At 60.4% G+C, this 56507-nt stretch carries 55 protein-coding genes and 1 pseudogene (1 of these 56 running past the window's edge); 29 read left to right on the forward strand and 27 right to left on the reverse strand.

The features are described from left to right. Positions 1-630 (forward strand): annotated as a pseudogene (locus tag LCF60_RS07155) (argininosuccinate synthase domain-containing protein); the annotation flags it as partial. Positions 631-686: 56 nt separating this feature from the next. Here the strand turns inward: LCF60_RS07155 and LCF60_RS07160 are convergent. Together LCF60_RS07160 and LCF60_RS07165 are read right to left on the reverse strand one after the other, a co-directional pair. Beyond that, positions 687-1100: a hypothetical protein gene (locus LCF60_RS07160; RefSeq protein ID WP_292290721.1), complete on the reverse strand. Its 414-nt coding sequence runs from the start codon at positions 1098-1100 to the stop codon at positions 687-689. Between the two features lie 100 nt (positions 1101-1200). Further along, positions 1201-1920, reverse strand: a complete 720-nt coding sequence (locus tag LCF60_RS07165) for an HAD family hydrolase (RefSeq protein WP_292290722.1) — start codon at positions 1918-1920, stop codon at positions 1201-1203. A gap of 159 nt (positions 1921-2079) precedes the next feature. Here LCF60_RS07165 and msrA point away from each other — a divergent pair, with 159 nt between their 5' ends. Next, positions 2080-2742, forward strand: coding sequence for a peptide-methionine (S)-S-oxide reductase MsrA (gene msrA / locus LCF60_RS07170; protein WP_292290723.1), 663 nt, complete (start codon positions 2080-2082; stop codon positions 2740-2742). On the opposite strand, the gene LCF60_RS07175 is transcribed toward msrA, so the two are convergent. Both LCF60_RS07175 and LCF60_RS07180 read right to left on the reverse strand, forming a co-directional pair. After that, on the reverse strand, positions 2739-3614 hold the full coding sequence (locus LCF60_RS07175; protein WP_292290725.1) for a ribokinase: 876 nt from the start codon (positions 3612-3614) through the stop codon (positions 2739-2741). The genes msrA and LCF60_RS07175 overlap by 4 nt on opposite strands. 1 nt (position 3615) lies before the next feature. Beyond that, entirely contained in the window at positions 3616-5871 is a 2256-nt protein-coding gene (locus tag LCF60_RS07180; RefSeq protein ID WP_292290726.1) for an NADP-dependent malic enzyme, read from the reverse strand. Between the two features lie 115 nt (positions 5872-5986). Here LCF60_RS07180 and mutS point away from each other — a divergent pair, with 115 nt between their 5' ends. Further along, a complete protein-coding gene (gene mutS, locus LCF60_RS07185; protein WP_292290853.1) occupies positions 5987-8614 on the forward strand; it encodes a DNA mismatch repair protein MutS in 2628 nt (875 codons plus the stop codon). On the opposite strand, the gene LCF60_RS07190 is transcribed toward mutS, so the two are convergent. Together LCF60_RS07190 and hrcA are read right to left on the reverse strand one after the other, a co-directional pair. Further along, a complete protein-coding gene (locus tag LCF60_RS07190; protein WP_292290728.1) occupies positions 8611-9183 on the reverse strand; it encodes a nucleotide exchange factor GrpE in 573 nt (190 codons plus the stop codon). The two genes, mutS and LCF60_RS07190, sit on opposite strands and share 4 nt — an antisense overlap. Positions 9184-9187: 4 nt before the next feature. Then, positions 9188-10258, reverse strand: a complete 1071-nt coding sequence (hrcA, locus tag LCF60_RS07195) for a heat-inducible transcriptional repressor HrcA (protein WP_292290730.1) — start codon at positions 10256-10258, stop codon at positions 9188-9190. 106 nt (positions 10259-10364) lie between these two features. Between hrcA and rph the strand changes: the two genes are divergently transcribed. Genes rph through hemW form a run of 3 tightly spaced genes read left to right on the forward strand, consistent with a single transcriptional unit; the run spans position 10365 to position 12824 of the window. Beyond that, the gene (rph, locus tag LCF60_RS07200; protein ID WP_292290732.1) at positions 10365-11078 is read left to right on the forward strand and encodes a ribonuclease PH; all 714 of its coding nucleotides are present in this window, start codon (positions 10365-10367) and stop codon (positions 11076-11078) included. Further along, entirely contained in the window at positions 11075-11686 is a 612-nt protein-coding gene (gene rdgB / locus LCF60_RS07205; RefSeq protein WP_292290733.1) for an RdgB/HAM1 family non-canonical purine NTP pyrophosphatase, read from the forward strand. Before rph ends, rdgB begins: the two co-directional genes overlap by 4 nt. Continuing rightward, positions 11679-12824 (forward strand): radical SAM family heme chaperone HemW, encoded by a 1146-nt coding sequence (gene hemW / locus LCF60_RS07210; protein WP_292290735.1) that lies wholly within the window; start codon positions 11679-11681, stop codon positions 12822-12824. Before rdgB ends, hemW begins: the two co-directional genes overlap by 8 nt. Position 12825: 1 nt before the next feature. Here the strand turns inward: hemW and LCF60_RS07215 are convergent, their stop codons facing one another. The 6 genes from LCF60_RS07215 to rho are packed head-to-tail and all read right to left on the reverse strand — an operon-like array spanning position 12826 to position 19590. Then, positions 12826-13737, reverse strand: a complete 912-nt coding sequence (locus tag LCF60_RS07215; protein ID WP_292290737.1) for a ParB/RepB/Spo0J family partition protein — start codon at positions 13735-13737, stop codon at positions 12826-12828. Between the two features lie 9 nt (positions 13738-13746). Further along, positions 13747-14559 carry an AAA family ATPase gene (locus tag LCF60_RS07220; RefSeq protein ID WP_292290855.1) on the reverse strand — a complete coding sequence of 271 codons (813 nt, stop codon included), beginning with the start codon at positions 14557-14559 and terminating at the stop codon, positions 13747-13749. Continuing rightward, complete coding sequence (rsmG, locus tag LCF60_RS07225; protein WP_292290738.1) at positions 14552-15133, reverse strand: 16S rRNA (guanine(527)-N(7))-methyltransferase RsmG; 582 nt, start codon at positions 15131-15133, stop codon at positions 14552-14554. The genes LCF60_RS07220 and rsmG overlap by 8 nt, the downstream gene beginning before the upstream one ends. After that, positions 15130-17013 carry a tRNA uridine-5-carboxymethylaminomethyl(34) synthesis enzyme MnmG gene (mnmG, locus tag LCF60_RS07230; protein WP_292290739.1) on the reverse strand — a complete coding sequence of 628 codons (1884 nt, stop codon included), beginning with the start codon at positions 17011-17013 and terminating at the stop codon, positions 15130-15132. Before mnmG ends, rsmG begins: the two co-directional genes overlap by 4 nt. A gap of 3 nt (positions 17014-17016) precedes the next feature. Next, on the reverse strand, positions 17017-18300 hold the full coding sequence (gene mnmE, locus LCF60_RS07235; protein WP_292290740.1) for a tRNA uridine-5-carboxymethylaminomethyl(34) synthesis GTPase MnmE: 1284 nt from the start codon (positions 18298-18300) through the stop codon (positions 17017-17019). Between the two features lie 21 nt (positions 18301-18321). Continuing rightward, positions 18322-19590, reverse strand: a complete 1269-nt coding sequence (gene rho, locus LCF60_RS07240; RefSeq protein ID WP_292290741.1) for a transcription termination factor Rho — start codon at positions 19588-19590, stop codon at positions 18322-18324. A 508-nt stretch (positions 19591-20098) separates the two neighbouring features. Here rho and LCF60_RS07245 point away from each other — a divergent pair. From LCF60_RS07245 to dnaQ, 4 genes are read left to right on the forward strand one after another with little or no spacing between them, the layout of a single operon-like run. After that, on the forward strand, positions 20099-20698 hold the full coding sequence (locus LCF60_RS07245) for a Maf family nucleotide pyrophosphatase (protein WP_292290742.1): 600 nt from the start codon (positions 20099-20101) through the stop codon (positions 20696-20698). Continuing rightward, positions 20695-21528, forward strand: a complete 834-nt coding sequence (locus tag LCF60_RS07250) for a shikimate dehydrogenase (protein WP_292290744.1) — start codon at positions 20695-20697, stop codon at positions 21526-21528. The genes LCF60_RS07245 and LCF60_RS07250 overlap by 4 nt, the downstream gene beginning before the upstream one ends. Then, positions 21525-22118, forward strand: coding sequence for a dephospho-CoA kinase (gene coaE, locus LCF60_RS07255; protein WP_292290745.1), 594 nt, complete (start codon positions 21525-21527; stop codon positions 22116-22118). Before LCF60_RS07250 ends, coaE begins: the two co-directional genes overlap by 4 nt. Continuing rightward, positions 22111-22803, forward strand: a complete 693-nt coding sequence (dnaQ, locus tag LCF60_RS07260; RefSeq protein ID WP_292290747.1) for a DNA polymerase III subunit epsilon — start codon at positions 22111-22113, stop codon at positions 22801-22803. The genes coaE and dnaQ overlap by 8 nt, the downstream gene beginning before the upstream one ends. Before the next feature lies 1 nt (position 22804). Here dnaQ and secB read toward each other — a convergent pair whose 3' ends face one another. Both secB and LCF60_RS07270 read right to left on the reverse strand, forming a co-directional pair. After that, a complete protein-coding gene (gene secB, locus LCF60_RS07265; RefSeq protein WP_292290748.1) occupies positions 22805-23323 on the reverse strand; it encodes a protein-export chaperone SecB in 519 nt (172 codons plus the stop codon). A gap of 66 nt (positions 23324-23389) precedes the next feature. Then, complete coding sequence (locus tag LCF60_RS07270; protein ID WP_292290749.1) at positions 23390-23887, reverse strand: FxsA family protein; 498 nt, start codon at positions 23885-23887, stop codon at positions 23390-23392. A 104-nt stretch (positions 23888-23991) separates the two neighbouring features. Here LCF60_RS07270 and LCF60_RS07275 point away from each other — a divergent pair, with 104 nt between their 5' ends. The 3 genes from LCF60_RS07275 to LCF60_RS07285 are packed head-to-tail and all read left to right on the forward strand — an operon-like array spanning position 23992 to position 26272. Beyond that, positions 23992-24651, forward strand: coding sequence for a Tim44/TimA family putative adaptor protein (locus tag LCF60_RS07275; RefSeq protein WP_292290752.1), 660 nt, complete (start codon positions 23992-23994; stop codon positions 24649-24651). Between the two features lie 38 nt (positions 24652-24689). Beyond that, on the forward strand, positions 24690-25691 hold the full coding sequence (locus tag LCF60_RS07280) for an MltA domain-containing protein (RefSeq protein ID WP_292290753.1): 1002 nt from the start codon (positions 24690-24692) through the stop codon (positions 25689-25691). Next, positions 25688-26272 (forward strand): Smr/MutS family protein, encoded by a 585-nt coding sequence (locus LCF60_RS07285; RefSeq protein WP_292290755.1) that lies wholly within the window; start codon positions 25688-25690, stop codon positions 26270-26272. Before LCF60_RS07280 ends, LCF60_RS07285 begins: the two co-directional genes overlap by 4 nt. Here the strand turns inward: LCF60_RS07285 and bchO are convergent. The 4 genes from bchO to crtA are packed head-to-tail and all read right to left on the reverse strand — an operon-like array spanning position 26245 to position 30497. Next, positions 26245-27114, reverse strand: coding sequence for an alpha/beta fold hydrolase BchO (gene bchO / locus LCF60_RS07290; protein WP_292290756.1), 870 nt, complete (start codon positions 27112-27114; stop codon positions 26245-26247). The two genes, LCF60_RS07285 and bchO, sit on opposite strands and share 28 nt — an antisense overlap. Further along, the gene (locus tag LCF60_RS07295) at positions 27104-28792 is read right to left on the reverse strand and encodes a magnesium chelatase subunit D (RefSeq protein ID WP_292290758.1); all 1689 of its coding nucleotides are present in this window, start codon (positions 28790-28792) and stop codon (positions 27104-27106) included. Before LCF60_RS07295 ends, bchO begins: the two co-directional genes overlap by 11 nt. Next, positions 28789-29793, reverse strand: coding sequence for a magnesium chelatase ATPase subunit I (gene bchI / locus LCF60_RS07300; protein ID WP_292290760.1), 1005 nt, complete (start codon positions 29791-29793; stop codon positions 28789-28791). The genes LCF60_RS07295 and bchI overlap by 4 nt, the downstream gene beginning before the upstream one ends. After that, positions 29790-30497, reverse strand: a complete 708-nt coding sequence (gene crtA, locus LCF60_RS07305; protein ID WP_292290761.1) for a spheroidene monooxygenase — start codon at positions 30495-30497, stop codon at positions 29790-29792. Before crtA ends, bchI begins: the two co-directional genes overlap by 4 nt. Before the next feature lie 123 nt (positions 30498-30620). On the opposite strand from crtA, the gene LCF60_RS07310 reads away from it, so the two are divergent. The 3 genes from LCF60_RS07310 to LCF60_RS07320 are packed head-to-tail and all read left to right on the forward strand — an operon-like array spanning position 30621 to position 33696. Then, a complete protein-coding gene (locus LCF60_RS07310) occupies positions 30621-32171 on the forward strand; it encodes a phytoene desaturase (protein WP_292290762.1) in 1551 nt (516 codons plus the stop codon). After that, the gene (crtB, locus tag LCF60_RS07315) at positions 32168-33208 is read left to right on the forward strand and encodes a 15-cis-phytoene synthase (protein WP_292290763.1); all 1041 of its coding nucleotides are present in this window, start codon (positions 32168-32170) and stop codon (positions 33206-33208) included. Before LCF60_RS07310 ends, crtB begins: the two co-directional genes overlap by 4 nt. A 5-nt stretch (positions 33209-33213) precedes the next feature. Then, positions 33214-33696 carry a TspO/MBR family protein gene (locus LCF60_RS07320; protein WP_292290764.1) on the forward strand — a complete coding sequence of 161 codons (483 nt, stop codon included), beginning with the start codon at positions 33214-33216 and terminating at the stop codon, positions 33694-33696. Here LCF60_RS07320 and crtC read toward each other — a convergent pair. Both crtC and crtD read right to left on the reverse strand, forming a co-directional pair. Beyond that, complete coding sequence (crtC, locus tag LCF60_RS07325) at positions 33693-34565, reverse strand: carotenoid 1,2-hydratase (protein WP_292290858.1); 873 nt, start codon at positions 34563-34565, stop codon at positions 33693-33695. The genes LCF60_RS07320 and crtC overlap by 4 nt on opposite strands. Next, the gene (gene crtD / locus LCF60_RS07330; protein WP_292290766.1) at positions 34520-36091 is read right to left on the reverse strand and encodes a 1-hydroxycarotenoid 3,4-desaturase CrtD; all 1572 of its coding nucleotides are present in this window, start codon (positions 36089-36091) and stop codon (positions 34520-34522) included. The genes crtC and crtD overlap by 46 nt, the downstream gene beginning before the upstream one ends. A 94-nt stretch (positions 36092-36185) precedes the next feature. On the opposite strand from crtD, the gene LCF60_RS07335 reads away from it, so the two are divergent. From LCF60_RS07335 to dxs, 13 genes are all read left to right on the forward strand, one after another. After that, positions 36186-37061, forward strand: coding sequence for a polyprenyl synthetase family protein (locus LCF60_RS07335; RefSeq protein WP_292290767.1), 876 nt, complete (start codon positions 36186-36188; stop codon positions 37059-37061). Between the two features lie 117 nt (positions 37062-37178). Beyond that, positions 37179-38207, forward strand: a complete 1029-nt coding sequence (locus tag LCF60_RS07340; protein ID WP_292290769.1) for a methyltransferase — start codon at positions 37179-37181, stop codon at positions 38205-38207. Between the two features lie 145 nt (positions 38208-38352). Continuing rightward, positions 38353-39294 carry a chlorophyll synthesis pathway protein BchC gene (gene bchC, locus LCF60_RS07345; RefSeq protein ID WP_292290770.1) on the forward strand — a complete coding sequence of 314 codons (942 nt, stop codon included), beginning with the start codon at positions 38353-38355 and terminating at the stop codon, positions 39292-39294. After that, positions 39291-40292: a chlorophyllide a reductase iron protein subunit X gene (locus LCF60_RS07350; RefSeq protein ID WP_292290771.1), complete on the forward strand. Its 1002-nt coding sequence runs from the start codon at positions 39291-39293 to the stop codon at positions 40290-40292. The genes bchC and LCF60_RS07350 overlap by 4 nt, the downstream gene beginning before the upstream one ends. A 45-nt stretch (positions 40293-40337) precedes the next feature. Further along, positions 40338-41903, forward strand: a complete 1566-nt coding sequence (gene bchY, locus LCF60_RS07355) for a chlorophyllide a reductase subunit Y (protein ID WP_292290772.1) — start codon at positions 40338-40340, stop codon at positions 41901-41903. Further along, positions 41903-43369: a chlorophyllide a reductase subunit Z gene (gene bchZ, locus LCF60_RS07360; RefSeq protein ID WP_292290774.1), complete on the forward strand. Its 1467-nt coding sequence runs from the start codon at positions 41903-41905 to the stop codon at positions 43367-43369. The genes bchY and bchZ overlap by 1 nt, the downstream gene beginning before the upstream one ends. Beyond that, positions 43366-43593: a cytochrome PufQ gene (gene pufQ, locus LCF60_RS07365; protein WP_292290775.1), complete on the forward strand. Its 228-nt coding sequence runs from the start codon at positions 43366-43368 to the stop codon at positions 43591-43593. Before bchZ ends, pufQ begins: the two co-directional genes overlap by 4 nt. A 117-nt stretch (positions 43594-43710) precedes the next feature. After that, the gene (pufB, locus tag LCF60_RS07370) at positions 43711-43860 is read left to right on the forward strand and encodes a light-harvesting antenna LH1, beta subunit (protein ID WP_072778079.1); all 150 of its coding nucleotides are present in this window, start codon (positions 43711-43713) and stop codon (positions 43858-43860) included. Between the two features lie 15 nt (positions 43861-43875). Beyond that, positions 43876-44034 (forward strand): light-harvesting antenna LH1, alpha subunit, encoded by a 159-nt coding sequence (gene pufA / locus LCF60_RS07375; RefSeq protein WP_292290776.1) that lies wholly within the window; start codon positions 43876-43878, stop codon positions 44032-44034. 132 nt (positions 44035-44166) lie between these two features. After that, complete coding sequence (gene pufL, locus LCF60_RS07380; RefSeq protein ID WP_292290778.1) at positions 44167-45006, forward strand: photosynthetic reaction center subunit L; 840 nt, start codon at positions 44167-44169, stop codon at positions 45004-45006. Positions 45007-45008: 2 nt separating this feature from the next. Next, entirely contained in the window at positions 45009-45992 is a 984-nt protein-coding gene (gene pufM, locus LCF60_RS07385) for a photosynthetic reaction center subunit M (protein WP_292290779.1), read from the forward strand. Between the two features lie 2 nt (positions 45993-45994). Next, a complete protein-coding gene (pufC, locus tag LCF60_RS07390) occupies positions 45995-47074 on the forward strand; it encodes a photosynthetic reaction center cytochrome PufC (RefSeq protein ID WP_292290781.1) in 1080 nt (359 codons plus the stop codon). Between the two features lie 198 nt (positions 47075-47272). Next, positions 47273-49198 (forward strand): 1-deoxy-D-xylulose-5-phosphate synthase, encoded by a 1926-nt coding sequence (dxs, locus tag LCF60_RS07395; RefSeq protein WP_292290783.1) that lies wholly within the window; start codon positions 47273-47275, stop codon positions 49196-49198. Positions 49199-49201: 3 nt separating this feature from the next. On the opposite strand, the gene LCF60_RS07400 is transcribed toward dxs, so the two are convergent. The 7 genes from LCF60_RS07400 to LCF60_RS07430 all read right to left on the reverse strand — a co-directional run. Then, positions 49202-50602 carry a DUF4214 domain-containing protein gene (locus LCF60_RS07400; protein ID WP_292290784.1) on the reverse strand — a complete coding sequence of 467 codons (1401 nt, stop codon included), beginning with the start codon at positions 50600-50602 and terminating at the stop codon, positions 49202-49204. A gap of 88 nt (positions 50603-50690) precedes the next feature. Continuing rightward, positions 50691-51239 (reverse strand): isopentenyl-diphosphate Delta-isomerase, encoded by a 549-nt coding sequence (gene idi / locus LCF60_RS07405; protein ID WP_292290786.1) that lies wholly within the window; start codon positions 51237-51239, stop codon positions 50691-50693. Then, on the reverse strand, positions 51236-52420 hold the full coding sequence (locus tag LCF60_RS07410; RefSeq protein WP_292290788.1) for a geranylgeranyl diphosphate reductase: 1185 nt from the start codon (positions 52418-52420) through the stop codon (positions 51236-51238). Before LCF60_RS07410 ends, idi begins: the two co-directional genes overlap by 4 nt. Positions 52421-52422: 2 nt before the next feature. Then, positions 52423-53703: a BCD family MFS transporter gene (locus tag LCF60_RS07415; RefSeq protein WP_292290790.1), complete on the reverse strand. Its 1281-nt coding sequence runs from the start codon at positions 53701-53703 to the stop codon at positions 52423-52425. Continuing rightward, positions 53703-54608 carry a chlorophyll synthase ChlG gene (chlG, locus tag LCF60_RS07420; RefSeq protein ID WP_292290791.1) on the reverse strand — a complete coding sequence of 302 codons (906 nt, stop codon included), beginning with the start codon at positions 54606-54608 and terminating at the stop codon, positions 53703-53705. The genes LCF60_RS07415 and chlG overlap by 1 nt, the downstream gene beginning before the upstream one ends. A gap of 91 nt (positions 54609-54699) precedes the next feature. Beyond that, positions 54700-56127 (reverse strand): transcriptional regulator PpsR, encoded by a 1428-nt coding sequence (gene ppsR / locus LCF60_RS07425; protein ID WP_292290792.1) that lies wholly within the window; start codon positions 56125-56127, stop codon positions 54700-54702. Next, positions 56127-56507, reverse strand: the final stretch of a protein-coding gene (locus LCF60_RS07430; RefSeq protein ID WP_292290793.1) for a cobalamin-dependent protein. It continues 405 nt past the right edge of the window; 381 of the gene's 786 nt are visible here — the last part of the coding sequence; the start codon falls outside the window, past its right edge; it ends in the stop codon at positions 56127-56129. The genes ppsR and LCF60_RS07430 overlap by 1 nt, the downstream gene beginning before the upstream one ends.

Raw genomic sequence — 56507 nt, forward strand, 5'->3', positions numbered from 1 at the left:
CAGGAAGCGCCCGATTACGTCTACCAGCGCACCGTGCATCCCGAGGATGCGCCCGACACGCCGGAAATGGTCGAGATCACCTTTGAAAAGGGCGATGCCGTGGCCATCAACGGCGAAGCGATGTCGCCCGCCACGATCCTGACCAAGCTGAACGAGCTGGGCGGAAAGCATGGCGTCGGTCGTCTGGACCTCGTGGAAAACCGCTTTGTCGGCATGAAGTCGCGCGGCATTTATGAGACACCCGGCGGCACCGTTTTGCTCGAGGCGCATCGCGGCATCGAGCAGATCACGCTGGACAGCGGCGCCGGCCACCTCAAGGATTCGATCATGCCGCGCTATGCGGAACTGATCTACAATGGCTTCTGGTTCTCACCTGAGCGGGAAATGCTGCAGGCGCTCATCGACAAGAGCCAAGAGCATGTCACCGGAACCGTGCGCGTGAAGCTCTACAAGGGCTCGGTCAACACCGTTGCGCGCTGGTCAGATCATTCGCTTTATTCCGAGGCGCATGTGACCTTCGAAGAGGACGCCGGCGCCTATGACCAGAAAGACGCGCAGGGCTTCATCCAACTCAATGCGCTGCGCCTGAAACTGCTGGCAGCGCGGAACCGTCGTCTTTCGGACAAGTAGACCGAAAAAAGGCCCGCCAAGGACTCGGCGGGCCTGACACTCGTCACTTGCGCAGCTTACTGCGCAGACACAACCTTCATCACCAGCGCGTCATCGACGCGGATCGGGCCGTCTTCCTTGGCGCCGAGCGTGTATTCGAAAACACCGGTGGACATGCCACCGTCTTCGCCATGCACCATCAGCATGAGCATATCGCCGGACGCCACGTCCTCTTGAAGGATCGCGGAAACGTCGGTGTTCTCGCCCTCCTTGAGCGGCGCATAGCCCACGACCGGACCCGGCTTCATGTCGGACCCGGTGCGGTGCACCACCAGCCAGCCATTCGCGGGCGCAACGACGCTGGACGCGGTCACGGTTCCGCCGGACACGTCTTGGTCCATCGCGTCGACAGACGGCGCCATCGAATGGCCTGCGGCCGTAAGGGCGGTCGCGGAAAGGGCGAAAATCGTGGAAGCAATTGCGTATTTCATCTTCAATCTCCTTTGAAACACGGGACGTTTGGCCCGCTCACCCCAGCAGCCACGAAGCACGAGATCCGAAAGTTTCAGTTGGGCTTTGAAAAAATTGCCTTCAGGGACGCAACTTGACCGCTTCAAGCTTGCGGTAGGCCGGCAAGGTCCGCGCGACAAGATCGGACAAGGTACCGGACAGACCCGGCAAAGGCCCCTCGGGTCCTGCGAAACCGGTGCTTTGATGCACGGATTTGTACCAATGAGGTGCCCATGCGCCGTCGTAAGGCTTTGGCCCGGCGGGCCAGCGCAGCATGGCCGGATCGAACGCCAACCCGACCGCGTCACACAGTTTCTGCAACATGCGATGGGGCGTGTTCCGAATGTCGGCGCTGTCGATCACAACCGGTGATTGCCCCAGTGACCGAACATGGTCGAACAAACCGACCTGGGCCTCGAAGCCGATGTCGTCGGCGGTCAGGTCCGGATAGCCCTTGGCAAAGCTCGCCACGACACGCGCCGGATGCCGGATCAGGAACACGTTGATACACTCACCCATGAAGCCGCGCGGAATTCCGTCGATCATGTGCTGGCACATATGCTTGTGATAGGCGTGGGTTTTGCCGTTCGGCAGGGGCCCCAACAGAGACTGTTCGACCTCGAAACCGTCCTCGGGCCTGCTTTGCAGTATGGCGTCGCGCATTGGATGGTCCAGCCCGGTCAGCCGCAGGTATGGCCCGTAAAACGGCTCGTCCACCACTGCGAAATCGGCACGCTGCGCAAAGGCATACATCATCGCCGTCGACAGGTTGCGCGGTCCCGACCACATCGCCAGTCTCACAATCGTGTCTCCGTATGGCCAAATCACAGGAACGGTACCGGCTGAACAACGTTACGCAAGCAATAACCGCTTTTCACCTTTCAGTGAGAAGACTGCATGGAAATTGCACCATGCCAGCGTTTCATCGCAGTCTGTCGCCACTTCTCAAGGAGAGATCTCATGCGCCTTCTTCGCCGTTCCCGCCCTGCCCTTCTGGCCCTGTCCATCATCGCCGGAGCCTGCCTCCACTCGACCGGAGCCAAAGCTGATGAAATCCGCGACATCGTCGTCGCCGGGGGATGTTTCTGGTGTGTCGAGGCCGATTTCGAGCGGGTCCAAGGCGTCAAGGAGGCCGTATCGGGTTACACCGGCGGCAATGTCGCCAATCCGACCTACAAACAGGTCACGGGCGGCGGAACAGGACATTACGAAGCCGTCAGGATCAGCTACGACAGCGACAGCATCAACCGCAACCAGCTGTACGATCTGTTTTTCCGCTCGATTGACCCGACAGATCCGGACGGGCAGTTCTGCGATCGCGGTCAAAGCTATGCAACCGCCATATTCGTCTCGAACGCTGCCGAACGCGCGGCCGCAGAAGAGGCAAAAGCCGACGCAGAGGCCGAGTTGGGACAGGAAATCGTCACACCGATCCTCGACGCCAAGCCGTTTTACGAGGCCGAGGACTATCACCAGGATTACTACAAGGGCACAAATCGCGTTCTGACACGCTTTGGCCCGATCCAGCAGGCCGAGGCCTACAAACGCTACCGCGAAGGCTGCCGTCGTGACGCGCGCATCGAAGAGCTTTGGGGCAGCGACGCACCGTTTCTGACGAACTAGGCCAACCGCGCATCCTGCACGTCTTTCAGATCGGGGATCACATCCGCCGTTCCGTGACGGGTGACCATGATCGCCGCCGCCTGCTGACCCAGCGAAATCGCCTGCTCCATCGGCATGCCCCGATCCAGACCGGCGACCAGAAAGCCGGTGAACGTGTCACCCGCGCCTGTCGTGTCGACAGGCGTGACCGGGATCGCCGGAAAGCGCTGATCTGTGCCCAGATCGGTGTTGAGCCACCGGCAGCCTTCGCCACCCAGCGTCACGACGATATCCCGAACCGGCAAATCGGAAAGGTTCGTGCCGGTGGCCCTTGCCAATTGTTCGGCCTCGACGGCGTTCATGACAAGCACATCAAGAAGCGGAAGCACGGCCTGAACCGCGCCGGAATCGAAAGGAGCCGCCGCGTAGACCACCCGCAGCCCCTTTGCCGACGCCAAGGTCGCGCCGTCGCTCTGCCCCGATGTTTCGTTCTGAAAGAGGAAAATATCCGCTTCGGTCGCGTCATCCAGTGCGACGGCGATATGTGTCTCTGTTATGGCCCGATTGGCCCCCGGGAACAGCAGGATCGCGTTTTCGCCCTGCCCGTCCACCATGATCACGGCATGCCCTGTCGGCGTGGCAAGCTCCGAGATATGCCGCGTGTCCACGCCATATTCCAAAAGCCGCTCGACGGCCCATCGCCCGTCAAACCCGACCGCCCCGATATGGGTCGCACGGGCCGCCGCACGTGCGATCGCGACCGACATGTTCGCGCCCTTGCCGCCCAAGCCGCGACTGTGATCGGTCGAGGCCAAGGTCTCGCCCGGCGACAGAAGATGCGGCACTTGGTAGAACAGGTCCGCATTGATGGACCCAAGGTTGAAGACCGCCACCTCAGCCTCCTTTGCAGGCCGCAAGCACCGACATGTTCAGAATGTCACCGGCGGTCATGGAGGTCGAGCAGATCTGGATCGACTTGTCGACACCGGCAAGGATCGGACCGATCACCGTGGCCCCGGCCATTTCCTGCATCAGCTTCACCGAGATAGACGCGGAATGGCGTGCCGGAACGACAAGGATGTTCGCCGGGCCCGTCAGCCGCTGGAACGGATAATATTTCTGGGCTGTGCGGTTCAGGGCGACATCGACGGTCATTTCGCCTTCATATTCAAAGTTCACGCCCCGCCGGTCCAGGACACTTGGCGCGATGTGCATCTTTTCGGCCCGCTCGGAGACCGGGTAGCCGAAGGTCGAGAACGACACGAAGGCAACCCGCGGCTCGAGCCCGATCAGACGCGCCACCTCGGCCGCGCGTTCGGCGATGTTGGCCAGGTCTTCTTCATCTGGCCATTCATGCACCAACGTGTCGGCGATCAGCACGATCCGCCCCTTGTGCAACAATGCGGTGACCCCTGCCGCGCCATGCGACGCATCCGCGTCGAAGACGTGATTGATCAATTCCATCACATGCGCCGATTTGCGCGTCGCCCCGGTGACAAGCGCATCTCCATGACCCTGCTGCAACATCAGCGCGCCAAAGACATGGCGGTCGCGTGCCGCGAGGCGGTGGATGTCCTGCCGATCATGTCCCTTGCGCTGAAGACGGTCGTAGAGGAACTCCTTGTACCGATCGAGGTGCTTGGTGTTGGCGGCATTCACCACCTCCACTTCGCGCACTGCGTCGCCCAGCCCGGCCTCTTCCAGCTTGGCCTTCACATCGGCTTCGCGCCCGACGACAAGCGCCTTGCCGAAGCCGGAGCGCTGATACATCACCGCCGCCCGCAACACGCGCGGATCGTCCCCTTCGGCAAAAATCATCCGGGCCTGCGCCGTACGGGCACGGGCGTTGATGCTGCGCAGGATGCTGGCCGTGGGATCCATCCGCGATTTCAAGGATTCCTCGTAGGCGTCCAGGTCGATGATCGGCCGCCGCGCCGCACCTGTGTCCATGCCGGCCTTGGCCACGGCGGTCGGAATGCGGTGGATCAGTCTCGGATCGAACGGCGTCGGGATGATGTAGTCGCGCCCGAAGGTCAGGCTTTTGCCATAGGCCAGCGCCACCTCGTCGGGCACATCCTCACGGGCCAGGTCGGCCAGCGCTTCGGCACAGGCGATCTTCATCTCGTCATTGATCGCGCGCGCATGGATGTCCAACGCGCCCCGGAACAGGTAGGGAAAGCCCAGGACGTTGTTCACCTGGTTCGGATAATCGCTGCGCCCGGTGGCGACGATCGCATCCATCCGCACCTCGTGCGCCTCTTCGGGCGTGATCTCGGGGTCGGGGTTCGCCATCGCGAAGATCACCGGATTGTCGGCCATCGACCGCACCATGTCCTGTGTGACGGCTCCCTTGACACTGACCCCAAGAAAGACATCGGCCCCCACCATCGCCTCTTCCAGAGTGCGCGCGTCGGTCTTGACGGCATGGGCCGATTTCCACTGGTTCATGCCGTCGGTCCGGCCTTGGTAGATCACGCCCTTTGTGTCCGCAACGATGCAGTTCTCGTGCCGCGCGCCCATCCGCTTGAGAAGCTCGATACAGGCGATGCCCGCCGCTCCGGCCCCGTTAAGAACGATCTTCACGTCCTCGATCTTCTTGCCCGACAAATGCAGCGCGTTGATCAGACCTGCGGCGCAAATCACCGCTGTCCCGTGCTGGTCATCGTGGAAGACAGGAATATCCATCTCTTCCTTGAGGCGCTGTTCGATGATGAAACACTCGGGCGCCTTGATGTCCTCGAGGTTGATGCCGCCAAAGGTCGGCCCCATCAGGCGCACCGCCTTGCAGAACTCGTCCGGGTCTTCGGTGTCCAGCTCGATGTCGATGGAATTCACATCCGCGAACCGCTTGAACAGGACGGCTTTCCCCTCCATCACGGGCTTGGACCCAAGCGCGCCCAGATTGCCCAGACCCAGAACCGCGGTGCCGTTGGAAATCACCGCGACCAGGTTGCCCTTGTTGGTGTAATCATAGGCCAGTCCGGGGTCTTTCGCGATATCCTCGCATGGAACGGCCACACCCGGAGAATAAGCCAGCGACAAGTCCCGCTGCGTGGTCATGGGAACGGTGGCCTGCACCTCCCATTTGCCGGGGGTCGGTTCGAGGTGGAACGCCAGCGCTTCTTCGCGGGTGAATTTCGGGTTGGACATGCGTCAGGGGCCTCGTAGATCAAATTCGGGTTTTCCACCCGGGTCGGTCGTCTTAATGTCACGCCAAAGCACCAAGGGGAAGCTTGTGAACGCGAATAAATCACCCGTCACACCCATGATGGCGCAATATCTGGAAATAAAATCCCAGTACGCAGACGCTTTGTTGTTCTATCGCATGGGTGATTTTTACGAATTGTTCTTCGATGATGCAGCCGCAGCATCCGAGGCGTTGGACATCGCGCTCACCAAGCGCGGCAAACATGACGGAGACGACATCCCGATGTGCGGTGTGCCGGTCCACGCCGCCGAAGGTTACCTGCTGACGCTCATCCGCAAGGGGTTTCGCGTCGCCGTCTGCGAACAGATGGAAAGCCCGGCAGAGGCGAAGAAGCGCGGGTCAAAATCCGTCGTCAAACGAGATGTGGTGCGGCTGGTCACGCCCGGCACCCTGACCGAGGAAACACTGCTCGAGGCGCGGCGGCACAACTTTCTGGCCGCATTGGCCTGTGTCAGAGACGATTGGGCGCTGGCCTGGACAGATATCTCCACCGGCGCGCTCCACGTTTTGCCCCTGACATTGGCCCGTGTCGGTCCCGAACTGGCGCAACTGTCGCCGGCCGAGATCCTGATGGCTGAAGGCAGTGACGACGCAGTGACGACCGTTCTGCGCGATCTGGGTCTGGAACCAACATGGCTTGGTAAATCAAGCTTTGATTCCACCGGTGCGCATGCACGGCTGACCGAGCAATTCGGGGTCTCTTCTCTGGATGCCTATGGCCAGTTTTCGCGCGCCGAATTGTCGGCCATGGGCGCATTGATCGACTATCTTGACCTGACGCAGAAAGGCCGGCTTCCCCTGCTGCGCCCGCCACAGCAGGAAAAGCTGGGCAATTCGATGCATATCGACGCCGCAACGCGTCGGAACCTCGAATTGACGCATTCCTTGCAAGGTGGGCGTACCGGGTCACTTCTATCGGTCATCGACCGCACCGCCACCGCCAGCGGCGCACGGCTTCTGGAACGGCGTCTGTCCACACCGTCTCGCGATCTGTCGGTGATCCGGGGCCGTCAGGAAGCGATCACTTGGGCCATATCGGATCCCATGACCGCCCGTCAGGTCCGCGATGCCCTGAAGCGGGTGCCGGATCTGGACCGTGCCCTGTCCCGTCTGGGACTCGAGCGCGGCGGCCCGCGGGACATGGCGGCGATCCGCAACACATTGGCACAGGCCGAGGCGATTTCCACCGTGTTGGAGACACATGAGTTGCCCGACATCCTGCGAAGCGCGGTCGGCGCCTGCAAGGGGCACGACACGCTGATGGGGCTGCTTGACGACGCCCTGATCGCGGAACCGCCGCTTCTGGCCCGGGACGGCGGGTTCATCGCGCCGGGTCATGATGCCGACCTGGACGAGGCGCGCAAGCTGCGCGACGAAGGCCGCAGTGTGATCGCCGGGCTGCAAGCGCAGTATTCCGAGGCGACGGGCGTGTCGGCGCTCAAGATCAAGCACAACAATGTTCTGGGTTACTTCATCGAAACGACATCGACCCATGCGCAGAAGATGATGGCGCCGCCGCTGAACGAAACCTTCATTCACCGCCAGACCACCGCGAACCAGATCCGCTTTACCACGGTCGAACTGTCCGAGCTTGAACGCCGCATCATGAACGCGGGGTCCGAGGCAATCGAGATCGAAAAGCGGCTCTATGCTGGCCTGAGCCGCGCCATTCTGGACGAACAGCCCGCCTTGAACGCACTTGCGACCGGGCTGGCGGAACTCGACCTCGCCACAGCGCTGGCCGACCTTGCGACGGACCTTGATTGGTGCCGCCCTCTTGTCGATGACAGCCGGGCCTTCGAGATCGAAGCGGGGCGACATCCGGTTGTCGAACGCGCGCTCAAATCGCAAGGCGACACCGGGTTCGTCGCCAATGATTGCGGTCTGTCTGCGGACAGCGAAAAAGCCGCGATCACCCTGCTGACGGGGCCGAACATGGCGGGTAAATCGACCTACCTGCGCCAGAACGCGCTTATCGCCCTGCTGGCGCAAATCGGGTCCTATGTACCCGCCAAGTCGGCCCATATCGGCCTTGTCAGCCAGATTTTCAGCCGTGTCGGCGCATCAGACGACCTTGCGCGCGGACGGTCCACATTCATGGTGGAAATGGTCGAAACCGCCGCGATCCTGAACCAGGCCGATGACCGCGCCTTGGTCATCCTCGACGAGATCGGGCGCGGCACCGCGACCTATGACGGCCTGTCGATCGCATGGGCCACGCTGGAACATCTGCAATCGGTCAACAAGGTCCGCGCGCTTTTCGCCACGCATTATCACGAACTGACCGCTCTCGCGACGCAACTGGACGGCGTGAAAAACGCGACGGTCGCGGTGCGCGAGTGGGAAGGCGACGTGATCTTCCTGCACGAGGTCCGGGATGGGGCCGCAGACCGGTCTTACGGGGTACAGGTTGCCCAGCTTGCCGGGTTGCCCCCTGCGGTCATCACGCGCGCACGGTCGGTTCTGGACGCCCTGGAAAAAGGCGAACGCGAAAACACCTCACCGAAGGCGTTGATCGATGATTTGCCCTTGTTCTCGGCAGTAGCCAACGCACCGCAGCCGGTGAAGCCCGCCGCTGAAAACAAGATCGAGGCACAGATCAAGGATCTGCACCCCGACGAGATGACGCCGATGGACGCGCTTCAGGCTCTGTATCACCTGAAAACGCTCCTGTCGGACAGTTAGTTTGAGGATTTCGGCATTGAGCTTACGCCGACCTGAGCTGGACGCAGCAGGCGATCGTACAGCATGAACCCTTCGGTCGACACCTGGATGATGTCGCCGGCCTTGGTGCCGGGCACGGGCGCTTCGAACATCGCTTCGTGCTGTTGCGGGTCGAACTTGTCGCCAACCTCGGGTCTGATCGCGGTGACGCCATGTTTGCTGAACACGTTCAGCAATTCGCGCATCGTCAATTCCACGCCTTCGATAAACGCCTTCGACGCCTCGCGTTGGTCTTCGGGAATGGCATCCAGGGCGCGCTGCAGGTTGTCGTAGACGGGCAGCAGATCGCGCGCCAGTCGAGATCCGCCATATTGCTGCGCCTCGCGGCGGTCCTTGTCGGATCGTTTGCGCGCGTTCTCGGCATCCGCCAGCGCCCGCATGAATTTGTCTTTCAGATCGTCCCGCTCTGCGCGCAAGGCATCCAGTTCTGCGTCATCGTCAGTGATCTCTTCCTCCAACGCTTCGTTTTCCTCTGCCTCAGCCTCGGCCAGGCTATCGAGAAAATCTTTTGTATGATCCGTTTCGGCCATCTCGTTACCCTTGGTTGCGGTCGCCGAGTAGTTTCCCGACGAGCTGCGCGGTGTAGTCTACGATCGGTACGATGCGCCCATAGTTGAGGCGTGTCGGGCCGATGACCCCCACCGCACCGATTATTTTACGATCAGCGTTCATATATGGAGACACGACCAAAGAGGAACCCGAAAGTGAGAAAAGTTTGTTCTCTGACCCGATAAAAATGCGCACACCGTCGCCCTGTTCGGTCAGTTCGAGGAATTCGGCAATGTCCCGCTTGCGTTCCAGATCATCGAACAATTCGCGGATCCGGCTCAGTTCCTCGGCATGTGCGTCTTCGGCCAGAAGGTTCGACCGCCCACGCACGATCAACCGCTCGGAATGGCTGCCATCCTCGTCCCACATCGCGAGACCCTGCTCGACCAGCGTGGCTGCCAGCGCGTTGAGCTCCTGCCGTTTTGCCGAGATTTCCTCTTTCATCGTGCGCCGCAATTCGGAAAGCGTCCTGCCCTCGACGAGCGCATTCAGGAAATTCGCCGCTTCCCGCATGGAACTGGGCGTCTGGCCCGGTGGCGGCGTGAACAGGCGATTCTCTACATGCCCATCGGCGAAGACCAGCACCACAAGCGCCTGATCGCCGCCGACATGCACGAATTCGATATGCTTGATCGCGGCTTCGTGCTTTGGCGTCAAGACAAGCGACGCCCCTTGCGTGACGCCGGACAGGGCCGATCCGACCCGATCAAGGATCGTGCCCACGTCCTGGCTGTTGCTGGTCATCGTGTCGTCGATCTTCTTGCGATCATCCTGGTCGAGATCGCGCACCTCGAGCAGCCCGTCGACGAACATGCGCAGCCCCAGCTGTGTCGGCACACGCCCCGCACTGATATGCGGGCTGTCCAGCAGGCCTAGGAATTCAAGATCCTGCATCACGTTGCGAATGGTCGCCGCCGATACCTTTTCATTCAGCGTGCGCGTCAAGGTCCGGGACCCGACAGGTTCCCCGCTGGACAGGTAGCCTTCGACCACCTTGCGGAAGACCTCCCGAGAGCGGTCGTTCATTTCATCCAGTATTTTCGATCCGTCGTTCAATCGCTCACCTCGTTTCGCTGGTGACAGCCCCTCGTATGCCAGACTATCGGCTTGCGAAACCGCAAAGCCTGATTGTATCCGTACACGGCAATCAAAGGGACATACCATGCGACCGTCAGGACGGAAATTAAGCGAAATGCGCGCGGTTTCAATCGAAACCGGGATCAGCAAGCACGCAGAAGGGTCATGCATGATCCGCATGGGCGACACCCATGTGCTCTGCACGGCAACAATCGAAGACCGTGTTCCGCCCTTCATCAAGGGGTCGGGTCTTGGATGGGTCACGGCCGAATACGGCATGCTGCCCCGCTCCACCACCAGCCGGATGCGCCGCGAAAGCACCACCGGCAAGCAACAGGGCCGCACCGTCGAGATTCAGAGACTGATCGGGCGCAGCTTGCGGGCCGGTGTCGATCGCGTGGCCCTTGGCGAACGCCAGATCAGCATCGACTGCGACGTGATCCAGGCCGACGGCGGAACCCGCTGCGCGTCGATCACCGGCGGTTGGGTTGCCCTGCGTCTGGCCGTCAACAAGCTGATGAAGGCCGGCGACGTGACAAGCGATCCGCTGATTTCGCCCGTCGCTGCCGTAAGCTGTGGTATCTACGCCGGTCAACCGGTACTCGATCTCGATTACCCCGAGGATTCCGAAGCAGGCGTCGACGGCAACTTCATCCTGCGCGGCGATGGGCAATTGATCGAGGTTCAGATGTCCGCCGAAGGCTCGACCTTTTCGCGGGATCAGATGACACAACTTCTGGACCTGGCCGATGCCGGCGTTCAGGAACTGGTCGCGCTTCAGCTCAAGGCGGCAGAATGACACGCAAATTCGCAGGAGACCGTCTTCTGGTCGCGACCCACAATCAGGGGAAGCTGGACGAGATCGCGGATCTTCTGAAGAATTACAAAATCTCGGTCGTTGGCGCGGCCGAGATGGATCTGCCCGAACCCGAGGAAACCGGCACCACCTTTGTCGAAAACGCGCGGTTGAAGGCGCATGCAGCGGCCAAGGCGACCGGCCTTCCCGCTTTGTCCGATGACAGTGGTCTCGAAATCGATGCGTTGAACGGTGCTCCAGGCGTCTATACGGCGGATTGGGCGGAAACAGGGTCTGGTCGGGATTTCGTCATGGCGATGGAAAAGGCGCATGACGCCCTTCTTAAGTCGGGCGTTCAGCCCCCCTGGACCGGTCGGTTTTGCTGCACCCTGGTCCTGGCCTGGCCCGACGGCCACGACGAGGTGTTTCCCGGAAAGATGGAGGGCCAGATCGTCTGGCCGATGCGGGGCGACCAAGGTCACGGCTATGATCCGGTCTTCCAGCCGACTGGCTATGGCATGACCTTTGGGGAAATGGACCGGTGGGAAAAAAACCGGATCAGCCACCGCGCCGACGCGTTCAGAAAATTCGTGGCCGGGTGTTTTGACTGAACTCTGGCAGGAGCGTGGCTTTGGCCTTTATGTGCACTGGCCATTCTGCGCCGCAAAATGCCCCTATTGTGACTTCAACAGCCACGTCAGAGCGCAAATCGACCAGACAAAATGGGCCGACGCGCTAGCTGCCGAGATCCGTCGCGCAGGCATCGAAACCGGCCCCCGTGTCCTGACATCGATCTTCTTTGGCGGCGGAACGCCAAGCCTGATGCACCCTGACACCGTTGCCACGATCCTGGCGGCCGCGCGCGATGTCTGGAGCTTTGCCAACGACATCGAAATCACGCTCGAGGCCAACCCGACATCGGTCGAAGCACACCGTTTTGAAGGCTACGCCAGGCACGGCGTCAACCGGGTTTCCCTTGGCGTACAGGCTCTCAACACGCCCGACCTTCGCAAACTGGGCCGGTTGCACACCGCGGAAGAAGCGCAACTGGCGTTTTCGGTCGCCCGCGAATTCTTTGATCGCGTCAGTTTCGACCTGATCTATGCACGACAGGATCAAACCCTGGATGACTGGCGCGCCGAACTGGGCACAGCACTTGATATGGCGGTCGATCACTTGTCGCTCTATCAGCTGACCATCGAGGAAGGCACCGCCTTTTGGGACCGGGCCGAACGCGGCTTGCTCAGAGGTCTTCCCTCCGATGACCTTGGAGCAGATCTCTACGATCTGACGCAAGACTTGTGCGAACAGGCCGGTTTCATCGCTTACGAAGTCTCGAACCACGCGCGGCCCGGCGCGGAGTCGAAACACAACCTCCTGTACTGGCGTGGCGGAGATTATGCCGGGATCGGCCCCGGCGCGCATGGGCGACTGACGATCAACGGCCAGCGCCATGCCACCGAATGCTGGAAACAACCTGAAGCTTGGCTCAAGGCGGTTGATGCGGGATCAGGGATCAAGGTCAAGGAAGGTCTGTCGATACCAGATGTTGGGGATGAACGGCTGATCATGGGCCTTCGTCTTCTTGAGGGCATAGATATCGAGGATGTTTCGGTCGTTCTGGATTGGCCAAGACTGCAAAGCCTCACCGAGGAAGGCTATATCTGGCAATCAGACAGACGCATCGGGGCGACACCCAAAGGCCGCCCCCTTCTCAACCACCTGATCTCGCAATTGGCAAAAAGTTAAATCATCGTCCCGCGCTCAGAACCATGCAGAGCGCATCCAGGTCTTCCAAAGTATCATAACTGATCGACACCACACCGGCATCCTTTCCGGCCTGATGGTTGATGCTGACCTTCATTCCAAGTGCCGCAGACAGATCGCCTTCGAGCGCTTTTGTGTCGGCGTCCTTGCTGGTTGTGGACGGTTTGTCCGAACGCGTTCTTTTCGGCGCACCATCCGGATTCAACGCATCACGAACCAGCTTTTCGGTTTCCCTCACGGATAACCCATTTCGCACGATCTGGTCGGCCAGCAATTTCGGATCCGGCGCCGTGACAAGCGCGCGGGCATGTCCTGCGGAAAGCTTTCCATCGGTGACCGCTTGCTTGACAGCGTCCGGCAAGTTCAAGAGCCGGAGCAAGTTGGCAATATGACTGCGGCTTTTTCCAAGCGCCTGGGCCAGCTTTTCTTGTGTATGCCCGAAGCGCGTCATCAATTGCTCGTATCCCGCCGCCTCTTCGATTGCATTCAGATCGGCACGCTGGATATTTTCTATGATCGCGATTTCCAGGACATCTTCGTCCGAGAGATCCCGAATGACCACGGGCACATCATGCACACCCGCCGCCTGCGCGGCACGCCAGCGACGCTCACCCGCGACAATCTCGTATTCGGTGTCGGATCCACCCCGCCGCCGAACGATCAGGGGCTGAATGACGCCCTTGCTCTTGATGGAGTTTCGCAATTCTTCCAGCGATTCCGCATCGAACTGACGCCGCGGCTGGTCCGGGTTCGGAAAGAGCTGCTCGATAGGCAAGCTCCGTGCCGGCCGGGGCGCTTCGGGTGCTGCACTGACCTCTGCAGCCGGTTCAATGTCTGCCATCAAGGCAGACAGGCCACGCCCCAATCCGCGCCGCTGCTCTTTCTTATCGGACATGGCTTTTCCTCACGCTGCTGTCACTTTTTCGGTCTTGCCTAGAAACTCAAGGGCCAAGGCGCGATACGCGGCGGCACCCTTGGAATTCGTATCGTATTCGAGAACCGGCATCGCGTAAGATGGGGCTTCGCTCACCCGGACATTTCGGGGAATCACCGTGTTGAACACCAGCTCCCCCAAATTGTCGCGCGCGTCCGCCTCGACCTGCTGCGAGAGGTTGTTTCGCGAATCGTACATCGTCAGGACGACACCTTCGATCCGCAGACCTGGATTTGCCGATTGCCGCACTTCCCGGATTGTCAGCATGAGCTGGCTCAGACCTTCCAACGCGAAGAATTCGCTTTGCAGCGGAACCAGCACCGAATGCGCCGCGACCATGGCGTTTACCGTCAGAAGGTTCAACGACGGCGGACAGTCGACAAGGATAAAGTTAAATCCGAATTGGTCCATATCGGTTTGGCGCAGCGCATCATGCAGCAGGAAACTGCGTTTTTCATTGGCGATAAGTTCGATATCGGCAGAACTCAGGTCCGTCGTCGAGGGCACGAGGCTGAGATTGTCGAGATGCGTCTTGCAAATGATATCACTCAGCGGGAAATCATCCAGCAGCAGATCATAGGTCGTCGCGCGGCGATTTTCGGGCATGATGCCCAGCCCGGTTGAAGCGTTTCCCTGGGGGTCCAGATCGACAACCAGCACGTTCTGTCCGATTTCTGCCAAGGCCGACGCAAAATTTATCGCAGTCGTGGTTTTACCAACCCCGCCCTTTTGGTTGGCGATCGCCATGATTTTCGGTCCAGCGGGGCGCGTCGGGTCATACACGTGAGAGCTCTCCAATCTCCAGAAGTGCTGCGTCAGGGCTTGTTTCGCTTTTATGGTTTTTACAGGTGAATCGCCACTTCTTTCGCGCTTCCACGACTTCATTTTGCCATGTGGCGCCTTTGAGAAACAGAGCCGTGCCACGGGGTGCCCGATGAATTTCTACAAAGGAAAGAAGGTCTGTCAGCGGTGCCAGCGCCCGCGCGCTGACAACGTCTGCGTTTTGGGGGTCGGCACGTTCAATGCGGTTTGCAATCACGTTCAACGGTGTATTTGTTTCACGTGAAACAGTCCGCAGGAACGCCGCCTTGCGCTGATCGCTTTCGATCAGCGTAACCTCAAGCTCTGGCTTCACAATGGCTATCACCGCACCGGGAAATCCGCCGCCTGAACCGAGATCGACCCAGGATCGCGCGCCGGGCGGACAAAGATACCCAAGCTGTAGGGAATCCTCAAAATGTCGGCGAGCCGCATCTTTTAAGGAGCTTGATGATACCAAGTTGATCTTGGACGACCATTTCTTCAAGAGCTCAAGATATATGTCCAGCTTCGCTTGTGTTTCACGTGAAACATTCATCCTGCGACGCGCGCTTTCGGTTTATCATTTCTCAACTTCGACAAAATTAAAAGAAGCGCAGAGGGCGTCATCCCGTCAATGCGCGATGCTTGGGCCATGTTGGCCGGCTTGGAGGCCGCAAGTTTGAGTTTGAGTTCGTTCGAAAGCCCTTCGATGCCAGAAAACGCGAAATCTGTGGGAATGATTTGGGATTCATCGCGCCGCAACGCATCGATGTCTTTTTTTTGCCGCTCGATATAATTCGCATACAAGGCATCCTTCGCCAACTGTTCGCGCGTCTTTGCGTCAATCGACATTAATCGAGGCTCAATCGCAACCAAGGCATCCCAAGTCACCGCTTCGATGGCCAACGCCTCTACCCCTGTTCGCTTGGAGCCGTCTTGAGAGATGTCCACACCGGCATCCACCAATTGTTTGGACGTCACGACAAGCGACTCCAGCGCCATCCGTCCGGAAGACATGCGTTCCATCTTTTCAGTAAACGCGGCAATTCGCTCTTTCCCGACGCAACCCAGCGCCATGGCCTTGGGTGTAAGTCGTTGGTCTGCGTTGTCTGCACGCAGCGACAACCGATATTCGGCGCGTGAGGTGAACATGCGATATGGTTCGGAAACACCGCGCGACGTCAGGTCGTCGATCATCACCCCGATATAGCTGTCTGACCTACTGAACGTCGTCGGCTCCAACCCTTGCGACCGGCGCGCGGCGTTGAGGCCCGCGACCAACCCTTGGGCTGCCGCTTCCTCATAGCCGGTTGTCCCATTGATTTGCCCGGCGAGGTACAGCCCGCTACAGGATTTCAGCGACAGATCGAGGTTCAGGGACCGCGGATCGACATAGTCATATTCAATGGCATATCCAGGCTGGAGAATTTCCGCGTTCTCGAGCCCCCGAATGGAACGGACATACTCCAATTGCACCTCTTCCGGAAGCGACGTCGAAATTCCATTTGGATATATGGCATGGTCGTCAAGCCCTTCGGGCTCAAGGAAAATCTGGTGCGAGTCCTTGTCGGCAAAACGCACGATCTTGTCTTCGATCGACGGGCAATACCGCGGGCCGACGCCTTCGATATGACCGCCATACATGGCAGAGCGATCAAGGTTCTGGCGAATGATCTCGTGGGTTTTGGCGTTGGTATGTGTGATCGCACACGGAACCTGGCGGGCTGTTGGGGTGGTGGAGAGGAAGGAGAACATCACCGGTTCGTCGTCACCCGGTTGTTCGTCAAGACCAGCCCAATCAATCGTCCGCCCATCCAGACGCGGTGGGGTCCCGGTTTTCAGGCGTCCCAAGGGAAGATCGAAACCCGACAAGGTATTCGCCAGATCGTTGGACGGTTGTTCGCCCATGCGACCGCCCGCGATCTGACGATCCCCGATATGGATGATTCCCCGCAAAAATGTGCCGGTCGTAAGGATGACGGACGGCGCTGTCAGGTGCTGTTCACCATTGATTTGAACGCCGGAAACCTTTGCACCCGCATAAATAAGGTCGGTTACCTCACCGGTCAAAATTGTCAGGTTTGCCTGTGCTTTCGTGGCCTTCAGCATCTCGCGCTGGTAAATCTTGCGGTCTGCCTGTGCTCTGGGGCCTTGCACGGCTGGGCCTTTACGTCGGTTGAGCAAGCGAAACTGGATACCTGCCAAATCGGCAACACGGCCCATGACACCGTCAAAGGCATCGATCTCGCGAACCAGATGACCTTTTCCCAGCCCGCCAATGGCGGGGTTGCAGGACATGACACCGATGCCAGATTCGTTCAAGGTCACCAAGGCAGTTCGCGCACCAAGGCGCGCCGAGGCGTGTGCCGCTTCACAGCCAGCATGCCCACCGCCGACAACGATGACATCGAAATCAAATTGTTTCACGTGAAACACTCCTTACTTTCCGATGCAGAAGCTCGAAAACACCTTGTCGAGCACATCCTCGACATCCACCCGTCCAACCAGACGTTCCAATGCAAAAACAGCCAAACGAAGGTCTTCCGCAGCAAGATCGTAATGCTCCGGACCGGATTCAACAAGTCTTTGGCAATTCTTCAGGTACAGGCATCCTTCCATCAGCACATCCTTTTGACGTGTGTGGGAAACAAGGCCGGCTGAGGTCGCCCGTGACAACAGAAACTCCTTGACCCGATCAACGAGATTTTGAACCCCGGCTCCCGTCACGCCGGACACGGCTTCGCTCTGAGGAAACAAGTCCGCCTTGCCCTGCACCACGATATCATGGCTTTTGGGCGTGATAAGTTCGAACTCCCCCTCGCCTTTCAGAAACACGCGCAGATCTGCGGCGGCGGCCCGGTCGATCGCGCGCTGAATTCCGATGGATTCAACCTGATCTTGGGTTTCGCGCAAACCCGCCGTATCCAGGAACGTCACGGGGAGCGTGTCGAGATCCATACGCACTTCAATGACATCCCGTGTCGTTCCGGCGATTTCCGAGGTGATTGCGGCGTCGCGTCCCGCCAGCGCGTTCAGCAAGGTTGACTTGCCCGCGTTCGGTGGACCCACAATCGCCACCTCGAACCCCGTACGGACGCGTTCGGCAACACCAAAGCCGTTGAGTTCGGTTTCGATTGTAGTGATGACCCCGTTCAGAAGACGCATTACATCTTCGGAGACATCAACAGGGACCTCCTCATCGGCGAAATCGATCGTCGCTTCAAGGAGCGCCAGAGCATGGATCAGATCGGTCCGCCACGTTTCGGCTTTTTCGCGCAGGTGGCCCGTGAAGCCATTCAACGCCTGCTTGCGCTGCATTTCGGTTTCAGCTTCAATCAGATCGGACAAGGCTTCGACCTGTGTCAGGTCCAACCGGCCGTTCACCAAGGCACGACGGGTGAATTCCCCGGCGTCCGCTGCCCTGAACCCAGGAAGAGTTTTCAGACTGTTCAGAACCGCGTTGATAATCGCAAGACTGCCGTGGACGTGGAATTCGACAACCGGCTCCCCTGTAAAGCTCGCTCCTTCCTCAAAGGTCAAAACGAGCGCTTCGTCGATAAATCCGCGGTCTGCATGAGTCAGCTGACGCAAAGATGACTTGCGGGCCTCCGGTGGTTCAAAGCCGAACGCGCGGCAGCTCGCGACCGCGACCGGACCAGACACCCGAATGACTGCAACGCCGGATTTTCCCGGAGCCGTTGCCAGGGCAAAGATTGTGTCCATGACGTTGCATGCCCGTCAGGTTTACGAATTCATCGAGTCGAAGAATTCCGAATTCGTCTTGGTTTGCTTGAGCTTGGAGATCAGGAACTCGATCGCGTCCGTGGTGCCCATCGGATTCAGGATGCGGCGCAGGACAAAGGTTTTTTGCAGGTCGATCTTGTCGACCAGCAGTTCCTCTTTCCGCGTTCCGGACTTCAGAATATCCATCGCCGGGAACACGCGCTTGTCCGCGACCTTGCGGTCCAGAACGATTTCCGAGTTGCCGGTACCTTTGAATTCTTCGAAAATCACCTCGTCCATCCGGCTGCCGGTATCGATGAGCGCGGTCGCGATGATGGTCAATGACCCACCTTCTTCGATGTTTCGCGCGGCACCAAAGAAGCGCTTGGGACGCTGAAGGGCGTTGGCATCGACACCACCGGTCAGAACCTTGCCTGACGACGGCACGACAGTGTTAAATGCTCTACCAAGTCTTGTGATAGAATCGAGAAGAATAACAACATCTCGTTTATGCTCCACCAGACGCTTGGCTTTTTCGATCACCATTTCAGACACAGCAACGTGGCGGGTCGCTGGTTCGTCAAAGGTCGATGACACCACCTCGCCTTTGACCGAGCGCTGCATGTCGGTCACTTCTTCCGGGCGTTCGTCGATCAGAAGAACGATAAGGTAACATTCCGGGTGATTGCGCTCGATCGAATGAGCAATGTTCTGGAGCAGAACCGTCTTGCCCGTTCTCGGCGGCGCGACGATCAGGGATCGCTGGCCTTTGCCGATGGGCGCCACCAGGTCGATGATCCGCGCCGAGCGATCCTTGATCGTGGGATCCTCGATTTCCATGTTGAGACGTTCGTCGGGATAGAGCGGCGTCAAGTTGTCAAAGGCGATCTTGTGGCGGGCGCGTTCCGGTTCCTGGAAATTGATCTGGCTGCAACTCAGAAGCGCGAAGTAGCGTTCGTTGTCTTCCGGTGCCTTGATTTCACCGTCAATCGTATCGCCGGTGCGCAACGAGAATTTCCGGATCATTTCCGGGGAGACGTAGATGTCGTCCGGACCGGGAAGGTAGTTGGCTTCCGGAGACCGGAGGAAGCCAAAGCCATCCTGAAGAACTTCGAGAACCCCGTCCCCGAAGATCTGCCAGCCTTCATCCGCGCGTTCGCGCAGGATCTGGAACATGATTTCGCCCTTACGCATGGTCGATGCGTTTTCGATCTCAAGTTCCTCGGCCATGGCCAAAAGGTCTTTGGGGCTTTTTGCCTTCAGGTCGGCAAGATTCAGATTTTCGGTCATGAAATATCCCGGACTGCGGGTATGCGCAGTCGTGTCATTTTTGTCTCAGGAAAGTCTCGTCCAGAACAGGACTGTGCTGCTCTTAGCCGAGGGGACCAAGCGTGTCAAACCTCCCCTCTTTCTTTAATAAATAAGGAAAATAGAAAGGATTTGGTTGTAAGTGGTCAAAACCCCAGACTGTGGATTAACGATTTATCCTCTGTTTATCCCGAGGTTTCAAATCCTGTATACTTGTGGGTGTAAGTGGTGAATTTTTCTGAAATCTGACATAACATTCTGATAGTAAGTAAAATTTTTTTCTATGGGCTGTGGATATCTCCGGGATAAATCTGCAACACCCTGACATTTGACGGGTTGTCACCTCCTGCGACTTATCCTTTCCACACCCCTGAAAACTGACCCCGACGCAAAGTGTAACTTGTCGAGATCTCTTCCGGCTTGCTGAACTCGGCGGTTTTCCTCAAAACACTCCGGTAAACAAACCCACGTTGTCCGTAGAGTTGTCCACATGAATCCTGATCTTGTCCTGGCGTCCGGGTCCGACATTCGCGCCCAACTGCTGCGAAACGCGGGGCTTCGATTCGAGGTTCAGGTTGCTCGAATCGATGAAGAGGCGGTTCGGCGGGCGCTCGAAGCGGAAGAGGCGTCGCCTCGTGACGTTGCCGACACCCTGGCCGAGATGAAGGCGCGGAAGGTTTCCGACAAGATGCCCGGTGCGCTGGTGCTGGGCTGCGACCAGGTGCTTTCGGTCGACAAGAGCATCCTGTCGAAACCATCGAGCCGGCAGGAAGCGGGCGATCAGCTGCGGATGTTGCGCAACAGGTCCCATACGCTTTTGTCGGCGGCCGTGCTTTACCAGGATGGCGAACCGACATGGCGGCATGTCGGTGTGGTCCGGCTCAGGATGCGGGATGTCTCGGACACCTATCTGGACGCCTATCTTGACCGCAACTGGGACAGCGTTCGGCAGTCGGTCGGGGCCTACAAGCTCGAGGAAGAAGGGGCACGCCTGTTCACGCAGGTTCAAGGCGACTATTTTACAGTGCTTGGTCTTCCGCTACTGGAACTCCTGAGCCACCTTGTATTGACCGGACGGATCGACGGATGAGTGATACCAGAATACCCTTGGCGGCCGTGATCGGTCATCCGGTTGCGCATTCCAAAAGCCCGAATGTGCATGGCTACTGGCTTCGGAAATACGGATTGAAGGGGCATTACATCCCGATGGACATCGCGCCGGAAAAGCTTGCCGATCTGTTGCCGCGCCTCGCCGATCTGGGTTTCGTCGGTGCAAATGTCACGATACCGCACAAGGAAAAGGTGATGGAGATCGCCGATCTCATCACCGATCGCGCAACCCTGATCGGGGCGGCCAACACGCTTATTTTCCGCAAGGACGGGCGTATTCATGCGGATAACACCGACGGGTACGGCTTTATCGAGAATATCCGTCAGACGATCCCGGACTGGGCTCCGAAAACCGGCCCCGCCGTTGTCCTGGGGGCCGGCGGCGCGGCGCGCGCCGTGCTGGCGTCCTTGCTCGATGTCGGAGTTCCGCAGATCCTTCTGACCAACCGCACGCGTATCCGGGCCGAAAAGCTGCGCGAGGATTTCGGCAACAGGGTGCAGGTGGTAGAATGGGTGCAGGCCGGCAACGTGCTCGAGGATGCGGACCTGGTGGTGAACACGACATCGCTGGGAATGACGGGAAAACCGGAAATGCGGGTGCCCCTGGACGGGCTGAAGCCCGGCGCGGTGGTGAATGACCTGGTGTATGCACCGTTGCGCACACGTCTGCTTGCCACGGCGGAAGAGCGCGGATGCCGGGTTGTCGACGGTCTGGGCATGTTGCTGCATCAGGCGGTGCCCGGATTCGAGCGCTGGTTCGGCAAGCGCCCGGTGGTCGACGAAAACGTCCGCGCGGCGGTATTGCGATGACCTTCCGGCTGGGCTTGACCGGGTCGATCGGCATGGGCAAATCGACTACGGCGCAGATGTTCGCCGAGGCCGGATGCGCGGTCTGGGATGCGGACGCGGCGGTCCACCGTCTTTACGCCGAGGGTGGCGCTGCCGTGTCGCCGATGGAAGTCCTGTTTCCTGACGCAATTGTCGGCGGCGTCGTGGACCGCGCCGCCTTGCGGGGGATCATCGGGAGCAATCCCGATGCGTTGCGCGACATCGAGGGGATCGTGCATCCCTTGGTGCGGGAGGACCGGGCGACCTTTGCACGGATGGCTGATGCCGATATCCTTGTCTTCGACATTCCCTTGCTTTTCGAAACCGGATCGGAGGCCGAGATGGATGCGGTAGCATGTGTCACTGTTCCGCCTGAAGTGCAGGAAAAGCGCGTTCTGGAACGCGGCTCCATGACACGGGAACAGTTCCTGGCGATCCGGGACAAGCAGTTGCCCAGCGTGGAAAAATGCAAACGCGCGGATTTCGTCATTGTGACCGACACTCTTGAACATGCCCGCGCGCAGGTTCACGATGTATTGGAACAAATCAGGAAACAAATGACCGATGCGTGAAATTGTCCTCGATACGGAAACAACCGGGTTCGAGCCGGATCAGGGTGACCGGATCGTCGAGATCGGCGCAGTCGAGCTTTATAACCATGTGCCGACCGGTCGGACCTATCACCAGTACATCAATCCGCAGCGCGCGATGCCGCAAGAGGCGTTCGCGGTGCATGGTCTGGGCGATGACTTCCTGCGCGACAAGCCGCTGTTTGCCGACATAGCGCAAGCCTTCGTGGATTTCATCGGGGATGCCAAGCTGGTCATCCACAACGCGACCTTCGACATGAAATTCCTGAATGCGGAACTGTCCTGGCTGAAACGTCCGGCGATTCCGCTGGATCAGGCGGTCGATACCCTGGCCATTGCGCGGCGCAAGTTTCCCGGATCGCCGGCGTCTCTGGACGCGTTGTGCCGCCGGTTCGGGATCGACAATTCGTCACGCACCTTGCACGGCGCGCTTCTCGACTCCGAAATCCTGGCCGAGGTGTATCTTGAACTTATCGGCGGCAAACAGCCGGATTTTGGGCTGAAGGTGTCGCAGGGCAGGTCCGGTTCGGAGGCCGAGGCGCGGGACTGGCGGCCTCAGCCGCGGCCGACGCCCCTGCCCTCGCGGATTTCAGACAGCGAAAAGGCGGCTCACGCCGCCTTTGTCGAGAAACTTGGGGATGCCGCCTTGTGGAAGCGGCTTCACTGAATCATGCCTCTGCGGTTTCGGACTTCTGCTCGCTTGCCCGGCGCGCCAATTCGGTGCGATAAAGCTGAAGGAAATCAATCGTCTCGAGGTTCAGCGGCGGGAAGCCACCGTCGCGTGTGACGTCGCTCACGATGCGGCGCACAAACGGGAAGAGCATGCGCGGGCATTCGATCAGCAGGAACGGATGCAACTGTTCCTCGGGGACGTTCTCGACATGAAACACCCCTGCATATTCCAGTTCAAGCACGAACAGCGTGTTGCCGCTTTCCTTTGCCTTGGACGTGATCTGTAGCTTCAGGATCACTTCATACTGGTTTTCTGCACTGCGCTTCTTGGCGTCCAGATTGACCTGAAGCTGCACATCGGGCTGCACATCGCCCTGAACACCCTTCTGGGCAAGGATGTTTTCGAACGACATGTCGCGCACGAATTGTGCAAGAACGTTCATCTTGACGGGCGCCTGTTGCTGCGCGGGTTGTTGTGCAGCGCCGTTGCCGTTGGTTTCGGGCGTTTCAGCCATGTGTCTCTCCCTCGGATCAATCCGTTGTAAAAGTTGGCTGTTGCTTATCAGCCGTTGACAGAAGCCTCAATGCTTCGTCCATCCCGAGCCTTGATGTGTCGGCTTTTTCGGTTCCGAGACCTCGTGAAAATCGGCGTCGATCACCGTGTCGCGGGGGCCACGGGGCCGGTTGGGGTTATATGGGTCCTCGGGCTGCGGACCCATTTCAAAGCGCCGCACCTTGATATGCTTGCGCAGGTAGCGGATCAGGGCCGACCTTACCGGCGGCGCCAAAAGGGCAAACCCGACACCGTCGGTGAAGAACCCCGGTGTGAGCAGCAAGGCACCGGCGAGCAGGATCATCGCTCCGTGGGCAAGCGGTTCCGACGGGTCTTCGAGCCGCGAGAATGACCCGCGCAAATTATTCAGGGCCATGATACCCTGGGACCGGACAAGATAAGTCCCCAGGATTGCCGTCAGGACAACGATTCCGAGCGTCGGCCAGAGACCGATCCATCCGCCAACTTGGATGAACAATCCGATCTCGATCAGGGGAACGAGCAAAAAAGCCACAAACAGCCACATATCGGGGCACTCCTTTCGCTGGGCGTACGGTGGACTATGCAACGCCCAGCACCTACATAAGGACGCAACAACGACGTTTCCACTTTGGTCTGGGCGAGGTCCTGATGAATTCTCCGCTAATACAGCTTCTGGTGCTTGCGGGCATTGCCGTGTTTCTGATCCTGCGCTTGAAAAGCGTTCTGGGCACACGGGAAGGTTTTGAAAAGCCGTCTGTGCCTGAACAGCAAGGGCATAAAAGCTCGCGTCCGGATTTCGAAGTGATCGAAGGCGGCCCGGATCACGATATTGTTGACCATGTCGATGCTGACAGTGATGCGGCGGATGCGCTGGCGCGGATGAAGCGCGCAGAGCCGTCTTTCGGGGTCGGTGACTTTCTTGGTGGAGCGCGCGGCGCCTACGAGATGATCCTGATGGGTTTCGAGCGCGGCGATCTGGCGCAGATCAAACCGTTCCTTGCCGACGACGTCTACGAGACCTTCGCGGACGTGGTCGAAGCGCGCAAAGAGCAAGGTTTGACCATCGAAGCGGAATTCGTCGGCGTTCGCGAAATGTCGCTGGTGGATGCAACTTTCCATGACGACACACGGACCGCTGAAATAACGGTCAAGTATATCGGTGAGCTTACGTCGGTTGTGCGCGACAGCTCGGGCGAGATCATCGAGGGGTCGTCGACGCAGGTGAAGCGGCAGAAGGACGTTTGGACATATGCACGTCGTATGGGTGCGGATGATCCGAATTGGCAGCTTGTCGCCACGGGCGAATGATTGCACGGCTCAGTGCAGCACTTCTTCTGACGGGTCTCATGACGGGAAGTGCTGTGCCAAGTGAGCCGGACACACGCTATGCGATCCTCGGCTTCGAGAACCTGGACGGTTGGGCCGAGGATGATCACGCCGAAGCGCTGACGGTCTTCAGGAACACCTGTGCCGATCTCGATGAACCGGATTGGGCATCCCTGTGCGCGTTGGCCTTCGACGCGACAGATGCGAGACAGTTTTTCGAACTGTTCTTCCGCCCGATTTTGATCACCGACGGCAAGGATCCGCTGTTTACCGGTTATTTCGAGCCTGAACTGTCCGGCTCGCCGGTCCGGACAAACCGCTACCGGTTTCCCCTTTATCGCATGCCTGACGAGGCGAACGACCGGCGCCCCTGGCTGACCCGGCGGGACATCCTGACAAGCGGCGTGATGGAGGGTCGGGGACTCGAGATTGCCTGGGTCGACGATCCTGTCGAGCTGTTCTTTCTCCAGGTTCAGGGATCGGGGCGTATCCGCTATCCCGACGGGCGTGTCATTCGCGTGGGCTATGGCGGGGCCAACGGTCACACCTACCGGTCCATCGGACAGGAACTGGTCCGGCGCGGGGTCTACCAGGCGCACCAGGTTTCCGCCGAGGTGATCAAGAACTGGGTGCGCCGGAACCCGGTGGGTGGCGAAGACCTGCTTTACCACAATGAGTCCTATGTCTTTTTTCGCGAAGTCAGCCAGGTTCCGGCCGACAAGGGCCCGCTGGGTGCGATGAACCGGTCGATCACGCCGATGCGATCGATTGCCGTCGATCCGGCCTTCACCCCTCTGGGTGCGCCGGTCTGGGTGGAAAAGGACGGGCGTGACCCGCTGCGTCGGCTGATGATCGCGCAGGACACCGGGTCGGCCATCAAGGGCGCGCAGCGGGCGGATGTGTTTTTCGGCACGGGCGACGAAGCGGGGCGCAGTGCAGGCCGCATCAAGGATCCCGGGCGGATGATCGTGCTGATGCCGATCCAGCGCGCCTATGCCTACCTGCCCGAGTCGCTGCAATGACCCGGCGAAAGCTTCGACCCGAAGAGCGTGAGCTTTGGCAGAAGGTGGCGCATTCGACTCAGCCCTTGCCGCAGGCCTTGCGCCGCAATACCGAGACGCCAGAAGAGACCGTGACGCGGAAACCCCAGCGCGAAGCGACGGATCTGCCCAAAGCGTTCGGGATCGGGGCGAAATCATCCCTGCCGCACGGGCAGATCACAACCCCCCAACCCACCGCCCGCGCCAAGCCGAACATGGACAAGAAGACCTTTGGAAAGATGCGTCGGGGCAAGCTTGTTCCCGAGGCGCGGATCGACCTGCACGGGATGACCCTGGATCAGGCGCATCCGGCGCTGACACGGTTCATCCTGACATCCTATTCGCGGGGCTTTCGACTTGTTCTGGTCATCACCGGCAAGGGTCAGCGGGACGATCCGCACGATCCGATGCCCCGCCAGCGCGGGGTCTTGAAACGGCAGGTGCCGATGTGGCTCAGGATGGTACCGCTCAACGCGGCGGTTCTGGATGTGGCGGAGGCACATATCCGACACGGCGGAGGCGGTGCCTATTACGTCTACTTGCGCAATTCGGCGCGCAGTTGATCGGCGACTAGGCCAGGGGCTTCCTCGTGCAGAAGGTGGCCATAGCCATCGTGCTCGACCACGGTTGCATGCGGCATTTTCCGCGCGCTGTCCCGGACCGATGAGGGCGGCACGGCCTTGTCGTTCTTGCCGACCAGAAAGGTGCACGGCACCGAGATTTTCGGCAGATCCGAAACCAGACCGTCCAGCTTCCATTGTGCCATCATCAAGAGCGTCCCATCCAGATGGGCGTCGCTTCGAAACAGCTTGGCATAGAGGTTGAGACCCTCGGGAGAGATCCGCGACCCCGTGGTTTCCATCAGGGACACGACCTGCCCCGGCCCCGACATGCGACGCTTGATCATCTTCGCCATCACGGGGCTTAGCGCGACGAAGCGCGCGGCAATGGGAAACAATACGCCGGCCAGCCCCTTGAAAGGGGTCAGCGCCGGGTTCACGGCGATCAGCGGGGTATCTGCCCCCGCGGCCTGAAGAATGCGCAATCCAAGGGCGGCGCCTGCGGAATGGGCAAGGATCGCCCTGGGCTGCCAGCCTTCGTGATCCAGCAGGCTTTGGACATCCTGCGCCATCAGCGGGAGCGACGATCTGTGGCGGGATCCCAGTCTGGTCTGACCATGCCCGGGCAGGTCGATCGCCACCACGTGATGGTCTCGCGCAAGATCGGTCATCACATCGCGCCAGGAGTGGGTCGACCCGCTTGCGCCATGCAGAAGCAGGACCGTGTCGCCCTGCCCCATTTCCTGCACATGCCAGTGATGCGGACGCACATCGACAAAGCGGGAATGTTCGGCATGAGGCCAGGCCGTCAGGGTTACTGCCGCGCCCATGTCGTCACCCGCCAAGCGCCGTTTCGATGGCCCGGCTCAGACCCTTGGCATCGGCACGGGGCAACGGGATGTATTGTGCATCCATCACATGGCACAAGGCGCGAAGATCGCGGTGCGGCCGGACCGAGGTGTCGATGACGGCGCTGGGAATATTGAGCGTCCGGACATGGCGGGCCATCGCCTGCGCGTCGTCGTTCGCGGCGGTGCGGCCTGTTTTGCCGGGAAGCGGGACATTTGCGCGCCCATCGGTCAGAACGGCGATGGATGGAGAAAGACCTTGCGCCCGCACCCGCTGGGCCAGTTCGGCAGCGGCCTTGAGGCCCGAAGCGAGCGGCGTGCCCCCGCCACCGGGAAGTCCGGCCAGACGCCGTTTGGTTTGAACCAGCGACCGCGTCGGCGGCAGGATCAGGTCGGCCCCTTCCCCCCGAAAGGCAATCAGCGCCACGTGGTCGCGCCGGGCATAGGCGTCAGCAAGCATCAGTTCGACCGCGCCCTTGGCTTCGGACAGACGGGCGACGGCAGAGGACCCGGAGGCATCCACGGCGAAGATCACCAGTCGGTCGGACACTTCCTGAAACACCTTCACATGGATGTCGGAAGGTCGGATCAGAACGCCGGTGCGCTCCGGGCTCTGCTTGCGACGGATGGTCTGCCACGGCACGGCGGCGCGCAAGGTTGCGACAAGGTCGATCCGGTTGCCACCGTCCAGCCGCCCTGCCCGTGATGGCAAGGGCCGCCCGCGCCGGTTGCCGCGTTTCTTCTGTCCCGCGCCGCCGCTGCCTGTCGCCGTCTTGACCCGCCCTGCGCCTTCCAGCATGGCAAGCACGTCGAAGGGCAGCACCGCCTTGACCGCGTCGATCAACAGGTCATCGGGCAGGTTGAGGTCGGACTCGTCCTGATCCGGGCTTTGCGTGTCGGGGCTGTCGTCGGGTTGGGTGTCGTCCTCGGGCTCTTCTGCCTCTTCCTCAACCGGCATCTGGGTGGCGCGGTGGGCGTAGACAAGTTGAACGGCGATCTGAAGATCGTCCTGATTGACCGTCTTGCGGTTGTTCAGAGCCGCATTCGCCCTCGCGGCGCACAAGGCGATCAGGGGCGCGCGAAGAGAGTCGATGCCGAAGCGGACAGCGGTCACGGCCAAGGCTGCTGGAACATCGTCAGGGATTTCGACGGAAGCCAGGCGCGACCGTGCTGCGACGATATCGGCTTCTTCCATGACCATCTGCGCCAGTTCGACGTGGCGCAACCCATCCAGATCGACGTGAAAGGCAAGCCGTTCGGTCAGGGTTTTCGGCGCGATCTCGTCCTCCTCGGACCCTTCGTCCAGAAGGATCAAAGCGTGACCGATGCCCGTATCGAGGCTTTGCGCCAGTCGTGCCGCAAGGCCAGGTTCGCAGCGTTCCGCCATCGTGAAGATAAGCGGCGTCGGGGTTTCAAGGATACCCTTGGTGCGTATGATCTCGCCTCGTGTCAGAGTTTCGCCGATATCGACTCCGCCGAACAGCTGCAGGTCATTGATGGAGGGCGAAATACGTCGTGCATTGGGAAACAGCATCTTGAGCGGCGCGCAGAACATGTCGCGTACCGGTCCGGCGCGGGCGCGCAGGTGTAGCCCCCCCAGCCCTGCCGGATCGACCGCCAGAAGCGTCAGGGCCAGTTGGCCTTGGACGTTTACGGCAGTTGGGTCTTCTTTCATGCAAAGACTTCCTCGACCGTACGGTCGACGCGGGTGGACGACCCGGCATCATCCAGCGGGTCACGGCGCAGGCGATGGCTGAGGGCCATGGAGGCCACGGCGCGCAGGTGGTCGCGGGTGACACTCGGGCTGCCCTTGTAGGCGGCCAAGGCGCGCGCAGCGCGCAGGAGCGTCAGTTCCCCGCGCAGACCGTCCGATCCGATGGCAACGCACAGACCGGCACAATCGCGTAGCGTGTCGTCCGGTGCCTCGATCGACTTGAGAGCCTCGCGTGCGGCAAGGATCGCATCACGGATCCTGGTATCCTCGACCGACCATTTTTCGACAAAAGCATCCGGGTTGGTGTCGAACGCGGCGCGGCGGCGGATCACTTCGACACGTTCTTCGATATCGCTGGGCGACCGGACCTCGACGGACAGGCCAAAGCGGTCAAGAAGCTGCGGACGCAGTTCGCCTTCTTCCGGGTTGCCGGATCCGACCAGCACAAAGCGCGCGTCGTGGCGGATTGACAGACCTTCACGTTCAATGACGTTCTCGCCCGATTGCGCCACGTCGAGCAGCAGATCGACCAGGTGATCTTCGAGCAGGTTCACTTCGTCGATATAAAGGTAGCCGCGGTTCGCCTTGGCCAGCAGACCGGGCTCAAAGGCCTTTTCGCCTCGGCTGAGCGCGCGTTCGATGTCCAGAGCGCCGACAAGCCGGTCTTCGGTCGTACCGAGCGGCAGGTCGATCACCGGTGTTGGCGCGGTGACCATGGAGCCCGATACCGGTTCGGCCCAGTCCGGAAGGTCGGCCTCGGACGCGGCGTTGGTCGGGCTGCCCTCGAGCTTGGTGATGTTGGGCAGCAGCGCGGCCAAGGCCCGCACGGCGGTCGATTTGCCGGTGCCGCGATCTCCGAAGACAAGCACTCCGCCGATGCCGGGGTCGACTGCGGTCAGGATCATGGCCAGTTTCATCTGGTCCTGCCCAACGATGGCGGAAAAGGGGAACGGATGTCTCATGCAGCGATATCCTTGAGTATTCGGGGGGATTGGCCTTCCCAGGTGCCGATCTCGTCGGCGACACGGAAACGGGCATAGAGTTCTTCACGGAACCACTTGCCGTCCCGCACAGCCTGGATGGCCTGCGCGTGGGGGCCGTTGTTGCGGGCGAATTCGGCCATGGACCCGGAATCGGGCCAGATTGAAAAGGTGATCTGTTGCAGCAACGGAACCTCGCCGATGCCGATCTTGAAAAGCACGTTCGGATCGTGACCGATGACGCCGCTGATGTCTGGCACGCGTTTCCAGAACTGCGCCGCGACGGCAGGACGGACAGTGGCCCGGGTGAGTGCCGCGATGGGGCCGGATTGTGCCGGCGTTTCCTCGGCAAACGGTCTGTGCCCCGACCATGCACCGCGGGCGGAATAGGGAGTCAGGAACAGGGTCCAGTGCTCTGACGCCCTGGCGCGATAGCGGTCGAAGATGCGTTCGGTGCCCAGGGCGTCGCGTGCGCGGTCCAGATCGGGCCACACTGTCAGGATCGCGTAGACGGATGTATTGGGAACTGGCGTGAAGCCTTCTCCGGTGCCCGATCCGCAAAGCTTCCAGAATTGCAACCCGTCGATTCGCGCAAGAGACAGCCGCGCCGCGCCCATCATTGTCAGCGCCCACAGCCGCGACAGCGGTGTGGCAAAGCGATAAAAGCTCAGGCTCACGGTCTGCATTTCGGTTCCCATAGTGTCAACTAAGTCTGACACATTCCGCAGAAACATGGAAGATCATAAATTAATTGATACAAGGCTTCAGCAAAATATTGTAAAGTAAAGTTGACAGTATATCGTAGAGCAATGATGACGAAACTTGATACCGCCCTTGCGGCGCATTCCGACAAGCTTACCTCGGCCCATGCCGTCGTGATTGGTGCAGGCCTTGGTGGATTGGCGTCCGCCATGCGACTGGGCGCGCTGGGCTACCGTGTGACGGTGATCGACAGGCTGGATGTTCCCGGAGGCCGGGGATCGTGTATCTGGCGAGATGGCCATCGTTTTGACCTTGGTCCGACCATCGTCACCGTGCCTCAGATTTTCAAGGAGTTATGGGCCAGATGCGGCAGGGATTTCCACGAAGAGGTCGACCTGCGCCCGCTTGATCCGTTCTATGAAATCAGATGGCCGGATGGATCGACCTTCACCGCGCGACAGGACACCGACGCGATGCGCGAAGAGGTGCGGCGTCTGTCGCCGGGGGATGTTGCGGGTTATGACAAGTTCCTGCGCGACAGCGAAGAGCGGTACTGGTTCGGGTTCGAGGATCTGGGCCGCCGGTCGATGCACAAGCTGTCCGACCTGATTCGCGTCTTGCCGCGCTTTGCTATGCTGCGGGCCGACCGGTCTGTCTACGCCCATGCATCGCGACGGGTCAAAGACGAGCGGTTGCGCATGGCGCTGTCGTTCCACCCACTGTTCATCGGGGGCGACCCGTTCAACGTGACGTCGATGTATATCCTCGTGTCGCATCTCGAAAAGGAATTCGGGGTGCATTACGCGATGGGCGGGGTCGCGGCGATTGCCGAGAACATGGCCAAGATCATCGGCGAACAGGGCGGCACGTTGCGGATGGAGACCGAGGTTGACGAGATCCTCGTCAAGAATAACCGGGCGCGGGGAGTCAAGCTGGCGTCGGGCGATGTGCTGACGGCTGATATCGTGGTGTCGAACGCCGATGCCGGATTTACCTATGACCAGTTGCTGCGCAACCAGCCACGCAAACGTTGGACGCCGAAAAAGCTGAAATCGCGCCGTTGGTCGATGGGTCTGTATGTCTGGTATTTCGGAACCAAGGGCACCCGCAACATGTGGAAGGACGTGGGCCATCATACGATCCTGAATGGCCCACGATACAAGGGCCTGGTGCAGGACATCTTCATGAAGGGCAAGGTTCCTGAAGACTTTTCCCTTTATGTGCACCGTCCGACAGTGACAGACCCAAGTGCAGCACCGGAAGGTGACGATACCTTCTACGTACTGAGCCCGGTGCCCCATCTGGGTCATGACGATGCGGCCAATTGGGAAGACCTCGAGCGGGAATACCGGGTGCGTCTGACCAAGGTCCTTGAAGAACAGCTGTTGCCCGGCTTTGCCAACCGGGTGACCGCCAGCGAGGTTTTCACGCCCGAGACCTTCAAGGACAGGTACCTGTCGCCACATGGGTCGGGTTTTTCCATCGAACCGCGCATCCTGCAAAGCGCCTGGTTCCGTCCGCACAATGTCAGTGAAGAGCTGAAAGGCCTATTCCTGACCGGCGCGGGCACCCATCCCGGTGCGGGCTTGCCGGGTGTGATCTCGTCGGCCGAGGTTCTGGAGCAGCTTGTACCGGACGCGGCCCTGGTGCGCGGATGACGTGCCACCAATCCGATATGGAGGCCTGCCGCGAGGCCATTCGGCACGGATCGTTGTCATTCCACATGGCGTCGCGCCTGTTGCCGCAAAAGGTGCGCGACCCGTCGCTCGCGCTGTATGCGTTCTGCCGGTTGGCGGATGATGCCGTCGACTTGCAACAGGCGAAGGCCGAAGCGGTGCTGCGTTTGCAGGATCGTCTTGAGCGTATTTATGAAGGGCGCCCTGACAATGCCGCGCCGGACCGGGCCTTTGCGCGTGTCGTCGAGGAGTTCGACATGCCGCGCGCCTTGCCGGACGCGCTGTTGGAAGGCCTTGCCTGGGACGCGATGGGCCGGCGCTACGAAACATTGTCCGAGCTCTTCGACTATTCCGCGCGTGTCGCTTCGGCGGTGGGCGTGATGATGTGCGTCTTGATGAAGGTCCGGGACCCGAACGCCTTGGCGCGGGCCTCTGATCTGGGTGTCGCGATGCAGTTGACCAATATCGCGCGCGATGTCGGGGAAGATGCGTTGGAAGGCCGGATATACCTGCCGCTCGAATGGCTGGACGAGGCCGGTCTGAGCGCGGATCGGTTCCTGGCCAGTCCGAAGCCGACCAAGGCGATCCGCCAGATGACCCGGAGGCTGGTGATGCAGGCGAACCGTCTGTATATGCGGTCCGAAGCCGGGGTCGCGGCCTTGCCGCTGTCGTCGCGTCCGGGAATCTATGCGGCCCGCTTCATCTATGCGGGCATCGGCGGCCAGGTGCAGCGGAGCGGATACGACAGCATCTCGTCGCGCGCGCATACATCGAAACCGCAAAAGCTGGGTTGGCTTGCCGTATCGGCGGGCCGGGCGGCGATGACCGCCGTCATGCCGAAATCCGCGGTTCTTTATGCTCGAAGCCTGCCGGAAACCGAGTTTCTGGTGCAGGCCGCCGGGCGACGGACCGAAGGCCGGTCGCGGTCGGATGCGATCATCGAGGCACTGTCTCAGGCGGCGCAACGGGAAAGAGAGAACCGTGACACCTTGAATGCACCAGACGGTCGGCTTACTTGACCTGAATGTTCTGGGTATTGTTCTGCATCTTTCTGGCAGCCTGCTTTGCAGCAGGGTCGACCGGCGGTTTGTTTCCGCCCGGTCCATGGTACCGCAATCTGAACAAGCCTTCATGGACACCCCCGAACTGGGTCTTCCCGGTCACCTGGACCACGCTTTACCTGTGCATGTCAGCGGCCGGCGCGCGTGTTGCGCTGATGCCGGACAACGGTCTGGCAATGGCGTTCTGGGCATTGCAGATCGCGCTCAACGGGCTTTGGACCCCGGTGTTCTTCGGACTGAAACGGATCAAGCTGGGTATGGTCGTGCTGTCCGGGCTCTGGCTCTCCGTGGCGGCGACGATCTGGGCGCTGCTTCAGGTCGATCTGATCGCGGGTCTTCTGTTTGTCCCCTACCTGATCTGGGTCACCATCGCCGGAGCGCTGAATGGCAGCGTCTGGCGATTGAACCCCGAAGAAGCCAAGAGGTCGGGAACAGCGACGACTTAATCGAAGCGCCAGTTCCTGCGCCGAGGCACCCGCACCGCCAGCATGAGTTTGAGCAACGGTGACCGAAACCGCCTGAGATCGAGCGCCTCGTGCACGCCGATGGTTTTTTCTCCGTTCAGGCGCGTTTCGACCATCGAGCGGGAATAAAATGGCGCATCCAGCATGTTCATCACCTGACGCGGCCGAAAGCCGAAATCGCCCCGTGTTTCGCGGCGCACGGCCCAGAGTGAGCGCTTGAATTCAAGTTGTGGCGGCAGGTCGATCTGGGACGCGGTTCCATCGGCATCGAAATGGAAGCCGGATCCGAGCTCTGACCCATCAAGCCTTGTCGCGTCGTAGAAACAGGTGCTGCCGCCTTGCGACGGGTAACGGCCCCAGGTCCAGTAGGAAAAGTCCTCTTCCAGCGCCCGGGTGCCGAAATTCGCGTCGAAATAGCCGTGGCCGTCCCACTTCCAGCCCGGCGCGTCCAAGTCGACCGAAATGTCCGAGACCGGGCCGAAGGGCCGCCAGACATGCGCGCCATCTTCCGTCAAAGGCAGTTCCACCTGTGTGATCGCGCTGGGCGTAACGGTGATCGTTCCGCGGACGCGGCTGATCAACGGCGGTCCGGATATTTCGTCGATGTCGATCACCAGCCGACCGTTTTCCCATCGCATGGAGGACGGTCCCACGGTAAAGCTGTTGGCCGACTGGCGCAGGGCAGGGGTGCCGCGATCTGTCATCGTGAACCGCCCGCCGGGACCATAGGTGGCCACGTTGATGCAGACATGGTTTTCGGGGTTCTTGCGCCCGGACCAGCGGTACCACGGGGAAAAGACCGATCCTATGAACCCGATGACCGAGACAGCGCGTTTGCCGTCGCTGCTGATTCCGTCGATGTACCACCAGGCGTAACCGTTTGGCGGGACCGCGAGGTTGAAGTTCGGTCCGTCATGATCGCCTCGGCCGCGTGCCGACCGGAGAGCGCCGCCATCGGGACGCCCGCCCCCGGATGTGTCCCACCGCCCGCGAGATACAGACCCTTGATCCCGGTCCTGGCCGTCGGTCGCTCGAGTGCTGCGGTCATCCCGTGCGGGGTCTGCCCGTAAAGCGAACCGGCGCTGCCGGGGAAGAGCGCTTCGAAGCTTTTCGCCGTCGTCAGTGCCTGTGGCCCCGGTTCCGGTGAGAAGCTTAGCCCAAAGCGGCGAAGACGGGGAAAGGTCCGGGTGTGACATATCTCGTGATCCTCGGGCTGTGCTGCACGCTGGGTCAGGGGCGGAGCGTTCATGATGATTTCAAATCGCTCTGTTGCCGGGATTGGCGTGTTTTGCCCCCGATCCTCAGCGCAGACGTAAAGGGTTGGGTCTGACGGAATGTAGCCGCGCTCGATCTCGGCAAACTCGTTTTTTGCGGAATCGCAGAAGAAAACGTTGTGATGCACAAGCGGAATGTCCGAAGGCTTGGCCTGAAAACTCCAGACGTTGGCCGAATGACTGCGCGCGCGTTTCTTCGTGATGGTGGCTGTTTGCGAAGACGCCTCACCCAGGAGCCCCAAGGCGAGGGCGCGCGGGTCTCCGTTGAAGACGACCTGATCGGCGTAGAGCGTTTCGCCCGATGTCAGAGTGACGCCGGAGACGCCACCGAAAGCCGTGTTGATCTTTTTCACTGTGGCATTGGTTTTCACCGTGCCGCCCCTGGTTTCGACGAGTTTTGCAATTGTCTTTGCAAGCGCGCTCATCCCGCCCTTGACGCACCAGACGCCGCGGGCCTCGGCCTCCCAGATCAGCGACAAGAGGGCCGGAGACCGATCCGGCGATCCCCCGACATAGGTTGCATAGCGCCCGAAAAGCTGACGCAGGCGCGGGTCGGTGAAACTCGTGGTCAAAAGCCGTTTGAGCGTTTGCCCGACCCCCATGTCACGGATCAGCGACGGGTTCTTGATCACATGGGTGGTCAAGGCGCGAAGTGACGGTTCGGGCCGAAGCATCATCGGATCCCGGAAACCGTCAAACAACCGTGCCGCCCGACCCGCGAAGCGCAGGAATTCGGTTTTTGACCTCGCGCCCGCAAACGCGCCAATGGCATCGGCGCTGCGGTTTCGATCCGCGAACAGATCGAGCGGCCCGCTATCGGGCCACCAGTGACGGGCCAGGGTGTCCTGCGGGATCAGCGTCACGTGATCGGCAAGCGTTTCGCCGACATCGTCGAACAGGGCTTCGAACACATCCAGCATCGTCAACACGGTGGGACCGGCATCGACACCATTGACTTGCCGCATCTTGCCACCGGGGACCGCGTGGCGTTCGAGTACGGTAACATCGAAGCCGCGATGCACCAGAGGCAGCGCGGTCGCGAGGCCGCCGATGCCGGCGCCGATAATGATGACGCGCCCGGTGTTGCGAGGTGGCTTTTTCATCATCGAATTGTTGACTCGCATTTGCCAAGTGTCCAGTATGGTTTACACTAGTATGTCAGACAAAAATGACAATACGACGTTTTAGGAGTGTCCGATGGGATTTCAGACCCGTATCAACTCGGCTGTAGAGTCGGCAATTCGCATCGGACAAGGCGGAAAAGCCCCTCCCAAACTGTCAGAGGCGCTGCATTACGCCTGTACACCGGGCGGTGCGCGTATTCGACCGACCATCCTCGTCTCCGTGGCGATGGCTTGCGGCGATGACTCCCCAAGGATGACCGACGCCGCCGCGGCAGCTCTCGAATTGATCCATTGCGCAAGTCTTGTGCATGACGATTTGCCCTGTTTCGACGATGCCGACATCCGGCGCGGCAAGCCATCGGTGCATCGCGCTTATTCGCAACCGCTCGCCGTGCTGACCGGCGATTCCCTGATCATCCTGGCATTCGAGGTTTTGGCCCGCGCGGCAGAGCATGGGCCGGAGCGGGCCATCCGGTTGATCCGAGCGCTGACGCGCCAATCTGGAATGCCCCATGGAATCTGTGCCGGCCAGGGGTGGGAAAGCGAGTCCAAGATTGATCTCTCGGCTTATCACCGGTCGAAAACCGGCGCGCTCTTCATCGCGGCGACCCAGATGGGCGCCATTGCGGCGGGCCAGGACGAAGAGCAATGGTTCGAACTGGGCGCACGCATCGGCGAAGCGTTCCAAGTGGCCGATGATCTGCGCGATGCGCTTTACGACAGCGAAGCGCTGGGCAAGCCGGTGGGACAGGACGATCTGCATGGGCGTCCCAATGCAGTTACGGTTCTGGGCGTCGATGGCGCGCAGTCGCGTCTGCGCGACATCCTGTCAGGCGCGATCTCTTCGATTCCGTCCTGTCCGGGCGAGGCTCAACTGGCCGAAATGGTGCGCATGCAGGCCGAGCGCCTGACTCCCGTGCCGACGGCGCGTGCAGCCAGAGCCGGGTAAATGGCGCTGGCCTCGGACAGTTTGCCGTCTTCCTTTGGCCCAAGGCCCGGACTGCGCACCCGCCTGATGCGCCTTGTGGCAAAGCCCGGATTTCAGCGCTGGGCGTCTTCATTCGCCTTGACCCGTCGAACGGCCGCCAGGGACGGTGCCGAACTTTTCGATCTGGTGCAGGGCTTCGTCAAATCACAGGTGCTTTTTGCCTTGGTCGAACTGCGCGTTCTGCATCGGCTCATGGAGGGCGCGCAGACGGCTGCCGCATTGGCCGCTTCCAGCCAGTTGAGCACTGACCGGATGGACCGCCTCCTGCGCGCGGCGACGGCGATGAAGTTGACGACACGCGATCGGCGGGGGCGCTACGGACTTGCCCGCAAGGGCGCGGCGATGGTCGGGGTTCCGGGGCTCGAGGACATGATCCGCCATCACGCGGCCTTCTACCGCGATCTCTCGGATCCCGTGGCGCTGTTGCGCGGGGAGGTCGATACCGAACTGGCGGCATTCTGGCCGTATGTGTTCGGAGCCGATAACGCCAAGGACGCAGAAACGTCGGACAGGTATTCCGACCTCATGGCACGGTCCCAGGAAATTGTCGCGGCGGATACGCTTTCGACCGTCAGCCTGGGCCAGACCCGGCATCTTCTGGATATCGGAGGTGGATATGGCGTGTTCGCCGAGGCCGCCGCCCTCAAACATCCCGGTCTCAAGGCGACAGTCCTTGACCTTCCTGCGGTCAGGCCGAACGCAGAGGCGCGTCTGCGAAAGTCACAGGCGGCCGATCGATTGTCTTTCGTGTCGGGGTCTTTCCGTGACGATCCATTGCCTGACGGGGCGGACACGATCTCGCTCATCCGGGTTCTGTATGATCACGAGGACAGCACCGTCGCCGCGCTACTGTCTAAAATTTCTGACACTTTACCGGACGGTGGCCGTCTTGTGATTTCCGAACCAATGTCCGGCGGGGACAGGCCCGAAATCGCCGGGGATGTGTATTTCAGCTTTTATTGCCTCGCCATGCAAACTGGCACCGTACGCAGCGCTGCACGCATTTCCGAGTTGTGTCAGGTGGCGGGGTTCACGGGAATCCGGACATACGCGTCGCGTCGTCCCTTTGTCACAACCGTTCTGACCGCTTCGAAATCTCGAGGGTGAAGACACGCACCGAGTTTACAAGCAAAAGTGTCTAATATAGTTGACAGATGAGTGTGTAAGAATAAACTGACACTGAAACAAGCCGCATGCGACAATCTGGATTCGATTCTTCGAGAAGGGTGTCGCTCGACCGCAGGAGGTTAGGATGCAAACAAACGCCGTCGTGCTGAATGCGCCGAAAACCCTTGCTTTGCAGGATGTTCGTTTGGTTGACCCGGGTCCCGATGATCTGGTCGTCGACATCAGACATTCCGGAATTTCGACCGGAACCGAAAAGCTTTTCTGGACGGGTGACATGCCTCCGTTCCCGGGAATGGGGTATCCCCTGATCCCCGGTTACGAGGCGTCCGGAGACGTTGTCGAGGCGGGTTCGAACACCGCATTCAAGCCGGGTGATCATGTCTTTGTTCCTGGCGCGAATTGCTATGACGGCGTGTTTGGCCTGTTCGGCGGCGCAACCCGTCGGCTGGTGACTGCGCAAGACCGCGTCACCCGCATAGATCGTGGCCTCGGAGCGCAGGGTGCATTGCTCGCCCTGGCGGCGACGGCCCGTCACGCAATGGCCGGACTGGACAAGGCGGTTCCCGATCTCATCGTCGGACATGGCGTTCTGGGCCGCTTGTTGGCGCGCCTGACAATCGCTGCGGGTGCGCCTGCGCCGACGGTCTGGGAAATCGACCCGGACCGCGTGTCGGGTGCCGATGGCTATGACGTCATCCACCCGGATACGGACGACCGCCGGGACTACCGGTCGATCTACGATGCCAGCGGCAATGGCGGTCTTCTGAACGACCTCGTGGGGCGTATCGCCAAAGGTGGCGAGATCGTTCTGGCGGGCTTCTATACCCAGCCGCTTCAGTTCTCCTTTCCCCCCGCCTTCATGAAAGAGGCGCGGTTCCGGGTGGCCGCTGAATGGGCGCGCGAAGACCTCGCGGCCACACGTACGCTGGTCGAAAACGGTGCTCTGAGCCTTGACGGTCTCATCACACATCAAGTGGCAGCACAGGATGCTCCGGACGCGTATCGCACCGCCTTCGAAGACCCGACCTGCCTGAAAATGATCCTCAACTGGGAGACGCCTTCGTGAAAGACGACGTTCCAAACCTCAAAGACTTCGATCAGCGCCTGCGGGACGAAGCCAATGAAGACCTGGCGGATGTGCTCCCGACAGAGGCGACGAAGAAAACCCAGATAATCGCGATTTATGGCAAGGGCGGGATCGGCAAATCCTTCACGCTGGCCAATCTTAGCCACATGATGGCCGAGCAGGGCAAACGTGTTTTGCTGATCGGCTGCGACCCGAAATCCGACACCACAAGCCTTCTGTTCGGCGGCAAGGCCTGCCCGACGATCATCGAGACCTCGACCAAGAAGAAACTGGCCGGGGAAGAAGTAAAGATCGGTGATGTCTGCTTCAAGCGCGGCGGTGTCTTTGCGATGGAGCTGGGCGGACCCGAAGTGGGTCGCGGCTGCGGCGGACGTGGCATCATCCACGGATTCGAGCTGCTGGAAAAGTTGGGCTTCCACGATTGGGATTTCGATTATGTCCTGCTCGATTTCCTGGGCGACGTGGTCTGTGGCGGCTTCGGCCTGCCGATTGCCCGCGACATGGCGCAGAAGGTGATCCTGGTCGCGTCGAACGATCTTCAGTCGCTGTATGTGGCGAATAACGTGTGTTCGGCGGTCGAATATTTCCGGCGTCTTGGCGGCAATGTCGGCGTTGCCGGTCTTGTCATCAACAAGGACGACGGATCGGGCGAGGCGCAGGCCTTTGCCGAAGCGGTCAAGATCCCCGTCTTGGCGTCGATCCCGCAGGACGACGATTTGCGCAAGAAATCCGCGAATTACCAGATCGTCGGCACGGACCAGTCCCAATGGGGCGCGTTGTTTGCCGAACTGGGTCTGAATGTTGGCGAAGCGCCGCCCGTTCGCCCTGCACCGCTCAGCCAGGATGAACTGCTCGAGCTGTTCGACGGGTCCGAGACCGGTGCGGGTTACACGCTGGTGCCTGCAACGGACATGGACATGCGCGGCAAGAACGCCGCCCCGCAAGAGTCTCTGGAAGTGATTTACGACGAAGCGTGACGGCCAGCCACCGGAACGCCCCTGGGAACGAAAGAAGAAGAACACGTGACGAACGAAGCAACATACGACGAGACGGCAGAGGTAGAGGTCATCCGTGGGGAACCACGGGTCGACGCCCCCGATACGCCAGTGCTGGCGGATGGGCTTGGGTGTCACTCTGGGTCCGAGATGGAAAAGGCCGCGCGTCTTGCGGGCAATTCCGAAATGCTGGATCAATTCGCCAAGGACTATCCGAAAGGTCCGCATGATCAGCCGCAAAGCATGTGTCCCGCCTTCGGGTCGCTGCGCGTCGGTCTTCGGATGAAACGGGTCGCAACGATCCTGTCCGGGTCGGCCTGCTGTGTCTATGGCCTGACCTTCGTGTCGCATTTCTACGGTGCGCGCCGGTCGGTCGGCTATGTGCCGTTCAATTCCGAAACGTTGGTTACCGGCAAACTTTACGAAGACATCCGCGACAGCGTGCACGAAATGGCCGATCCTGATCGTTTCGACGCGATCGTGGTGACGAACCTTTGTGTGCCGACGGCCTCCGGTGTTCCGCTGCGGCTGCTTCCGAAAGAGATCAACGGCGTTCGCATCGTCGGCATCGACGTGCCGGGGTTTGGTATTCCGACCCATGCCGAGGCCAAAGACGTGCTTGCCGGTGCGATGCTCAATTACGCCCGCGAAGAGGTCAAGGCCGGTCCGGTTCAGGCCCCCGACGGTGGCAAGGCGGATCGTCCGACAGTCGCGCTCCTGGGTGAGATGTTTCCGGCGGACCCGATGATGATCGGCGCGATGCTGGCTCCGATGGGCCTTGCTGCCGGGCCGGTGGTTCCGTGCCGCGAATGGCGCGAGCTTTATGCGGCGCTGGATTGCGGTGTCGTGGCGGCGATCCATCCCTTCTACACGGCCGCGATCCGCGAATTCGAAGCGGCGGGCCGTCCGATTGTCGGCTCTGCGCCGGTTGGCCACGATGGCACGGCGGCCTGGCTGGCGGGCATTGGCGATGCATTCAACATCCCGGCCGAGCAGATCGCAGCAGCGCAAAACGCCTTCCTTCCCGCGATCAAAGCGGCACTCGCTGCGACACCGATCAAGGGCACCATCACTCTGTCCGGCTATGAAGGCTCTGAACTGCTGGTTGCCCGCCTGCTGGTCGAAAGTGGCGCTGACCTGCGCTATGTCGGCACGGCCTGCCCGCGCACCAAGTGGTCCGAGCCGGATCGCGAATGGCTGGAAAGCAAGGGCATCAAGGTCACCTATCGCGCGTCACTGGAAGACGATTGCGCCGCGATGGAAGCGGTGAAGCCCGACCTTGCCATCGGTACGACTCCGGTTGTGCAGAAGGCCAAGGAAATGGGCATTCCGGGACTTTACTACACCAACCTGATTTCCGCGCGCCCCCTGATGGGTCCGGCAGGCGCCGGGTCGCTGGCCGAAGTGATTAATGCCGCCATCGCCGGCAAGGCGCGCATGGACGACATGAAGGCCTTTTTCGACGGTGTCGGCACGGGTGACACCGCTGGCGTCTGGGAAAAATCTCCGAACCTGCGCCCCGACTTCCGCGCCCAGCACCAGAAGAAGATCGACAAGCAGGCGCGGGCCGCCAAAGCGCAGGAGATGATCTGATGCTGATTCAGGATCACGACCGCGCGGGGGGCTACTGGGGCGCTGTCTATGCCTTTACCGCCGTCAAGGGATTGCAGGTGGTCATCGACGGCCCGGTCGGCTGCGAAAACCTGCCTGTCACATCCGTTCTTCATTACACGGACGCGCTGCCGCCACATGAGCTCCCTATCGTGGTAACTGGCCTCGGTGAGGAGGAGCTGGGTCGAGAGGGAACCGAAGGGGCGATGAAACGCGCCTGGGGTGTGCTCGACCCGGCTTTGCCGGCCGTGGTGGTCACCGGGTCGATTGCCGAGATGATCGGCGGCGGCGTCACTCCGATGGGCACCAATCTTCAGCGTTTCCTGCCGCGCACGATCGACGAGGATCAGTGGGAAAGCGCGGACCGCGCGATGACCTGGATCTTCACGGAATTCGGCATGACCAAGGGTCGTATGCCGCCCGAGAAAAAGCGCGAAGAGGGCGCCAGGCCGCGCGTGAACATTCTTGGTCCGATGTACGGCACGTTCAACATGCCGTCCGACCTGGCCGAAATCCGGCGTCTTGTCGAAGGCATGGGCGCCGAGGTCAACATGGTGATGCCGCTTGGCGCACACTTGGCCGAGATGCGCAACCTTGTGAATGCTGACGTGAATATCTGCATGTATCGCGAATTCGGCCGCGGCCTGTGCGAGGTGCTGGGCAAGCCCTATCTGCAAGCGCCAATCGGCATGGACAGCACTACAAAGTTCCTGCGCAAGCTGGGCGACATGCTGGGCCTCGACCCGGAACCGTTCATCGAACAGGAAAAGCATTCGACGCTAAAGCCGATCTGGGATCTGTGGCGCTCGGTCACGCAGGATTTCTTTGCAACGGCTCAATTCGGGATCGTCGCGAACGAAACCTATGCCCGTGGTATCCGCAAGTACCTCGAAGGCGATCTGGGCCTGCCCTGCGCCTTTGCGGTTGCGCGGATTGCCGGTGCAAAGACCAACAACGAAGAAGTCCGGTCGATGATCCACACCAAGCGACCACTGGTTGTCATGGGGTCGATCAACGAAAAGATGTACCTTGCTGAAATGCAGGCGGGGCATGGCCCGCAGCCGACATTCATTCCGGCTTCGTTTCCCGGCGCTGCCATACGGCGTCACACCGGTACGCCGATGATGGGCTACGCCGGCGCGACCTATCTGTTGCAGGAAGTGTGCAACGGGCTGTTCGATGCGTTGTTCCATATCCTGCCGCTGGGCACCGAGATGGACAAGGCGGAGTCGACCCTGACACCGCTGCGCCGCGACTTTCCATGGGATGCCGATGCCCAGTCCGAACTTGACCGGATCGTGTCGCAACACCCCGTACTCACCCGAATTTCTGCTGCCAAGAACCTGCGCGACGCCGCAGAGGCAGCAGCCCTGAAACAAGGCGCTGAACGTGTTGTCTTCGAGACTGTTCAGGCCCTGGCCCATACCCAAGGAGGACCGACCAAATGACGGATTTCACCTCTTCTGACACGCGCACTCACAGGCACGGTCACACAAAACGCGGGACCGAGTTCCTGGTGTATTTCAGCATCATCTTCATCGTCGCGATTCCCTTCGCGTTCGTGATCTGGATGCTCGAAGTGTTCCAGAAACAGACGCTCAACATGCGGGGCCCGCTGGCACGTGCATGGTGCGAAGCGGATCGGATCACGCCCCTGATTTTCTCGGCCTGACGGCGGAGATCACGAGACTGGCCACCCGGCGGGGTGGACAGGACCTGACGGGCGCAAGCCCCGATGGACCCGGCCGCAGGGAGTGCGGCGTCAGCATAACATTCCGGAGGAAAGTTCATGGCTGATAATACCGACCTGTCATTCACAGGTCTTACTGACGAGCAGGCCCAGGAGCTGCATTCCGTCTACATGAGCGGCCTTTGGCTGTTCTCGGCGGTTGCAGTGGTTGCACACCTGGCAACCTTCATCTGGCGCCCCTGGTTCTAAGGAAGGATCAATACAATGGCAAAGTTCTACAAGATCTGGCTCATCTTTGATCCCCGTCGCGTGTTTGTCGCGCAGGGTGTCTTCCTCTTCCTGCTGGCTGCAATGATTCACCTGGTGGTGCTGTCCAACGGCATCAACTGGTTCGAAACCGCAGCAGCCGCTGGCAACATGTAAGCCAGTCAGCTCGGAAGGGCTAACAAGATCGCTGCGGGCGGCAGACCATCGCCCCGCCCGCAGCAAAACCAAATTCAACACGACGGCGGAGTCCCTTCCGTGGACTTGCCGGCAAACGCGGAGATAAAGAAGATGGCGCTGCTCAGCTTCGAAAAAAAGTACCGCGTCCGCGGAGGGACGCTGATCGGCGGCGATCTGTTCGACTTCTGGGTTGGGCCGTTTTACGTAGGCTTCTTCGGAGTCACGACCGCCTTTTTCGCTCTGCTCGGCACGATCCTCATTTTGTGGGGCGCGGCCGATCAAGGCACATTCAATCCATGGCTTATCAACATCGCGCCGCCTGACCTGAGTGTCGGTCTGGGCATGGCACCGCTGATGGAAGGCGGCCTGTGGCAGATCATCACGATCTGCGCGACGGGCGCGTTCATCAGCTGGGCGCTGCGCGAAGTCGAGATCTGTCGCAAGCTGGGTATCGGGTATCACGTGCCCTTCGCCTTCGGCGTCGCGATTTTCGCCTACGTGACGCTCGTGATCTTCCGCCCGCTTCTGATGGGTGCGTGGGGACACGGCTTTCCGTACGGTATCTTCAGCCACCTCGACTGGGTGTCGAACACCGGCTACGCCTACCTGCATTTCCACTACAACCCGGCCCACATGCTCGCGGTGACGTTTTTCTTCACCACGACCCTGGCGCTCGCGTTGCACGGTGGCCTGATCCTGTCGGCGGCGAACCCCGAAAAGGGTGAAGAAGTGAAGACACCGGATCACGAAGACACGTTCTTTCGTGATTTCATCGGCTACTCGGTCGGCACGCTCGGTATTCACCGGATCGGATTGCTGCTCGCTCTCAATGCCGGATTCTGGTCTGCCATCTGTATCATCATCTCTGGCCCCGTCTGGACGAAGGGCTGGCCCGAGTGGTGGAACTGGTGGCTCGATATGCCCATCTGGGGCGCCAATGTGGGGATGTAATCATGGCTGAATATCAGAACATTTTCACGCAGGTCCAGGTTCAGGGCACACCTGAATGGGGTCTGGAGACCGAACAGTCCGGCCGCGAGCGGATGGGCAAACCCGGTTTCTCGACGCTGGTCGGATGGATCGGCAACGCGCAGCTTGGCCCGATCTGGCTGGGTTGGACGGGGATGGTGTCGCTTGCGACGGGCATCCTTGCGCTCAACATCATCGGGCTGAACATGCTGGCCCAGGTCGACTGGTCGATCCCGGAATTCATCCGCCAGCTGTTCTGGCTCGCGCTGGAGCCGCCAAGCCCGGAATACGGCTTGCGCTTCCCGCCGCTACAGGATGGCGGATGGTACATCATCGCCAGTTTCTTCCTGCTGGTGTCGGTGATGAGCTGGTGGGCGCGGAGTTATCTGCTCGCCATGGAACACAAGATGGGCAAACACGTCTTCTGGGCGTTCGGGTCCGCCATCTGGCTGTTCCTCGTGTTGGGCCTGTTCCGTCCGATCCTCATGGGGTCCTGGTCGGAAGGCGTCCCGTACGGGATCTTCCCGCACCTTGACTGGACCACCGCGTTCTCGATCCGGTACGGCAACCTTTACTACAACCCGTTCCACTGTCTGAGCATCGTGTTCCTTTATGGCTCTGTCCTGCTGTTCGCGATGCACGGCGCGACCATTCTGGCGGTGACCCGTTACGGCGGCGACCGCGAACTGGAGCAGATCGTCGACCGTGGTACGGCCGTCGAACGGGCTGCCCTGTTCTGGCGCTGGACCATGGGCTTCAACGCCACGATGGAAGGCATTCACCGCTGGGCATGGTGGTTCGCGGTCCTGACCCCGATCACTGGTGGTATCGGCATCCTTCTGACCGGCACCGTCGTGGACAACTGGTTCATCTGGGCCCAGGAGCATCACTTCGCTCCGATGTATGACGGCTCTTATGGCTACGAAGCTTACGGCTCCTATGAAGCCTTTATTGGACAGGAGAACTGATCATGCTTCCGATGTGGTTCAATAAGTGGAACCGGGAGAACCCGACCAACATCTATGGTCCGGCCATCCTGGTAGGAGCGGCGGGGGTGGCCGTCACGGTTGCCGCGTTCATCGTGGTGGTTGGCCAGCCCTTCAAGACCGAAAGCCTTCAGACAGGCCCGCGCGGAACCGGGATGTCCAGGCCGGAATTCGTCAATCAGATCCGCGACGCGGATCCGACAATTGCGGCGTATCTCGGTCGTGACCAGATCACCGAAGAGGATATCGCGGGGGTCAGTGACGCGGCTCTGGCGAACCTGCCACCCAATCTGCCCGATATCTCCGACGAGAGATATGCAGAGCTGATCGTGGCGATGCGGGCCTGGACCGGTATTCCCGATCTGATGGAAGACCCGGACAGCTATCAGACGCAGGTTGCCTACACGATGATCGGCATGACGCAGAGCATCAACGAAAACTGGATCGGACACGTTCAATCCAACGCCGAAGTGGGTGTCAGTTGCTATTCCTGTCACCGTGGACAGCCTGTTCCGTCCGAGATCTGGTTTCGCATGGGTCCGGTCAACGAAGCGACCGAAGGGTGGGCGGCAGTTCAGAACCGTGTGACGGTTCAAAGCCAGTATACATCGCTGCCTTCTGACGCCCTCGAGACCTATCTTCTGGATTACGGTCGCATCGGTGTGCATGACCTCGAAGCGCATGTCGCCGCCTATCCGTCGGAAGAGGGGTATCCGACCTGGCAGGACACGGAACGGACGTTCAGCCTGATGAACTACGTTTCCAACTCCCTGGGTGTGAACTGTGTCTTCTGCCACAACTCGCGTGCCTTCTATGACGTCGAGCAGGTGACACCACAATGGTCGACGGAAATGCTCGGCATCTCGATGGTGCAGGAGATCAACAACGAATGGCTTGTGCCTCTCGAAGGGCTCTATCCGCCCGAGCGGCTTGGTCCTGTCTTTGCGGATGCGCCCAAAGCGGCCTGCAAGACATGCCACAAGGGCTACCAGCGGCCATTGCAGGGTCTGAACGTCATCGGTGCCTGGCCGGAACTGGCCAATATCGACCCGGTGCTTGACTGAACATTTCCGGGGTTGCGTCGATTGACGCTGCCCCGGAACGCCAGATCCGGCTTTGACAGGTTCCCAAAACGCAAAGTCGGGTACGGGGCTCAACACCCCGGTTCCCTTCCTGTTGGCTACAGGAACTGGCGTCACGTTTCTGGCTAACCCTGGCAAACGTGACGCCTAACTTCTCTCTTTCCCCGAGGAGACTGACAGATGACACATACCATCACTCCCACTCTCGACCGGGTCGCCGGCCCTGCGGATTTACGCAAGATGGATGATGCGACGCTCACGACGCTCGCGGATGAAGTCAGGTCCGAGGTCATCTCTGCCGTATCGCAAACCGGCGGGCATCTTGGCTCGAGCCTGGGCGTGGTCGAACTGGCTGTTGCCATCCATGCCGTGTTCAACACGCCGATGGACAAACTGGTTTGGGACGTGGGCCACCAGTGTTATCCGCACAAGATCCTGACCGGCCGCCGTCACCGCATGCCGACGCTGCGTCAGAAAGACGGTCTCTCGGGTTTCACCAAGCGCAGCGAGTCCGAGTACGATCCGTTCGGTGCGGCGCATTCTTCCACGTCGATTTCAGCCGCCCTGGGGTTCACCGTCGGCCGCGAAATGGGCCGACCGACCGGCGATGCCATCGCGGTGATCGGGGACGGGGCAATCAGCGCCGGCATGGCCTATGAAGCCATGAACAATGCCGGCCACGAAGGCCGCCGGATGTTCGTCATCCTGAATGACAACGAAATGAGCATCGCTCCGCCGGTCGGGGCTATGTCGTCCTACCTGAGCCGCATGTATGCGAATGATCCACTGGCCAAGGTGAAATCCCTGGCCGAAGGCTTCGAGGCATCCTTGCCCGCGCCGATGCGTGAAAGCGCAAAGCGCGCGCGTCAGCTTGTAACGGGCAACCTGCAAGGATCCGGCACGCTTTTCGAAGAGCTTGGCTTTGAATATATCGGCCCGATCAACGGGCACGACATGGGCCAGCTTCTGCCAGTTCTGCGCGCGGCGCGGGCGCGGGCGACCGGTCCGGTCCTGATCCATTGCTGCACGGTCAAGGGCAAGGGCTATTCCTATGCCGAGAACAGTGCCGACAAGTATCACGGCGTATCCAAGTTCGACGTGCAATCGGGCACGCAGGCCAAATCGAAACCCAATGCGCCCAGCTATACCAAGGTCTTTGGCGACACGCTCACCGACGAGGCGTCGCGCGACCCCAATATCGTCGGCGTGACGGCAGCGATGCCGGGCGGTACCGGGATCGACATTCTGGCCAAGAGGTTTCCGTCACGGGTGTTTGACGTGGGCATCGCGGAACAGCACGCCGTGACCTTTGCCGCGGGCATGGCGGCGACAGGGCTGAAGCCATTCTGTGCGATCTACTCGACCTTCCTGCAACGCGGCTACGACCAGGTTGTGCATGATGTCGCGCTTCAAAACCTGCCCGTGCGCTTTGCCATCGACCGCGCAGGGCTTGTGGGAGCCGATGGCGCGACCCATGCCGGAGCGTTCGATGTCGGATACCTGACGGCCCTGCCCAACATGACGGTTATGGCCGCTGCCGACGAGGCCGAGCTGATGCATATGGTCGCCACGGCAGTCGCGCATGACAGCGGACCGATCGCCTTCCGCTATCCACGCGGGTCCGGAAATGGTGTCCAGTTGCCGGACCGGGGCGAGGTGCTCGAAATCGGCAAGGGCCGTGTTGTTCAAGAGGGCAGCGATGTCGCCTTTCTGAGCTTCGGCGCGCATCTGGCCGAGGTTGAAGCGGCCACGCGGCTTCTTGAGAAGGATGGTGTCAGCGTCACGATCGCCGATGCCCGTTTCGCCAAGCCGCTCGACATCGATCTTATCCTGAAACTCGCCCGCACGCATGACGCGTTGATCACCGTCGAACAGGGCGCGCGCGGTGGCTTTGGCGCGATGGTCCTGCATGAACTGGCGGATCGCGGGGCTCTGGATTTCGGGCTCAAGGTGCGCACGGTCACGTTGCCTGATCGGTTCATCGACCAGGCGTCGCCCGACGAGATGTATGCCGACGCTGGCATGACCCGCTTCGACCTGTACAAAATGGCGGTGTCCTTGACGTCCAGCGACGGCAAGGTGGTGCCCCTCACGAAAGGCGCGTGAGGGTCAGATCCAGTCCAGGGCGTCTTCGACCAACCCGGTCACGCTGATGGTGAATTCGGAATTCTCGGCAGTGTCGATCATGGCAGCGTGATCGTCGATCATGTCTTTCGCATCCTCGACCGAAGCCATCGTGCCATCGAAGGTCTGCATAACGTCGTTTGCGATCGAGATGTTATTCAGACCATTGACCACCGCAAAATAGGCTCCGATCTCTGCCTTGGTTTCGAGGTATTGCGCGTCGGCCGGGCTACCGCTGTCGGCCTTTGCCCCGTCGATCATCCTGAGAATGAACTCTGCGCGCTCGATGCTGCCGCTGTCCAGAAGGCCAGTCCAATAGCCGAAGCCACCCGCGTCCGGATCACGCCCCAGGATGTTCGAATAGACGGCCTCAACAAAATCGCCGGTGCTGCTCGACCCGCCGTACAGGGCCTGCGTTTCCGGTTGCCCGTAGAATTCGCGGGCGATGTCAGCCATCGACAGATCACCATCCGCCAGGACTGACCCCCAGAAAAGCAAACCCGTGGAATCCGGCGCACGGTTGAAATAGGCGACATAAAGCTCGCAGAACGCCAGCATGTCGGCATCCGTCAGGGTGCTGACATTTGTGAATTTGCCCAGTTCGAAGAGCGAGTCATCGAATTGCAGACGCTCGATACTGTTGAGCGTGTCGGTCCCGTCGCCACCGCTGCGGTCCTCGATAAGGATCGAGCCGCTGTCGATGGTCAGCCCGTAATCCGCCATGTCGTTCATGTAGACGGCCATGTCGTTGCCCGCGTCGCCCCACAGGATATCGTTGCCACCGGAACCCGTTATCGTGTCGTTCTGGTCGGTTCCAACAAGGTTTTCTGCCGTCGCTGTCCCGACAAGGACTCCGACAGAATCCCGTTCCGTCGGAGTCGCAGTCGACGGAGCGCCTTCCGGTTCGATGATGTCCGGCGTCGTGTTCCCGCCTGTCATCGCAAAATTCTGGGTCACCATTACCGAGTAATAGGTGCCGCTGTCGTAGGAATAGGTCCCCGTCTGGATACCGATCCCGACCACCTCCAGATTCGGCATGAGGATGTTCTCGCGGTGGCCAGGGCTGTTCATCAGGGCGATGTGCAAATCGTACACGTCATCGAACAGGCCCTCTTCACCACGCTCGCTCTGGGCAGCGATGTTTTCAGCCGTGCGCCACGACCCGGACAGGTCGAACCCTTCGGCGGTCATGCGTTCGGTTGGCGTTGTTCCGCCCGCGCCGGTATGGCTGAAGACATTGGTGTCGAGCATCCACAAGGAATGCGCATCGGCAGACGCGTTCAAGACCTTGTCGAGCACGAGTTCGTTCAAGCCACGGCTTGTGCGCTCCTCGTTGACGAGATCCAACATGTACCGTTCCAGATCACTGGCGGTGGCAGCAGACATCCCAAACTCCCCAGTTCGAGCCCCTCTTAAATGTCTAGGGACAGACTAGGGCAAGAAACAGAAGCGAATGTGTTTAAAATTAGCTTTTTTAGACTGAGTTTTCGCAAGAAATTGCAAGTTTCCCGAATATTTGAGGCGCGTATGTGTCAAGGTAGATGCGAAGCCACGGGGTAAAGCGTGTCGGTTCGTCAACCACCTCCTGCATCAAATCGCCATAGCGCACCCACCGGGTCGCCATGACTTCGTCGGGATTGAGCGACAGGTTCGGGGTGCCTTCGACTTCGGCGACGAAGATATCCACCACTTCATGTTCGATCAGTCCGCCGCCGACGTCAGCCCGGTATTCCACCCGGTCGCGGTAGTCGAGCGTCAGGTCAGTGATGCCCAGCTCTTCCTTCAATCGTCGGTGAGCGCAGGTCAGGCTGCTTTCCTTCCAGTTCGGATGGGTGCAGCAGGTGTTCGCCCAAAGCCCGGGCGTATGGTATTTTCCCATCGCCCGCCGTTGGATCAGGATCTCGTCACCGCGCAGAACGAAGACCGAGATCGCCTTGTGCTTGAGTCCGCGGATATGCGCATCCAGCTTTTCGACGGGCTCAAGTGTATCGCCTCGCCACGCAGGGATCAGCGTCTGGGTCATACATGGGTCTCCCTCACCAGCCCCAAAAGGTGACGCGCATTCTTGAAGCCGATCTTCAGATGCGCCATGGGCCGTGCCTTCACGAGCTTCTTGTTCATATACGCCTCGAAGGTCAGTTTTTGAACATCGACATCGTGACACAGGGACACGAACCGTTCCCGGCGCGAGTCGCTCTTGTAATAGGCGTCCTGCATCTGGCCAAGAACGCGGAACACTGTCTTGTGCTCTTTCATGAACAGGCGGCGGGCTAGGGCCAGATCGGTGATCCGTCCGGATTTCAGGGTCGCCGCACAGGCTGTTGCGGCCACACGTCCGCAAACCATTGCATAATAGATGCCTTCACCGCTGGACGGCGCCACAACACCGGCCGCATCACCGGCGAGCACCACGTCACGCGCATTGTCCCAGAAACGCAGCGGCTTGAGCGGGATTGGCGCGCCTTCCCTGCGCAGGGTTTCGCAATCGGCCAGTCCCGAGGCCTGACGCAGAGCAGCGGTGGCCTCTTTCAGGTTCACGCTTTGAATATAGGTGCCCATGCCGACCGAGGTGGTGCCGCCATGTGGGAAGACCCAGCCGTAAAAGTCGGGACTGATCGCACCGTCATAGATCACGTCGCAGCGCATTGGATCGTAGACGTCGTTCTTTTCCGGAGCGGCTATGATCTCGTGATAGGCAAAGACCAGCGGAACCTTGTCGCCGCCTGGGATCTCGTCACGCGCAACTCGGGAATTCGCGCCATCGGCCCCGATGATCAGACGGGTTTCAAGCTTGCGCTCTTCGCCGCTCTCCTTGTCGCGGTAGACCACCCAGCGCTTCTTCGCCTTCTTGTCGCGGTCGATCCGTACGAATGTGCCTGTGAACCGTACGGCACCGGCCGCTTCGGCACGGGCGCGCAGGAAGGGGTCGAAATCCTTGCGATCGACCATGCCGACAAAGCCGTTCTCGATGGGAATGTCCACGTGCCGCCCGGTGGGCGAGATCATGCGCGCGGTGTTCACCTTGGCGACCAATTGCTCTTCGCCGATGTCGAAATCCTGCATCAGGCGCGGGGGAATGGCGCCGCCACAGGGCTTGATCCGGCCCTCACGGTCCAGAAGCGCCACGCTGTGCCCGGACCGGGCAAGGTCTTCGGCGGCGGTTGCACCCGATGGGCCACCGCCCACGACAACAACATCATACATGGTCATTCTCCTGCGATCAGTTCGGCTTGGACGGGTCGACCCTCCATGATGCGCAATGCCATGAAGGCGGCGCACAGGAACAACCCGGCTTCAAATACAAAGACGGCCCCGAAGGCCGGTGCGTCGGTGGTCAATGTCCGCATGATGTCAGCGGCGGCGGCCCCGGTCAGGCCACCGAAGCCCGCGGCAATTGCCTGCGCGGCGCCCCAAAGGCCCATGCGTGTGCCTTCTCGCTTTTCGCGGCCTTCACCGGCCAGCGCCATCATAGACCCGATGGCGGCCACGGCGAAGGCGCCGTTGAAAAAGCCAAGGGCAAACACCGCGGGCAGCAATGTCTGGGGCAGGGCGTAGCCACCCAGAATGGCGACCACGCACAGGCTGGCCGCCGACCCAAGGCATCCGCCGATGACCCAGTTGCGCAGACACCCAAAGCGCAGCGCGGTGGCCGCGACGCCGACGGTGAGCATCCCGAGGAAGACACCGCCGTTCTGGATGCCTGAAAGCGTGGTGCTTTCTCCGGGTGTGAAGCCGAAGACGAGGCCCGCGTAGGGCTCGAGGATCAATTCCTGCATGAAATACGCGGTCATCGACAGGAAGACGAAGATCGTGAAGAGGCGCGCCTTGGGTTCGGCCCAGACCTCGGCCAGGCCTTCGCGAAACGGCACTGGATCGGGTTCGGGCGCGGCTTCGATGCCGCGTTCGATGCGCCATGTCGCAAGGACCGTGATCGCCAAGGCGGCCAAGGCAACACCCGTGACGACTTCGATCAGGACGGCGGGTGTGTAGGGATCAAGCAGTTGCCCCACCACACCGGCAGTCATGGCAATACCGAAGATCATCATCAGCCATGTGATCGTCGCGGCAGCCGCCCGACGGTGCGGCGCGGTCGCCGTGGCAAGGAGCGCCAAAACGGATGTGCCCGCTGCCCCCGCGCCGAGACCGATAAGGGCATAAGCAACAATCGACATGGCCAGACCAAGGGAATAGCTCGCGGCCATTTCAACAACGCCCAGAGCGGCAAGAACGCCACCTGCGGCAAGAATGACCATCCCGCGCAGGATCCAGCGTGTGCGGTTGCCGCCTTTGTCAGACAGAAACCCCCAGTTCGGGCGCGTGATCTGGATGCCGTAATGCAAGCCGACCAGCATGCCCGGAAGAACGGCAGGCAAGGCCAGTTCGACCACCATCAGCCGGTTCAGTGTCGATGTGGTCAGGACAACGATGGCACCCAGCGCCATCTGAACCAGCCCCAACCGGACGATGGCAAGCCAACCCAAGCTCATCAGAACACTCCTACCGCGCGAAGCGCAAAGGCGGATACCATCATGCCCGAGACATACATCAGGACCCCGGTCGCGTTATACCAAGGGGCCTTGGCCTTTGGATCCTTGAGCATGACGGACATGGCCCAAAGCTGACCAAGCAGCAGCATCAAGACGATGGCGGCATGGGTGGATTGCCCCCATTTCGCCAGCGCGAGGATCACGAACACCTGCGGCACGATCATCACGATACAGGCGACCTTGGCGGCCTTTTCAGGGCCAAGCGTCACCGGCAGGGAATTCACGCCCATCTGGGCGTCACCCTCAAGCGCCTTGAAATCATTCAACGTCATGATGCCATGCGCGCCGATGCCATAAAGCAGTGCGATCAGGATGATCGGTCCTGAAGGAAGCGTCTGACTCAGGACTGCGGCACCGGTGAACCAGGGCAGTGATTCATAAGACAAGCCAACCAGCCCCGGACCAAACCATCCGGAGCGCTTCAGGCGGATCGGTTCGACCGAATAGGCCCACGCTGCCAGCACGCCAACAACGGTGGCGACAAAGCCCCACGTTCCCAGCATTGCGCCCAGAGCCAAAGACAGGACAGACATCGCCAACGCGATCCAAAGACCCCACCGACCCGGGATGCGCCCGGACGGGATCGGACGACCGGGTTCGTTGATGGCATCGACATGCCGGTCACACCAATCATTGGCGGCCTGGCTCATGCCGCAGACAACCGGACCGGCAAGGATCATCCCGACGATCAACAGTCCCAGATGTTCGGTGATCGCCACACCCGAGGCGACGGCCCCGCACGCATAGGCCCACATCGGCGGGAACCATGTGACGGGTTTGATCAGCTCCAGCATGGCCGAAGGGGCAGGGTAGCGATCTTGGTGTAAACTTACGCTGACAGTCATGTGTCAACTAGACACGACAAATCGATTCATATCAAGTGTAACAGAGCGGACAAAATGTCATCTCAACTTGACACTTCTGCGCGCGAAAATGTCAGTCGCCGTCCGTGTCGCTGTCTTTGTTGAGCAGCCCGTATTTCCGCAGCTTCACGTAGAGGCTCTGTCGGGACAGGCCCAGCATTTCGGCCGCAGCGACCCGGTTGTTCCGGGTCAGGCTGACGGCGGTTTCGATACACATCTTTTCCACGACATCGGTGGTTTCAGACACGATTTCCTTGAGCGTGGCAGAGCCCACAAGCTCCATCACGTTGCGGCTCGACTCCTCGCTTGTCTGCACGGGGGCCTTCCGCATGGCATCGACACGGCTGATATCGCGGATGATGAAGCCGAGATTCGGTTCGCTTCGTTCTTCGAGAAAGGTGACGGACATCTCGACCGGGGTCTTGGCGCCGAAATCGTTCAAGAGCTTGGTCGAGTACATCCGCATCTGGCCGGTCCGACGCGCGTTCTCGATGAGGACGCTCATGTCGATCTGTCCGCGACCGAGGAAATCGGCAAAGCTTCGGCCCCGCACGTCCACCGCATGCGCCGTGTCGACAAGATCGAGGAAGGCATCGTTGCACGCTTCGATGGCCCCGGTGACCGATGTGAACACGATCGCGTCCGATCCCTTTTCGAACATCGCCGCGAGATTGCTGCCGAGGTTGTCGAAACGGGTGGCATTGTCTTCGGCGGTGGTCAGGCGGCAAATGAGAATACGCTCTCCACCGGCCCGAAACACCTGCGGGCTTATCACTACGCGCTGCCGACCGCGGCGCGACTGAAGGTCGATCCCGGCGCTGGCTTCGGACATCGCGGCATTGATCAGCGCTTCGGTGAATTCTTCGCGCCGCTTGTCGCGGAACTCCTGCGCGAAGACCGACCCGATGAGGTCCTCGCGCGTCGATTGCAGAAGCGATGCTGCCGGTTCGTTCAGATCCTTGATCTTGCCGTCATTGACCGACACGAAGACGACGCAGTCACGCACCGTGCGCAACAAGAGCCGATAGCGCGCATCGAACTCCCGGCGGGCCTCGTAGCCCTGTTCGAGAGACATCTGCGCCTGCACAAGCTGCTGTTGCGTCTCGGCGATCGGACGCAGGTCACGACCCAGCATCAGGAATGACCCATCCGACCCGAACGGGTGAAAGCTGTAGCGGATCGGGAATTCCCAGACCGCATTGTCCGAATGGTTCAGTTCGACCGAGCGCTTCGGAACCTCGCCGCGTTTTAGCACCTCAACTACGGATTCGAATTTCGGGCGGCTTTCCTTGGTCAGGAAATCCATCACCGGGCGACCCTCCCAATGGCCCAACTTGCCGAAGGAGGTTTCGTTAGGATTGATCAGAACAGAAAGAACCTCGCCGGAGCGAGACACGGCGAGGGCAATATCGGAAGCAACTGTAATAATGCTCGACAGAACTTCGGCATCGATCAGGGGGACGGAGCCGCTGCTCCAGAAACTGGACCCACTACTGTTCATTACCGAGTCGACGACCTGCTCTTGTATTTGTTCTTTTCGCACAGCTTGAGTGCAACCTTCACATCGTTGGACACCAGGTCGACATCGGTCTTTTCTTTGACACCATCCGCAAGGCTTAGGACGATCCCACCCAGAACGATCTGTGGCGGTACCAAAATACCTGTCCGAATGCGTTTAACCAACTTTGCGATTGATGCAAGCGCGTCAGGCCGCGATCCCGAAAACATTACCATGTCGTAGGTTTCATCCGACAGTGCCTGCAAAACCGTTTCGTCTCGTGCGCCGAACAGGATCCGGACCGATGCGCCGGCCCTGCGCATCTGAGCGGTGGCGACATGCGGCCCGAGGGTGTGGCTGTCGTTCCCCTGCAAGAGCAACAG

Source organism: Marivita sp. (assembly GCF_020055635.1).
GTDB lineage: Bacteria > Pseudomonadota > Alphaproteobacteria > Rhodobacterales > Rhodobacteraceae > Marivita.

Excerpts from the sequence above, each read along its gene's own strand:
- LCF60_RS07160 (WP_292290721.1), bottom strand. The coding sequence starts at position 1,100 with ATGAAATACGCAATTGCTTCCACGATTTTCGCCCTTTCCGCGACCGCC.
- msrA (WP_292290723.1), top strand. The coding sequence starts at position 2,080 with ATGCGCCTTCTTCGCCGTTCCCGCCCTGCCCTTCTGGCCCTGTCCATC.
- LCF60_RS07180 (WP_292290726.1), bottom strand. The coding sequence starts at position 5,871 with ATGTCCAACCCGAAATTCACCCGCGAAGAAGCGCTGGCGTTCCACCTC.
- mutS (WP_292290853.1), top strand. The coding sequence starts at position 5,987 with ATGATGGCGCAATATCTGGAAATAAAATCCCAGTACGCAGACGCTTTG.
- LCF60_RS07190 (WP_292290728.1), bottom strand. The coding sequence starts at position 9,183 with ATGGCCGAAACGGATCATACAAAAGATTTTCTCGATAGCCTGGCCGAG.
- rph (WP_292290732.1), top strand. The coding sequence starts at position 10,365 with ATGCGACCGTCAGGACGGAAATTAAGCGAAATGCGCGCGGTTTCAATC.
- rdgB (WP_292290733.1), top strand. The coding sequence starts at position 11,075 with ATGACACGCAAATTCGCAGGAGACCGTCTTCTGGTCGCGACCCACAAT.
- LCF60_RS07215 (WP_292290737.1), bottom strand. The coding sequence starts at position 13,737 with ATGTCCGATAAGAAAGAGCAGCGGCGCGGATTGGGGCGTGGCCTGTCT.
- rsmG (WP_292290738.1), bottom strand. The coding sequence starts at position 15,133 with ATGAATGTTTCACGTGAAACACAAGCGAAGCTGGACATATATCTTGAG.
- mnmE (WP_292290740.1), bottom strand. The coding sequence starts at position 18,300 with ATGGACACAATCTTTGCCCTGGCAACGGCTCCGGGAAAATCCGGCGTT.
- rho (WP_292290741.1), bottom strand. The coding sequence starts at position 19,590 with ATGACCGAAAATCTGAATCTTGCCGACCTGAAGGCAAAAAGCCCCAAA.
- LCF60_RS07245 (WP_292290742.1), top strand. The coding sequence starts at position 20,099 with ATGAATCCTGATCTTGTCCTGGCGTCCGGGTCCGACATTCGCGCCCAA.
- LCF60_RS07250 (WP_292290744.1), top strand. The coding sequence starts at position 20,695 with ATGAGTGATACCAGAATACCCTTGGCGGCCGTGATCGGTCATCCGGTT.
- coaE (WP_292290745.1), top strand. The coding sequence starts at position 21,525 with ATGACCTTCCGGCTGGGCTTGACCGGGTCGATCGGCATGGGCAAATCG.
- dnaQ (WP_292290747.1), top strand. The coding sequence starts at position 22,111 with ATGCGTGAAATTGTCCTCGATACGGAAACAACCGGGTTCGAGCCGGAT.
- secB (WP_292290748.1), bottom strand. The coding sequence starts at position 23,323 with ATGGCTGAAACGCCCGAAACCAACGGCAACGGCGCTGCACAACAACCC.
- LCF60_RS07270 (WP_292290749.1), bottom strand. The coding sequence starts at position 23,887 with ATGTGGCTGTTTGTGGCTTTTTTGCTCGTTCCCCTGATCGAGATCGGA.
- LCF60_RS07275 (WP_292290752.1), top strand. The coding sequence starts at position 23,992 with ATGAATTCTCCGCTAATACAGCTTCTGGTGCTTGCGGGCATTGCCGTG.
- LCF60_RS07280 (WP_292290753.1), top strand. The coding sequence starts at position 24,690 with ATGACGGGAAGTGCTGTGCCAAGTGAGCCGGACACACGCTATGCGATC.
- LCF60_RS07285 (WP_292290755.1), top strand. The coding sequence starts at position 25,688 with ATGACCCGGCGAAAGCTTCGACCCGAAGAGCGTGAGCTTTGGCAGAAG.
- LCF60_RS07295 (WP_292290758.1), bottom strand. The coding sequence starts at position 28,792 with ATGAAAGAAGACCCAACTGCCGTAAACGTCCAAGGCCAACTGGCCCTG.
- bchI (WP_292290760.1), bottom strand. The coding sequence starts at position 29,793 with ATGAGACATCCGTTCCCCTTTTCCGCCATCGTTGGGCAGGACCAGATG.
- crtA (WP_292290761.1), bottom strand. The coding sequence starts at position 30,497 with ATGCAGACCGTGAGCCTGAGCTTTTATCGCTTTGCCACACCGCTGTCG.
- LCF60_RS07310 (WP_292290762.1), top strand. The coding sequence starts at position 30,621 with ATGATGACGAAACTTGATACCGCCCTTGCGGCGCATTCCGACAAGCTT.
- crtB (WP_292290763.1), top strand. The coding sequence starts at position 32,168 with ATGACGTGCCACCAATCCGATATGGAGGCCTGCCGCGAGGCCATTCGG.
- LCF60_RS07320 (WP_292290764.1), top strand. The coding sequence starts at position 33,214 with ATGTTCTGGGTATTGTTCTGCATCTTTCTGGCAGCCTGCTTTGCAGCA.
- crtD (WP_292290766.1), bottom strand. The coding sequence starts at position 36,091 with ATGAAAAAGCCACCTCGCAACACCGGGCGCGTCATCATTATCGGCGCC.
- LCF60_RS07335 (WP_292290767.1), top strand. The coding sequence starts at position 36,186 with ATGGGATTTCAGACCCGTATCAACTCGGCTGTAGAGTCGGCAATTCGC.
- bchC (WP_292290770.1), top strand. The coding sequence starts at position 38,353 with ATGCAAACAAACGCCGTCGTGCTGAATGCGCCGAAAACCCTTGCTTTG.
- bchZ (WP_292290774.1), top strand. The coding sequence starts at position 41,903 with ATGCTGATTCAGGATCACGACCGCGCGGGGGGCTACTGGGGCGCTGTC.
- pufQ (WP_292290775.1), top strand. The coding sequence starts at position 43,366 with ATGACGGATTTCACCTCTTCTGACACGCGCACTCACAGGCACGGTCAC.
- pufB (WP_072778079.1), top strand. The coding sequence starts at position 43,711 with ATGGCTGATAATACCGACCTGTCATTCACAGGTCTTACTGACGAGCAG.
- pufA (WP_292290776.1), top strand. The coding sequence starts at position 43,876 with ATGGCAAAGTTCTACAAGATCTGGCTCATCTTTGATCCCCGTCGCGTG.
- pufL (WP_292290778.1), top strand. The coding sequence starts at position 44,167 with ATGGCGCTGCTCAGCTTCGAAAAAAAGTACCGCGTCCGCGGAGGGACG.
- pufM (WP_292290779.1), top strand. The coding sequence starts at position 45,009 with ATGGCTGAATATCAGAACATTTTCACGCAGGTCCAGGTTCAGGGCACA.
- pufC (WP_292290781.1), top strand. The coding sequence starts at position 45,995 with ATGCTTCCGATGTGGTTCAATAAGTGGAACCGGGAGAACCCGACCAAC.
- dxs (WP_292290783.1), top strand. The coding sequence starts at position 47,273 with ATGACACATACCATCACTCCCACTCTCGACCGGGTCGCCGGCCCTGCG.
- LCF60_RS07400 (WP_292290784.1), bottom strand. The coding sequence starts at position 50,602 with ATGTCTGCTGCCACCGCCAGTGATCTGGAACGGTACATGTTGGATCTC.
- idi (WP_292290786.1), bottom strand. The coding sequence starts at position 51,239 with ATGACCCAGACGCTGATCCCTGCGTGGCGAGGCGATACACTTGAGCCC.
- LCF60_RS07410 (WP_292290788.1), bottom strand. The coding sequence starts at position 52,420 with ATGTATGATGTTGTTGTCGTGGGCGGTGGCCCATCGGGTGCAACCGCC.
- LCF60_RS07415 (WP_292290790.1), bottom strand. The coding sequence starts at position 53,703 with ATGAGCTTGGGTTGGCTTGCCATCGTCCGGTTGGGGCTGGTTCAGATG.
- chlG (WP_292290791.1), bottom strand. The coding sequence starts at position 54,608 with ATGACTGTCAGCGTAAGTTTACACCAAGATCGCTACCCTGCCCCTTCG.
- ppsR (WP_292290792.1), bottom strand. The coding sequence starts at position 56,127 with ATGAACAGTAGTGGGTCCAGTTTCTGGAGCAGCGGCTCCGTCCCCCTG.